This window comes from Streptomyces sp. NPDC044061, from assembly GCF_056434305.1.
Window position 1 is genome coordinate 151,596 of the sequence record NZ_JBWKFL010000013.1, and the last position, 53,009, is coordinate 204,604.

58 protein-coding genes and 4 pseudogenes (2 of these 62 cut by a window edge) are annotated in these 53,009 nt (G+C 73.4%); 29 read left to right on the plus strand and 33 right to left on the minus strand.

The features are described 5' to 3' along the window. Positions 1-93, minus strand: partial view of a cytochrome P450 gene (locus tag AC07CM_RS22390; RefSeq protein ID WP_478878187.1) — the start only. Its footprint begins 1,434 nt before the window's first position; 93 of the gene's 1,527 nt are visible here — the first part of the coding sequence; it begins with the start codon at positions 91-93; its stop codon lies beyond the left edge, outside the window. A gap of 121 nt (positions 94-214) precedes the next feature. Between AC07CM_RS22390 and AC07CM_RS22395 the strand changes: the two genes are divergently transcribed. Next, positions 215-820 carry a TetR/AcrR family transcriptional regulator gene (locus AC07CM_RS22395; protein ID WP_478878188.1) on the plus strand — a complete coding sequence of 202 codons (606 nt, stop codon included), beginning with the start codon at positions 215-217 and terminating at the stop codon, positions 818-820. An 82-nt stretch (positions 821-902) separates the two neighbouring features. Then, entirely contained in the window at positions 903-1,628 is a 726-nt protein-coding gene (locus AC07CM_RS22400; RefSeq protein WP_478878189.1) for a DUF2470 domain-containing protein, read from the plus strand. Here the strand turns inward: AC07CM_RS22400 and AC07CM_RS22405 are convergent. From AC07CM_RS22405 to AC07CM_RS22415, 3 genes are all read right to left on the minus strand, one after another. Continuing rightward, positions 1,596-2,837, minus strand: coding sequence for a lactonase family protein (locus AC07CM_RS22405; protein ID WP_478878190.1), 1,242 nt, complete (start codon positions 2,835-2,837; stop codon positions 1,596-1,598). The genes AC07CM_RS22400 and AC07CM_RS22405 overlap by 33 nt on opposite strands. A 111-nt stretch (positions 2,838-2,948) precedes the next feature. After that, positions 2,949-4,034: a hypothetical protein gene (locus AC07CM_RS22410; RefSeq protein WP_478878191.1), complete on the minus strand. Its 1,086-nt coding sequence runs from the start codon at positions 4,032-4,034 to the stop codon at positions 2,949-2,951. A gap of 41 nt (positions 4,035-4,075) precedes the next feature. Then, positions 4,076-5,329 (minus strand): FUSC family protein, encoded by a 1,254-nt coding sequence (locus tag AC07CM_RS22415; RefSeq protein WP_478878192.1) that lies wholly within the window; start codon positions 5,327-5,329, stop codon positions 4,076-4,078. Positions 5,330-5,446: 117 nt separating this feature from the next. On the opposite strand from AC07CM_RS22415, the gene AC07CM_RS22420 reads away from it, so the two are divergent. After that, positions 5,447-6,049 carry a TIGR03086 family metal-binding protein gene (locus tag AC07CM_RS22420; RefSeq protein WP_478878193.1) on the plus strand — a complete coding sequence of 201 codons (603 nt, stop codon included), beginning with the start codon at positions 5,447-5,449 and terminating at the stop codon, positions 6,047-6,049. Between the two features lie 156 nt (positions 6,050-6,205). Here the strand turns inward: AC07CM_RS22420 and AC07CM_RS22425 are convergent, their stop codons facing one another. Then, entirely contained in the window at positions 6,206-6,700 is a 495-nt protein-coding gene (locus AC07CM_RS22425) for an FBP domain-containing protein (RefSeq protein ID WP_478878194.1), read from the minus strand. 86 nt (positions 6,701-6,786) lie between these two features. On the opposite strand from AC07CM_RS22425, the pseudogene AC07CM_RS22430 reads away from it, so the two are divergent. Then, positions 6,787-7,677: pseudogene (locus AC07CM_RS22430) on the plus strand (DUF3626 domain-containing protein); the annotation flags it as partial. Between the two features lie 160 nt (positions 7,678-7,837). Here AC07CM_RS22430 and AC07CM_RS22435 read toward each other — a convergent pair. After that, positions 7,838-8,086 (minus strand): annotated as a pseudogene (locus tag AC07CM_RS22435) (LuxR C-terminal-related transcriptional regulator); the annotation flags it as partial. Positions 8,087-8,096: 10 nt separating this feature from the next. On the opposite strand from AC07CM_RS22435, the pseudogene AC07CM_RS22440 reads away from it, so the two are divergent. The 3 genes and pseudogenes from AC07CM_RS22440 to AC07CM_RS22450 form a co-directional block, all read left to right on the plus strand. Beyond that, positions 8,097-9,044 (plus strand): annotated as a pseudogene (locus AC07CM_RS22440) (ferredoxin reductase domain-containing protein); the annotation flags it as partial. Between the two features lie 22 nt (positions 9,045-9,066). Further along, positions 9,067-10,038, plus strand: coding sequence for a phosphotransferase family protein (locus AC07CM_RS22445; RefSeq protein WP_478878195.1), 972 nt, complete (start codon positions 9,067-9,069; stop codon positions 10,036-10,038). A 92-nt stretch (positions 10,039-10,130) separates the two neighbouring features. Then, positions 10,131-11,420 carry an ROK family protein gene (locus AC07CM_RS22450; protein ID WP_478878196.1) on the plus strand — a complete coding sequence of 430 codons (1,290 nt, stop codon included), beginning with the start codon at positions 10,131-10,133 and terminating at the stop codon, positions 11,418-11,420. Between the two features lie 16 nt (positions 11,421-11,436). On the opposite strand, the gene AC07CM_RS22455 is transcribed toward AC07CM_RS22450, so the two are convergent. The 4 genes from AC07CM_RS22455 to AC07CM_RS22470 all read right to left on the minus strand — a co-directional run bounded on the left by AC07CM_RS22455 (position 11,437) and on the right by AC07CM_RS22470 (position 14,790). Continuing rightward, complete coding sequence (locus tag AC07CM_RS22455; RefSeq protein WP_478878197.1) at positions 11,437-11,682, minus strand: hypothetical protein; 246 nt, start codon at positions 11,680-11,682, stop codon at positions 11,437-11,439. A 29-nt stretch (positions 11,683-11,711) separates the two neighbouring features. Continuing rightward, on the minus strand, positions 11,712-12,743 hold the full coding sequence (locus tag AC07CM_RS22460; protein WP_478878198.1) for an SDR family oxidoreductase: 1,032 nt from the start codon (positions 12,741-12,743) through the stop codon (positions 11,712-11,714). A gap of 309 nt (positions 12,744-13,052) precedes the next feature. Further along, positions 13,053-13,709 carry an HAD family hydrolase gene (locus AC07CM_RS22465; protein WP_478878199.1) on the minus strand — a complete coding sequence of 219 codons (657 nt, stop codon included), beginning with the start codon at positions 13,707-13,709 and terminating at the stop codon, positions 13,053-13,055. Positions 13,710-13,749: 40 nt separating this feature from the next. Beyond that, the gene (locus tag AC07CM_RS22470; RefSeq protein WP_478878200.1) at positions 13,750-14,790 is read right to left on the minus strand and encodes a PHP domain-containing protein; all 1,041 of its coding nucleotides are present in this window, start codon (positions 14,788-14,790) and stop codon (positions 13,750-13,752) included. A 159-nt stretch (positions 14,791-14,949) separates the two neighbouring features. Between AC07CM_RS22470 and AC07CM_RS22475 the strand changes: the two genes are divergently transcribed. After that, positions 14,950-15,072, plus strand: a complete 123-nt coding sequence (locus tag AC07CM_RS22475) for a hypothetical protein (RefSeq protein WP_478878201.1) — start codon at positions 14,950-14,952, stop codon at positions 15,070-15,072. 387 nt (positions 15,073-15,459) lie between these two features. Then, positions 15,460-15,705 (plus strand): hypothetical protein, encoded by a 246-nt coding sequence (locus AC07CM_RS22480; RefSeq protein WP_478878202.1) that lies wholly within the window; start codon positions 15,460-15,462, stop codon positions 15,703-15,705. Positions 15,706-15,714: 9 nt separating this feature from the next. Here the strand turns inward: AC07CM_RS22480 and AC07CM_RS22485 are convergent, their stop codons facing one another. Beyond that, entirely contained in the window at positions 15,715-16,950 is a 1,236-nt protein-coding gene (locus AC07CM_RS22485; RefSeq protein WP_478878203.1) for a ricin-type beta-trefoil lectin domain protein, read from the minus strand. A 94-nt stretch (positions 16,951-17,044) separates the two neighbouring features. Then, entirely contained in the window at positions 17,045-17,602 is a 558-nt protein-coding gene (locus tag AC07CM_RS22490; RefSeq protein ID WP_478878204.1) for a VanZ family protein, read from the minus strand. A gap of 241 nt (positions 17,603-17,843) precedes the next feature. Here AC07CM_RS22490 and AC07CM_RS22495 point away from each other — a divergent pair, with 241 nt between their 5' ends. From AC07CM_RS22495 to AC07CM_RS22520, 6 genes are read left to right on the plus strand one after another with little or no spacing between them, the layout of a single operon-like run. Next, positions 17,844-18,038: a hypothetical protein gene (locus AC07CM_RS22495; protein WP_478878205.1), complete on the plus strand. Its 195-nt coding sequence runs from the start codon at positions 17,844-17,846 to the stop codon at positions 18,036-18,038. Then, positions 18,035-18,487: an MrpF/PhaF family protein gene (locus AC07CM_RS22500; protein WP_478878206.1), complete on the plus strand. Its 453-nt coding sequence runs from the start codon at positions 18,035-18,037 to the stop codon at positions 18,485-18,487. Before AC07CM_RS22495 ends, AC07CM_RS22500 begins: the two co-directional genes overlap by 4 nt. 33 nt (positions 18,488-18,520) lie before the next feature. Continuing rightward, positions 18,521-18,781, plus strand: coding sequence for a Na(+)/H(+) antiporter subunit B (locus AC07CM_RS22505; RefSeq protein WP_478878207.1), 261 nt, complete (start codon positions 18,521-18,523; stop codon positions 18,779-18,781). After that, entirely contained in the window at positions 18,778-19,518 is a 741-nt protein-coding gene (gene mbhE / locus AC07CM_RS22510) for a hydrogen gas-evolving membrane-bound hydrogenase subunit E (RefSeq protein WP_478878208.1), read from the plus strand. Before AC07CM_RS22505 ends, mbhE begins: the two co-directional genes overlap by 4 nt. Positions 19,519-19,528: 10 nt before the next feature. After that, positions 19,529-19,876 carry a sodium:proton antiporter gene (locus AC07CM_RS22515; RefSeq protein ID WP_478878312.1) on the plus strand — a complete coding sequence of 116 codons (348 nt, stop codon included), beginning with the start codon at positions 19,529-19,531 and terminating at the stop codon, positions 19,874-19,876. Beyond that, entirely contained in the window at positions 19,876-21,642 is a 1,767-nt protein-coding gene (locus tag AC07CM_RS22520; RefSeq protein ID WP_478878209.1) for a complex I subunit 5 family protein, read from the plus strand. The genes AC07CM_RS22515 and AC07CM_RS22520 overlap by 1 nt, the downstream gene beginning before the upstream one ends. A gap of 14 nt (positions 21,643-21,656) precedes the next feature. Here the strand turns inward: AC07CM_RS22520 and AC07CM_RS22525 are convergent, their stop codons facing one another. Then, on the minus strand, positions 21,657-22,319 hold the full coding sequence (locus AC07CM_RS22525) for a DUF4230 domain-containing protein (protein WP_478878210.1): 663 nt from the start codon (positions 22,317-22,319) through the stop codon (positions 21,657-21,659). A gap of 122 nt (positions 22,320-22,441) precedes the next feature. On the opposite strand from AC07CM_RS22525, the gene AC07CM_RS22530 reads away from it, so the two are divergent. Beyond that, positions 22,442-23,395, plus strand: coding sequence for a ribose-phosphate diphosphokinase (locus tag AC07CM_RS22530; RefSeq protein ID WP_478878211.1), 954 nt, complete (start codon positions 22,442-22,444; stop codon positions 23,393-23,395). Positions 23,396-23,409: 14 nt separating this feature from the next. Here the strand turns inward: AC07CM_RS22530 and AC07CM_RS22535 are convergent, their stop codons facing one another. Next, positions 23,410-23,790 carry an anti-sigma factor antagonist gene (locus AC07CM_RS22535; RefSeq protein WP_478878212.1) on the minus strand — a complete coding sequence of 127 codons (381 nt, stop codon included), beginning with the start codon at positions 23,788-23,790 and terminating at the stop codon, positions 23,410-23,412. Positions 23,791-23,938: 148 nt separating this feature from the next. Further along, positions 23,939-24,887 (minus strand): annotated as a pseudogene (locus AC07CM_RS22540) (NADP-dependent oxidoreductase). Positions 24,888-24,995: 108 nt separating this feature from the next. Between AC07CM_RS22540 and AC07CM_RS22545 the strand changes: the two are divergent. Further along, positions 24,996-25,841, plus strand: coding sequence for a hypothetical protein (locus AC07CM_RS22545; RefSeq protein WP_478878213.1), 846 nt, complete (start codon positions 24,996-24,998; stop codon positions 25,839-25,841). Positions 25,842-25,845: 4 nt separating this feature from the next. On the opposite strand, the gene AC07CM_RS22550 is transcribed toward AC07CM_RS22545, so the two are convergent. The 5 genes from AC07CM_RS22550 to AC07CM_RS22570 all read right to left on the minus strand — a co-directional run bounded on the left by AC07CM_RS22550 (position 25,846) and on the right by AC07CM_RS22570 (position 31,309). Further along, on the minus strand, positions 25,846-26,409 hold the full coding sequence (locus AC07CM_RS22550; protein ID WP_478878214.1) for a TetR/AcrR family transcriptional regulator: 564 nt from the start codon (positions 26,407-26,409) through the stop codon (positions 25,846-25,848). Beyond that, positions 26,406-26,768 carry a DUF1304 domain-containing protein gene (locus tag AC07CM_RS22555; protein WP_478878215.1) on the minus strand — a complete coding sequence of 121 codons (363 nt, stop codon included), beginning with the start codon at positions 26,766-26,768 and terminating at the stop codon, positions 26,406-26,408. The genes AC07CM_RS22550 and AC07CM_RS22555 overlap by 4 nt, the downstream gene beginning before the upstream one ends. 61 nt (positions 26,769-26,829) lie before the next feature. After that, a complete protein-coding gene (locus tag AC07CM_RS22560; protein WP_478878216.1) occupies positions 26,830-28,062 on the minus strand; it encodes a PucR-like N-terminal domain-containing protein in 1,233 nt (410 codons plus the stop codon). Between the two features lie 94 nt (positions 28,063-28,156). After that, positions 28,157-29,788, minus strand: coding sequence for an amidohydrolase (locus AC07CM_RS22565; protein ID WP_478878217.1), 1,632 nt, complete (start codon positions 29,786-29,788; stop codon positions 28,157-28,159). Positions 29,789-29,806: 18 nt separating this feature from the next. Continuing rightward, on the minus strand, positions 29,807-31,309 hold the full coding sequence (locus AC07CM_RS22570; RefSeq protein ID WP_478878218.1) for an APC family permease: 1,503 nt from the start codon (positions 31,307-31,309) through the stop codon (positions 29,807-29,809). Positions 31,310-31,434: 125 nt separating this feature from the next. Between AC07CM_RS22570 and AC07CM_RS22575 the strand changes: the two genes are divergently transcribed. The 3 genes from AC07CM_RS22575 to AC07CM_RS22585 all read left to right on the plus strand — a co-directional run bounded on the left by AC07CM_RS22575 (position 31,435) and on the right by AC07CM_RS22585 (position 33,131). After that, positions 31,435-32,154: a TetR/AcrR family transcriptional regulator gene (locus AC07CM_RS22575; RefSeq protein WP_478878219.1), complete on the plus strand. Its 720-nt coding sequence runs from the start codon at positions 31,435-31,437 to the stop codon at positions 32,152-32,154. Positions 32,155-32,220: 66 nt separating this feature from the next. Beyond that, positions 32,221-32,685, plus strand: coding sequence for a pyridoxamine 5'-phosphate oxidase family protein (locus tag AC07CM_RS22580; protein ID WP_478878220.1), 465 nt, complete (start codon positions 32,221-32,223; stop codon positions 32,683-32,685). Positions 32,686-32,738: 53 nt separating this feature from the next. Further along, positions 32,739-33,131: a VOC family protein gene (locus tag AC07CM_RS22585; protein ID WP_478878221.1), complete on the plus strand. Its 393-nt coding sequence runs from the start codon at positions 32,739-32,741 to the stop codon at positions 33,129-33,131. A 116-nt stretch (positions 33,132-33,247) separates the two neighbouring features. Here AC07CM_RS22585 and AC07CM_RS22590 read toward each other — a convergent pair whose 3' ends face one another. Both AC07CM_RS22590 and AC07CM_RS22595 read right to left on the minus strand, forming a co-directional pair. After that, a complete protein-coding gene (locus AC07CM_RS22590) occupies positions 33,248-33,553 on the minus strand; it encodes a DUF4235 domain-containing protein (RefSeq protein WP_478878222.1) in 306 nt (101 codons plus the stop codon). A gap of 28 nt (positions 33,554-33,581) precedes the next feature. Further along, on the minus strand, positions 33,582-34,598 hold the full coding sequence (locus AC07CM_RS22595) for a glutathione S-transferase family protein (protein ID WP_478878223.1): 1,017 nt from the start codon (positions 34,596-34,598) through the stop codon (positions 33,582-33,584). Positions 34,599-34,897: 299 nt separating this feature from the next. On the opposite strand from AC07CM_RS22595, the gene AC07CM_RS22600 reads away from it, so the two are divergent. Continuing rightward, on the plus strand, positions 34,898-36,121 hold the full coding sequence (locus tag AC07CM_RS22600; protein WP_478878224.1) for a cation diffusion facilitator family transporter: 1,224 nt from the start codon (positions 34,898-34,900) through the stop codon (positions 36,119-36,121). Positions 36,122-36,200: 79 nt separating this feature from the next. Here the strand turns inward: AC07CM_RS22600 and AC07CM_RS22605 are convergent, their stop codons facing one another. Further along, complete coding sequence (locus AC07CM_RS22605) at positions 36,201-36,650, minus strand: nitroreductase family deazaflavin-dependent oxidoreductase (protein ID WP_478878225.1); 450 nt, start codon at positions 36,648-36,650, stop codon at positions 36,201-36,203. Between the two features lie 210 nt (positions 36,651-36,860). On the opposite strand from AC07CM_RS22605, the gene AC07CM_RS22610 reads away from it, so the two are divergent. Beyond that, positions 36,861-37,319, plus strand: a complete 459-nt coding sequence (locus AC07CM_RS22610; RefSeq protein ID WP_478878313.1) for a nuclear transport factor 2 family protein — start codon at positions 36,861-36,863, stop codon at positions 37,317-37,319. A 13-nt stretch (positions 37,320-37,332) separates the two neighbouring features. On the opposite strand, the gene AC07CM_RS22615 is transcribed toward AC07CM_RS22610, so the two are convergent. Both AC07CM_RS22615 and AC07CM_RS22620 read right to left on the minus strand, forming a co-directional pair. Then, entirely contained in the window at positions 37,333-37,965 is a 633-nt protein-coding gene (locus tag AC07CM_RS22615) for a LysE family transporter (RefSeq protein WP_478878226.1), read from the minus strand. Continuing rightward, the gene (locus AC07CM_RS22620) at positions 37,962-38,228 is read right to left on the minus strand and encodes a hypothetical protein (RefSeq protein WP_478878227.1); all 267 of its coding nucleotides are present in this window, start codon (positions 38,226-38,228) and stop codon (positions 37,962-37,964) included. The genes AC07CM_RS22615 and AC07CM_RS22620 overlap by 4 nt, the downstream gene beginning before the upstream one ends. A gap of 30 nt (positions 38,229-38,258) precedes the next feature. Between AC07CM_RS22620 and AC07CM_RS22625 the strand changes: the two genes are divergently transcribed. Together AC07CM_RS22625 and AC07CM_RS22630 are read left to right on the plus strand one after the other, a co-directional pair. Next, a complete protein-coding gene (locus AC07CM_RS22625) occupies positions 38,259-39,488 on the plus strand; it encodes a cytochrome P450 (RefSeq protein WP_478878228.1) in 1,230 nt (409 codons plus the stop codon). Positions 39,489-39,500: 12 nt separating this feature from the next. Continuing rightward, positions 39,501-39,701 (plus strand): ferredoxin, encoded by a 201-nt coding sequence (locus tag AC07CM_RS22630; RefSeq protein WP_478878229.1) that lies wholly within the window; start codon positions 39,501-39,503, stop codon positions 39,699-39,701. A gap of 574 nt (positions 39,702-40,275) precedes the next feature. Here the strand turns inward: AC07CM_RS22630 and AC07CM_RS22635 are convergent. Further along, the gene (locus AC07CM_RS22635) at positions 40,276-40,836 is read right to left on the minus strand and encodes a TetR/AcrR family transcriptional regulator (protein ID WP_478878230.1); all 561 of its coding nucleotides are present in this window, start codon (positions 40,834-40,836) and stop codon (positions 40,276-40,278) included. A gap of 101 nt (positions 40,837-40,937) precedes the next feature. Between AC07CM_RS22635 and AC07CM_RS22640 the strand changes: the two genes are divergently transcribed. After that, positions 40,938-41,396, plus strand: a complete 459-nt coding sequence (locus tag AC07CM_RS22640; RefSeq protein WP_478878231.1) for a nuclear transport factor 2 family protein — start codon at positions 40,938-40,940, stop codon at positions 41,394-41,396. Positions 41,397-41,405: 9 nt separating this feature from the next. Next, complete coding sequence (locus tag AC07CM_RS22645; RefSeq protein ID WP_478878232.1) at positions 41,406-41,939, plus strand: flavoprotein; 534 nt, start codon at positions 41,406-41,408, stop codon at positions 41,937-41,939. A 62-nt stretch (positions 41,940-42,001) separates the two neighbouring features. On the opposite strand, the gene AC07CM_RS22650 is transcribed toward AC07CM_RS22645, so the two are convergent. Next, positions 42,002-42,853 (minus strand): endo alpha-1,4 polygalactosaminidase, encoded by an 852-nt coding sequence (locus AC07CM_RS22650; protein WP_478878233.1) that lies wholly within the window; start codon positions 42,851-42,853, stop codon positions 42,002-42,004. Between the two features lie 150 nt (positions 42,854-43,003). Between AC07CM_RS22650 and AC07CM_RS22655 the strand changes: the two genes are divergently transcribed. After that, the gene (locus AC07CM_RS22655; protein ID WP_478878234.1) at positions 43,004-43,972 is read left to right on the plus strand and encodes an aldo/keto reductase; all 969 of its coding nucleotides are present in this window, start codon (positions 43,004-43,006) and stop codon (positions 43,970-43,972) included. Between the two features lie 4 nt (positions 43,973-43,976). Here the strand turns inward: AC07CM_RS22655 and AC07CM_RS22660 are convergent, their stop codons facing one another. After that, the gene (locus tag AC07CM_RS22660; protein ID WP_478878235.1) at positions 43,977-44,786 is read right to left on the minus strand and encodes a phytanoyl-CoA dioxygenase family protein; all 810 of its coding nucleotides are present in this window, start codon (positions 44,784-44,786) and stop codon (positions 43,977-43,979) included. Positions 44,787-44,851: 65 nt separating this feature from the next. On the opposite strand from AC07CM_RS22660, the gene AC07CM_RS22665 reads away from it, so the two are divergent. Together AC07CM_RS22665 and AC07CM_RS22670 are read left to right on the plus strand one after the other, a co-directional pair. Further along, positions 44,852-45,739 carry a helix-turn-helix domain-containing protein gene (locus AC07CM_RS22665; RefSeq protein ID WP_478878236.1) on the plus strand — a complete coding sequence of 296 codons (888 nt, stop codon included), beginning with the start codon at positions 44,852-44,854 and terminating at the stop codon, positions 45,737-45,739. Between the two features lie 279 nt (positions 45,740-46,018). Further along, on the plus strand, positions 46,019-47,875 hold the full coding sequence (locus tag AC07CM_RS22670; protein WP_478878237.1) for a ricin-type beta-trefoil lectin domain protein: 1,857 nt from the start codon (positions 46,019-46,021) through the stop codon (positions 47,873-47,875). A gap of 31 nt (positions 47,876-47,906) precedes the next feature. Here the strand turns inward: AC07CM_RS22670 and AC07CM_RS22675 are convergent, their stop codons facing one another. The 5 genes from AC07CM_RS22675 to AC07CM_RS22695 form a co-directional block, all read right to left on the minus strand. Then, entirely contained in the window at positions 47,907-48,398 is a 492-nt protein-coding gene (locus AC07CM_RS22675) for a universal stress protein (protein WP_478878238.1), read from the minus strand. A gap of 31 nt (positions 48,399-48,429) precedes the next feature. Next, positions 48,430-49,683, minus strand: a complete 1,254-nt coding sequence (locus AC07CM_RS22680) for an SLC13 family permease (RefSeq protein ID WP_478878314.1) — start codon at positions 49,681-49,683, stop codon at positions 48,430-48,432. Positions 49,684-49,744: 61 nt separating this feature from the next. Beyond that, positions 49,745-50,986, minus strand: a complete 1,242-nt coding sequence (locus tag AC07CM_RS22685) for a polysaccharide deacetylase family protein (protein WP_478878239.1) — start codon at positions 50,984-50,986, stop codon at positions 49,745-49,747. A 191-nt stretch (positions 50,987-51,177) separates the two neighbouring features. Continuing rightward, entirely contained in the window at positions 51,178-51,870 is a 693-nt protein-coding gene (locus tag AC07CM_RS22690) for a DUF4232 domain-containing protein (protein ID WP_478878240.1), read from the minus strand. A 158-nt stretch (positions 51,871-52,028) separates the two neighbouring features. Continuing rightward, positions 52,029-53,009: the 3' portion of a serine/threonine-protein kinase gene (locus AC07CM_RS22695; RefSeq protein WP_478878241.1), read on the minus strand. It continues 408 nt past the right edge of the window; the window shows 981 of its 1,389 coding nt (coding positions 409-1,389); its start codon lies off the right edge, out of view — the gene reads right to left on this strand; its stop codon occupies positions 52,029-52,031.

The following is a 53,009-nucleotide window of genomic DNA, read 5'->3' on the forward strand; positions in this document are numbered from 1 at the left end:
GCGCGGCGGATGCGGGATGCGGTGCAGCTCGGGCCAGCCCTGCTCGGCGCCCCGGAACCCCTTGGGCAGCCCGGTGCCCGTCGTCTCCGCCATGACGCGATCTCCCTTGATCCCGCGGACCGTTGAACCTGTGACGCGCGCGTGTTGTACGTGGGTTCAATAACGTGTTTCAGTGTGGTCCGCTTGTTGAACCGGCGTCAAGTAAAGTGACGCCATGTCCGCGAACCAGGGGGAGCGCGCCCGGCGCAGACTCAGCACCGCGGAGCGCCGTGAGCAGCTGCTGTCGGTCGGGGCGAGGCTGTTCTCGGAGAGTCCCTACGACGACGTGTGGATCGAGCAGGTCGCCGAGATCGCCGGAGTCTCCCGGGGGCTGCTGTACCACTACTTCCCGACGAAGCGGGACTTCTTCGCCGCGGTGGTGGAGCATGAGAGCGAGCGGATGCTGCGCATGACGGCGGCCGTGCCCGGCGTTCCGGCGCGGGAACAGCTCACCGCCGGTCTCGACACCTACCTCGCCTACGTCGAGGCGCACGCCCATGGTTTCCGCGCCTTCCATCGCGCCGACGCGGCCGGCGACCAGGCCGTGCGCCGTGTCTACCGGCGGGCCCTCGCCGCCCAGGAGCAGCAGATCCTCGCGGCCCTCGCGGCCGACCCCGAGTTCGGGCCCGTCTTCGAGAGCGCCCCGCACGTGCGGATCGCCGTGCGCGGCTGGCTCGCCTTCACCACCGCCGTCTGCCTGGAGTGGCTGCGCGACGGCGAGTTGACCCGCGAGCAGGTCCGCGACCTGTGCGCTCGCGCCCTCCTGGGCGTCATCGCGTGACACCCCCGGTCGGGTGGGGCGTGGTTGGCGTGCGCCCGGATCTTCGATAGGTTAGGCAAGGCTTACCTAAGGAGGTCTCGGGATGGGTGACACGCAGGACTGGGCTGCCGGACCCGGAGCGGCGGAGCGGGCGCGGTCGGTGCTCGCCGCCGCGTGGTCGTGCGGGGTGACCGCGGACGGTGCCCGCGAGGAGTACGTCGGCGCGCACTCCGTGACCGAGGGCGGCGGGGTGCTGCTCGACGTGCCCGAGGACAGCGCCCTGCTCGCGGCCGCGGTGTGCGCCCCGCGCGGAGAGCCGTCCGCCGTGCTGGAGTTCGCCGACGCCGCCCCCGTCCCGGTGCGCGCGCGGATCCGCGCCAGGGTGTGGCTGGCCGGCTGGTTCGCCCGGGCCGGCGGACCGCTGCTGTTCCGGCCCACACGCGTGGTGCTGCGGCAGCCGTCCGGTGCCGTGCTCGTCGACCTCGACGAGTTCGCGGTCGCCCGGCCCGACCCGCTGGCCACCGCCGAGGCCCGGCTGCTGACCCACCTCGCCGACGCCCACCCGGACGCCGTCGAGCGGCTCACCCGGCTGGTGCGGCCCGAGAGCCTGCACGCCGCGACCCGGGTGGCGCCCCTCGCCGTCGACCGGCACGGCCTCACCCTGCGCATCGAAGGCAACCGCGCCCACGGCGACGTACGCCTGCCGTTCCACACGCCCGCCGACGACGTCGCCCAGCTCACCGAGCGCATGCACGCGCTGCTGGCGCAGGCGAGCGCCGCCGCCTGCCCCCGGACGCTACAGCGGCAGCGCGCAGACGGCGACGGGTGAGGCGAACGGCTCGGCCGCCGGGCGCAGTTCGCCGCTGCCGGTGTCCACATGGAAGACGCTGACCGTCCCGGAGCGCTGGTTCGCCGCGAACAGCAGCCGGCCGTCGGGCGAGAAGGCGATCTGCCGCGGGAAGTCGCCGCCGACCGGCACCGTGCCCAGCAGCCGCAGCCGGGCCCCGCCGTCCTCCACGGCGTACCGCGCGATGCTGTTGTGGCCGCGGTTGGCGAGGAACGCGTACGAGCCGTTCGCGGTCACCAGGATCTGTGCCGGGTAGTTGGTGGTGTCCCCGTCCGAGCCCGTGGACTGCGGGTCGCCGATCGTCAGGCGGCCGGTGGACGGGTCGTAGGCGCAGACGGCGACCGTGTCGTCGACCTCGTTGGCCAGGTAGGCGTGGTGGCCGTCCGGATGGAAGGTCAGATGACGCGGGCCCGCGCCCGGCCGGGTGCGCGCCCGGGCCGCCTCGGTGAGCGTGCCCTTCACCGGGTCGAGGCGGTAGGTGTAGACGGTGTCGGTGCCCAGGTCGACGGCGAGGACCTGACCACCGTCCGGGCTGGTGATGAACTGGTGTGCGTGCGGGCCCTGTTGGCCCGGGCCGGGCGGCGGGCTGGTGTGGGTGACCAGGTCGGTGCGCTCACCGAGGGCACCCGTGGTGTCGATCGGGTGCACCGCGACGCTGCCCGACTGGTAGTTGGCGCTCAGCAGCCACCGGCCGCCGGGGTGGACCGACAGATGGCAGGGTGCGCCACCGCCCGTGCTCCGGCTGCCGAGGATCCGCCGGTCCGCGAGCCGCACCGCGGTGACCGCTCCGTCCTGGCGCTCGTCGACCGCGTACAGCGTGCGGCCGTCCGGATGCACCGCGAGGTACGACGGGTCGGCGATTCCGATCGGTGTCCCCGCGCCGCTGATCCGGCCCGTCGCCGGATCGTACGAGGCCAGTGCGATGCCGGTGCCGCCGCCGTCGACGGAGGTGTAGGTGCCGATGTGGAGCGGCCGGGGCGGGTCGGCCTTCCCGGGCGGCCGGGGCGCCGTCCGCTCCTGGGCCGCGGGAGTGTTCCGCGGGAGCGGGGCCGCCGGCGCGGGCATGACCACGACGGCGGCCGCGCCCGCCACGGCTCCGACGAACCGGCGCCTGCTCCAGCCGCCGGCGGGCTCCCCGCCTCGCTCGGGCAGCGGAGAGCCCCGCCGCGCCGCCCGCGCGTCCCTGTCCATGCCGCACCTCAGGTCATCGGTTGCCCCGCTCGTGGCAGCCACCTTGGCGCGGATCCACCGCCAAAGGCAAGAAGGGCAACGTGCATTGCATGCACTGCAACGCCCGAGGCGTCACCACTCCCCGTCCTCGACCGGCTTGCCCGGCGCGTCCTTCAGCGGGAGCACCTGGCCCGCGGACGGCTGCTGCCACGGGTCCAGGTCGTCCCCGAGCCAGTCACCGACCGGCTTGACGGCCTCCAGGGTGTCCGCGGGGGCGAGGTCCTCGGCGTCCTCGTCGTAGTAGTCGTACCAGGGCAGTCCCGCGTTCGTGTACGCCGCCCGGTCCACCGGCGACGGCGGGGGCGCCTCGCCCGTGATGCGGCGCCACTCGGGCGGCGTGACCAGGTGCACGAACACCCGCCCGGCGGGCGTCCCGGACCAGTCCGAGAGCGGCCGGTCGTCCCGGTAGACCTCCTGGCGCATCGAGCCGCCGACCCCGAGGCCCATGGCCGCCGCGCGCCGCGGGGGCGCCGCGGCCGCCGGGGCCGAGGGAGGCGGCATGGGCCCACCGGGGGCGGCGGCCGCCATGGGCACGGGTCCGCCGAAGCCGCCCGGCGCCGGTGGTCCGCCGTAGCCGCCGGTCGCCGTCATCGACCGTGTCCGCTCGCGCCGCTCCGCCTCACGGCGCCGCCACTCGGCCAGGAGCTCCTCCTTCAGCGGGAACGACTGCAGCTGCACGCCGCCCCACACCTCCTCGCCGGTGACCTGTCCCTCCACGGTCGCGCCGAGACCCAGTGGTACGGCGACGAACTGGCGGACCGTCCCCTTGCCCGAGTTGATGCCGTCCAGCCAGGGCTGGCGGGGCAGCACCACGTAGTTCTGCGGATCGCGGGCGAGACGGCCGCGCCACGGCTCGCCGGAGACGGCACACACCTTGCCCACACCGACCTGGAGGGCGGCCGGCTCCGCCGTACCGGCGAAACTCAGCCACATGGCCTCCCGCAGGTACACCGGCAGCATCACGCCACCGCGCGCCCGCCACTCCTCGGGAACCCGGCCGGCGTAGTCGGACACCCGCCGGACCGGGAACTCGCCGAGCCCCGGCGGCAGCGGATGCGTGCCCTTCTCGGGCAGCCGCAGCGTGCGCACGAACCGCACCGCGACACCGCCCGGCAGCCGCAGCGTGTTCCCGTCGATCCGTACCCCGGTGTCGGCCATGCGGTCCGCCCCCTTGCCTCAGGCCCTGACGTCGAACTCCCTCACCGAGAACGCTCGCCGACCCCGGTTCGGTTCCGCCACAGGTCCTCCTGGACGCCGAGGCGCTCGCGCAGCCGGTTCACCCGCGGCAGCTTCTCCCGCTGCTCCCGGGACACCCGGTCCAGCTCCTCCAGCAGGCGCCGGGTGCGGTGCTCGGTGTTGAGCTCGTCGATCATCCGGTTCGCCTCGGTCAGCACGGCGCCGAACAGCTGCCAGTTCGCCCAGTCCTCGCGGACCTCCTCCTGGAGCAGCTCGGCGAGCCGGTCGCGGCTACCGGCCGCGGTGTGCAGCTCGGCCGTCAGCCGCGCCTCGGCCGACTCGGCGTTCTCGCTCAGGTGGGTGGTCACCAGCACCGCGAAGCTGACCACCGCGTCGGCGATCTCGGAGAGCAGCTGCTCGACGGTGGCCCCGACCCGGGGCGGGAACAGCTCCTCGGAGCCGCGGGCCTTCGCCAGGTCCGTGAAGGAACGGGCCAGCACCCGCAGCACGACCGCGCAGATCTCCAGCGTGTCCAGGCCCGTGCGCAGCACCACCCGGTGCAGCAGGCCCTCCTTGACGCGCGGATTGAGCCGCAGGCTGTCCTCCGCCTGCCGCAGCGCCGCGTCCACCTGGACGATGTCGTGGTCGAGCCGGCGCGCCTCGTGCAGCCGCTCGGCCGCCCGCTGCCAGGGAATGCGGCCCGCGGCCTCCTCGCCCATCCGCAGCATCAGCTGCCGCACCCGGCGGGCCAGGTCCTCGATCGACTGCCCGGCCTTGTCCACCCAGACCGGGGGCGGCAGCAGCAGGTTGCAGGCCATGCCGACGACCGCGCCGATCAGCGTCTCCACGATCCGCGCCCAGGCGGTGAACCCGACGGTGGTGACCCCGAGCACCAGCATGGCGCTGATCGCCACCTCGGCCACGTACTCGTCGACCCGCACCAGGTGCCCGACGGCCAGCGAGGCCACGATGAGCAGCGCGAGGCTCCACCAGGTCAGACCCACCAGGAGACTGAAGGCGATGGCGACCAGGACCCCGGCCACCACCGAGTTCACCCGGCGGATGCCGTTGGTGAGCGTGGCGTAGAAGGTGACCTGGACGACCAGCAGGGCGGTGAGGGGGGCGGTCAGCGGGGCCGGCTCCGGACTCAGTCGCAGCGCGATGACATAGGCGATCGTCGCCGCGGCGGCCGACCGCAGTGTCTGGACGACCACCGGCTCCCGGCGGCGGCCCACCAGGCGCCGCAGTTCCTCGGTCCACTTCCGTACGTCGAGCATCCCTTGGCCTGTTCCCCATCCTCGGGCAGGCCGAACGTGCCGACTTGAGGACCGTATCTGTCCGCAAGCACCTCTAGATTGGTCTCGTCGGTCAGGACACGGGGTGAGGGGAACAGCATGGTGGCGAACCAGGCCGTCGAGGGCGTCGAGGTACTCACCCGGGCGCACGCCTATCTGCGCGAGGTGGTGGCGGCGGTACCTGAGGAGGCGTGGGGCGCGCCGACGCCGTGCAGCGAGTGGACCGTACGGCAGGTGCTCAATCACGCCCGGATCGACCAGCAGGTGTACGGCCTCGCGATCACCGGCGGGCGTCCCGACGCCGACGCTTTTCAGCCGTCCGATGCGCTCGACGGCGACCCGGTGGCCGAGCTGACGAAGATCCTCGACTTCGTGGCGGACACGTACGCCGGACTGCCCGCCGACGCCGAGTCGGTGCCGACCCCGCTCGGCCCGCTGCCCCTGCCGCTCGCCGCGGCGGCCGGCGCGATGGACGCGGCCGTGCACGCCTGGGACATCGCGGTGGCCACCGGTCAGGACCGTCCGCTCGCGCCGGACCTGGCCGCGGCCATCCGACCGGTCGCGGACCGGCTGGTGCCGTTTCTCCGTGAGACGTACCAGGTCTTCGCCCCCGAGACCGTGCCACCACGGAACGCCGACGCCGCCGCGTCCCTCCTCTCCTTCCTCGGCCGGGACCCGCACTGGACACGCCCGGCTTCCTGAAGGTCTCCCCGGGGCGGCGCCGCGGTGCGGCCGCCCGGGCCTGCCTCGGCCGGGGCATCGGGCGGCGTTGAGGTCGTGCGGCGGCTGCCGGGGCGCTCGCCCCGGCCCCGGCATCGAGCAGTCGCCGGGCGAACATCGCGGTCCTGGGCTGCCGGCTCAGACGTACAGCTTGTCGAGGAAGGCGAAGAGGTTGCCGGCCGTCCGGGCGATCTGTTCCTCGAGGGTCAGGCTCTCCTCGAACCGGCCCCCGGAGTCCGGCACCTTCTTCCCCCGCACGTACAGCGAGCACGCCAGGTCCGTGCACATGTACACCCCCACCGAGTTGCCCTCGCGGCCGGCCGCGCCCGCCTTCCGGGCGGTCATCAGCGACACCCCGCCACCGGGATGCGTCGTCAGGCACACCGAACACATGCTGCGGTGCAGGAACCCGCGCTGCGAGGCCGGGAAGCGCAGCGCCACGCCGGCCGTCCGTCCGTCCCGCTCGGCGACCAGATAGCTGCGGTCGGGCGCCCCGGGATCCCGCCAGCCGAGGAAGTCCAGGTCGTCCCACGGCCGTTCACCGAGGTCGCGCGGCACCGCAAGGCGCTTGGCCTCCCCCTTGGAGCAGTTGACAAAAGAGTTGCGGATGTCCTGCTCGGTGAGGGATCTCATTGGTGGGTCCTTCCGGATCCAGTAGCCATGAACCTAGAGGGTCTAGGTTCATGGCTAGCCTAGGTAGTCAAAGGGAGGGCGGGCGAATGGATTTCCCGGAGGGGATGCCGCCGCGCGCCCGGTGTGCGGTGGGCCATGTGGCCGCGCGGGCGTCCGGACCCCCGCTCGATCCCGGCCTGCGCATCACGCTCAACTTTCACCCGGACCGGCTGTCCGCCGGGCTGCCGATCCTCGAGGCGCTGGCCCGGGACGGCGCCTACCACTCGCAGTTTGTCACCGGCACCTCCAACGGTGGGCTCACCGCGCATCCCGGGGGTGACCGCCGGCGCTGGGAGAGCCGAATCTTCGGCGGTGCCTACGACGACGCGGCGCCGGGGGAGCGCCCGGTGTACGGCGCGCTGAACTTCCGCGGCCAGGTGGTCGGCGCGGCCCCGCGTTTCGGCTCCTCCCACTTCCGGCTGGCCGGTCCGGTCCTGGCTCGGGCCAGCTTCTGCTACCCGGACAGCGCGGCCGAGTCCACCGACTTCGGCGTGGCCTCGGCCCTCTCCCTCGTCGCGCTCGCCGAGGCGGACGAGCGGGACGCCCTCGACGACTACATCGAGAGCCAGGTGCACGCGGGAGTTCTGCTCGCCCGGGACGTCGAGGCGCTCGTGCTCGACGCGTGCTACCGGGGCACGTCGGTGCAGGCGGCGGCCCGGCGGCTGCCCTGCCCCCTCGAATGGCACCCCGGCTACCGGCTCACCGTGCCCGAGCTGCGCCGCCACACGGACTATCGCGGCCCGGAGTACGCCGAGCTCGGCGCCCGGATCGCCCAGGGTGGCCTCGTCACCCCGCGCGTCATCGGCGACGCGGCCCGCACCGGCCGGTACCACCTCCAGGACCTGAAGATGGTGTGGCACACCCTCGCCCGCTTCGGCGCCCCCGAGGGCGCGGGCACGGCCCGCCCCGCCCCGGCGTCCGGCGCGGACGTTTCGCCCTCGGCCTTGGTGTCCGACGTGGGGGCTTCGCCCTCCGGGTTGGTGTCCGGTGCGGGTGCTTCGTCCTCAGGCCCGGCCTCCGGTGCGGGTGCCTCTTCCATCGGTCCGGCGTCCGAGGCGGGCGCTTCTCCCACCGCCCGGCCCCCGAGACAGCCACCCCTCACCCCGCCCCGGTCACCCTCGCCTCCGGTGGCCACACGCCGGGCGTGAGCACGCCCAAGGCGTAGGCGCGGGCGACCAGTTCGGTGCGGTTGGCCGCGGTCCACCGGGCCGACAGGCGCCGTAGGTGGTAGGTGACGCCGTCCTTGCTGAGGCCCAGCTCGCGGGCGGCCCGGGCCGTGGTGCCGCCCTGGGCCAGCAGCGCCGGCACCCGGCCCTCCACCGGCGTGACCGCGGCGGGCTCCGGCTCGGCGCGGGTCGTGCGGGCCACCAGCCCGCGCCGTGAAGGTCTCGCCGTGGACCGCCCACTGACAGCACGTCATCTGTTGTCCCATCAGGTCGAGTTGGGGGAGCGGCCGACCGTGCGGCAGCTCGCCCTGCTCGCCGAGGCCAACCCGTGCCCGCCCGAGCGCGCCGCCCTCGCGGCCCTGACCGGCGACGATCCCCGCACTCTGGTGGAGATCCTCCAGGACCACCCCGCCCTGCGGGGCGCCCTGGACTGGCCGCGCCTCCTCGACCTGCTGTCCCCGATCCGCCCCCCGCCACTACTCCATCTCCTCCTCCCCGGCGGCCCACCCGCGCCACGTGGACCTCATGGTCTCCGTGCTGGACGCCCCCGCCCGCTCCGGAAGGGGTCGCTACCGGGGCACCGGCTCCGGGTACCTCGCGTCCCTGCGGCCGGGCGACACCGTGTACGCCCGCGTCCAGCCCTGCCGGGAGGCCTTCCGGATCGACGGCGGTGGCCCCGTGGTGATGGTCGCGGCGGGCACCGGGCTCGCCCCGTTCCGCGGCGCCGTCGCCGACCGCACAGCGGCCCGCGCCGCAGGGGCCGAACTGCCTCCGGCACTGCTCTACTTCGGTTGCGACGCCCCGGCGCGGACTTCCTGCACGCCGCCGAACTCCGCGCTGCCGAGGCCGCCGGAGCCGTGTCCCTGCGCCCGGCCTTCAGCGCCGCGCCCGACAACGGTGCCCTCTTCGTGCAGCACCGCATCGCCGCCGAGGCCGACGAGGTCTGGGAGCTGCTGACCGCCGGGGCCCGGGTGTACGTCTGCGGCGACGGCGCCCGGATGACACCCGGCGTTCGCGAGGCGTTCCGTACCCTGTACCGGGAACGCACCCCCGGCGCCGACGGGGCGGCCGCCGGACGGTGGCTGGACTCGCTCGTGGCGGACGGGCGGTACGTCGAGGACGTGTACGCGGCGGGGTGACCCGCACGGGAGGGAGCGCAGGGTGGGGGAGCCGGAGGAGCGGGCCCGGCGGGTCCTGGCCGCGGCGGGCATCCCGCCCGGCCGGCTGACCGGGGTGCGCCCGCTGGGCGGCGGCACCTGCAACACCGTCGAGGAACTGCGGCTCACCGACGGCACCCGCTGCGTCCTGAAGGCCGCGCCGAACGCGCCCGGCCCGCGCTACGAGGCCCGCCTGCCGCACTCCGAGGCGGAGTTCTCGCGCGCCGCCGCCGAGGCCGGCGTCCCCGCACCGCGCACGCTGCACGCCGACCCCACCCCACAGGTACGGCACCTGCTGCAGACCGCCTGCCCCGGCGCCCCCTGGGACGATTCCCCGACGAAGGCCGAACGGGCCCCGTTGCGCGCGGAGTTGGGCGGTCACGTCGCCCGGCTGCACCGGGTTGCCGGGCCTGGCTTCGGTTACCCGTCCGGCGCCCTGGGCCCGCTCGTCCCCGACTGGCGGACCGCGTTCACCGCGATGTTCGACGCGGTCCTGGACGACGCCCGCCGCTACGGGGTCCGGCTGCCCCGGCCCGTCGACGAGGTGGCCCGTACCGCCGGTGCCGCCCACCCCGCCCTGGGCGAGGTCACCGAGCCGCGCCCCGTCAACTTCGACCTGCGGCCGGGCAACGTCCTCGTCGAGCGCGCGCCCGACGGCACCCGCATCGGCGGCCTCATCGACGGCGAGCGCATGTTCTGGGGCGACCCCCTCGCGGACTCCGTCTACCTCGCCCTGCTGGGCGACATCGAGAAGGACGAGGCCTTCCTCGCGGACTGCCGGCAGGCCGGGGGCCACGCGGAGTTCGGGCCGGCGGAGCGCCTGCGGCTCGCCCTCTACCGTGCCCACCTCTACCTGATCATGCTGGTGGAGACGGTCCCGCGGGCGGTCGCGGAGGGGCACGCCCGCTGGGTCCAGGAGGCGGTCGCACCGGAACTCCTCGCGGCGCTGGACGGGATCAAGGTGGCCCGCGCTTAGCTCACCACATGAAATAAGGGTTGTCGGAAAGTCGCGTCCGGGCTGTTCCGAAGGGTATGTTGCAGGTCGGGACAAGGTTCGGAGGGAGCCACATGGCGGGGCGGAACGGGCGCACGGTACGCGACCTCAGACGGGGCAACCGCACGGCCGTGCTGCAGCGGCTGTACTTCGACGGCCCGCTCAGCCGCTTCGAGCTGGGCCCGGTCACGGGACTGAGCTCCGGCTCGGTCAGCAACGTGGTCGCGGACCTGGTCGCCGACGGACTGGTCGAGGAGGCCGGCAGCGTCGACTCCGACGGCGGCCGGCCCCGCACCCTGCTGCGCGTCGCCCCGCACAGCGGGCAGATGATCGGCGTCGACGTCGGCGAGACCCGGGTCCGCGTGGAGCTGTTCGACCTCGCCCTCACCGAACTCGCCCGCACCGAACGCCCGCTGACCCAGCAGGGCTACGACGTCGACCTCATCGTCGGTCACATCCGCGACGGCATCGCCGAGGTCCTCGCCGCCGAGGAGGCCTCGCCCGAGCGGCTGCTGGGCGTCGGGGTCGGCGTCCCCGGCATCGTCGAGCACACGGCGGACCGGGGCACCGTGGTGCACGGACAGACCATCGGCTGGGACGCCGTCCCGCTCGAGGAGCTGCTCCGCTCGACCTCCCGACTTCCGGAGAGCGTGCGGTACTTCATCGACAACGGGGCCAAGACCCTGGGCCAGGCCGAGATGTGGTTCGGCGCCGGGCGCGGCGCCCGCAACGCGGTGGTCGTGCTCTTCGGCTCCGGCGTCGGCGCCTGCCTGGTCACCCCGGAGGTGGAGCACGGGCGCGCCGTCGAGTGGGGCCATCTGACCGTACGGGTCCGGGGGCGCCGCTGCCGGTGCGGTGCGCCGGGCTGCCTGGAGGCCTACGCCGGTGCCGAGTCGCTGCTCGCCCGCTGGCGCGAGGAGGGCGGCCGGCCGCCCGAGGGCGCCGACGAGGAGACCGCGCTCACCGCGATGCTCGCCGCCGCCTACCCGGCCGGCGGCCGGGACCCGGACCCCGTCGCGCTCGCCGTCCTGGAGGAGACCGCCGAGTACCTCGGCGCCGGCCTGTCCGACCTGATCAACCTCTTCCAGCCCGAGCGGATCCTGATCGGCGGCTGGGCCGGCCTCCAGCTCGGCACCCGGTTCCTGCCCGCCGTACGCCGGCACGCGACGACGTACGCCCTGCGCCACCCGGCCGACCGGGTCACCATCGACCTGGGCCGGCTCGGCCCCGACGCGGTCACCGTCGGCGCGGCGATCCTGCCCCTCGCCGACTTCTTCGCCCGCGGCGGCCGCCGCGCCGAACCGGCCACCGAGGACCGGCACCCGGCCTGGCGGGCCGCACTGGAGGAGCGGGCGCCGCGCTGAACGGTGTACGGCGGGCTCAGTCCGAGGGCTCGTCCGGTACCGGGTGTTCGGGATGCACCGTGCCCGGGCGCGGTGCGCCACGGGGTCCGGTGCCGGCCTCGTCGGTGGCGGGCACGTCCTCGTCCCTGTCCGGCGCCTCGTCGGGACCACGCCCCTGGGCGGCGTCCCACGGGTCCTCACCGGGACGGGCCTGCTGGTCCGGCAGATCGCGTGGGACCGGCTGCTCGTGTTCACCGGTCTGCGGGTCCGGCTGTGCGGTCATGCGGTTCCTCCTTGGCTCGCCGACACGGCTCAGCCGACCTTCCGCCCGCGCATCGGCTCGGTTTCCATTCCGCCGCCCTTCTGCAGCCCCTCCAGGAACTCCCGCAGCACCTCGTCCGCCGTGCGCCGCGGGTGCCAGCCGAGGCCGGTGCGCGCCCGGGTGCAGTCCATCAGCGGCAGGCGCAGGACCGCGTCGAACAGGTGCGGGGAGGCGGGGAGCAGATGCAGCCCCCAGGCCGCGGCGATCGCCGACCGGGCGGCCGTGCGCGGCAGCCGGACCGAGCGGGTGCCGAGCATCTCGCCCAGGAACGCGGCGTCCACCGGCGGGTCTGCCGCGAGGTTGAAGGCGCCCCGGGCGGTCTCCGAGTGCACCGCGAGCCGGTAGGCCTCGGCGGCGTCGTCGGTGTGCAGCGCCTGCATCCGAAGGCCCCGGACGTCGGGCAGGAACGGCAGCAGCTCGGGCCGGGCCAGCGGGCCCGGCAGGAAGCGGCCGCCGAAGATCCGGCGCTGTTCGCTCGCCGACTCCCACTTGAACAGGAAGGCCGGGCGCATCCGGACCACCCGGACCTCGGGATGGTCACGCTCGAAGGTGTCCAGGGTGCGCTCCAGGTATGCCTTCTCCCGGCAGTAGGCGGCGTCCGGCCAGCCGTGCGTGGGCCACGACTCGTCGACCGGGTGGTCCTTCGGGCCGGGGGAGTAGGCGCCCACGGACGAGGCGTGCACCAGCACCGGCACCCTGGCCGCGGCAACCGCCTCGAAAACCCGGATGCCGCCGAGCACATTGGTCCGCCAGGTGACCGCGGGATCGTGCGTCGGCTGGAACGCCCAGGCCAGGTGGACCACCGCGTCGGCGCCCTCGAACCGCTCGGCCAGGTTGGCCGTCTCGGACGACAGATCGATCGAGGACCACTCCACCTTCGGCGGGGACCACTCGGGCGTCCGCCGCGCGAGACCCCGGACCGACTTGATCCCGGGATCGTCCGAGAGCAGGCGCACCACACTCGTACCGACATTGCCGGTGGCGCCCGTCACCACGACCCTGCTGCCCGTTGCGCTGCTCACCTTCGGCTCCTCTCGGCGGAGGCTTCGGGAGACTCGCCGGGTACCCGTGCGGCGCACGCGCACACGGCGGGGGCAGGGAAAGCCCCGGCCGTGACGGGGGAATCACGACCGGGGCGGCCAGGTGATGGGCACGGATGGCGGTCGCCTCTCGGCGAAAGGCTCCACAGGGCTTCAGCCGAACGATCGTCCCTGTGGGCAAAAGGTGAGGCCCGGGGACACTGTCCCATCCGCACCCACGGTTGGTTAAACGGGCAACCACCTGGGGTGCCGGCCGCCGCGATGACCTGCGTCACTCACTCCTGGTGATGCTCAGGCCAGCGGACTCGTGCCGAGCCGGTCCAGCAGGTCCGCGGGGTCGGCGTACACCGTCTCCGCTCCCGCCTCCTCCAGGTCGGCCCGCGGAATCCCGCCGCACAGCAGCCCCACGCAGCGCACCCCGGCCTTGCCGCCCGCCCGCATGTCCCACACGGTGTCCCCGACGAACACCGCCCGGGAGGCGGGCGCCCCGGCCAGTTCCAGGGCGTGCTCCACGGGCTCCGGGGCGGGCTTGCCCTCCGTCACGTCCTCGGCGCTCGCGGTGCCCGCGATGGCGTCGTCCGCGTCGATCGCCCGGCGCAGCGCGCCCAGTTCGGCGCCGCTCGCGGAGGTGGCCAGTACGACCGTCCAGCCGTCCCCGTGCAGCCGCCGCAGCAGTTCCCCGGCCCCCGGCAGGGCGGGCAGCCGGTCGAAGTACTGGCCGTACAGGGCCTTGTGGGCGGCGCTCAGCTCGGCGTCCCGGTCCTCGTCGCGGTCGTCGCCGAGCAGATGGGCGATCAGGTCCGTGGAGCCCAGGCCGACGGCCCGGTGGACGGCGTGCATGGGCACCCGGTGCCCCGCCTGCCGGAAGGCCTCCCACCAGGTCACGACGTGCAGGTGATTGGTGTCGACGAGGGTTCCGTCGACGTCGAAGACGGCGGCACGGTCCATCCCGGAGGTCCTTTCTCTGGCTCCGGGTCCGGGTACCACGTCAGGAACCCGCCACGCGCGCCGGCGTACGGCCCTCACGCGTCCAGGCCAGCAGCTCCTCGGCGGACCAGGTGGTCACCACCCGTTCGGCGGGCACCCGGCACTCCTCGGCGCGGGCACAGCCGAGGATCTGCCAGTCCAGCTGGCCGGGCGCGTGCGCGTCGGTGTCGACGGAGAACAGCACCCCGGCCGCCACAGCCGTGCGCAGCAGCCGCCGGGGCGGGTCCAGCCGCTCGGGACGGCTGTTGATCTCCACCGCCGTACCCGACTCCGCGCAGGCGGCGAAGACCTCCTCGGCGTCGAACTCCGACTCCGGCCGCCCGCGGCCCGTGACCAGGCGTCCGGTGCAGTGGCCGAGGACGTCCGCGTGCGGGTTGCGCACGGCGGCCACCATCCGGCGGGTCATCGAGCGGGCGTCCATCCGCAGCTTGGAGTGCACGGACACCACCACGACGTCCAGCCGCTCCAGCAGCTCGGGTTCCTGGTCCAGCGAGCCGTCCTCCAGGATGTCGCACTCGATGCCGGTGAGCAGCCGGAACGGCGCCCAGCGCGCGTTCAGGGCGGCCACCACCTCCAGCTGCTCGCGCAGTCGCTCCGGGGACAGTCCCCGGGCCACGGTCAGCCGGGGGGAGTGGTCGGTCAGGACCGTCCACTCGTGGCCGATCCGGGCCGCCGCGCGCCCCATCTCCTCGATCGGGCTGCCGCCGTCCGACCAGTCCGAGTGCGTGTGGCAGTCCCCGCGCAGCAGCGCCCGCAGCTCCGCGCCGGGACCGGAGGCGACCTGCGGGCCGGCCTCCTCCTCCAGCGTGCGCAGATAGCCGGGCACCTCCCCGGCCAGGGCCTCCCGTACCACCTGCGCGGTCTTCGGGCCGACCCCCTTCAGCGACTCCAGGGTGCCGGCCTCCGCCCGCTCGGCGACCTCCTCCGCGGACAGCCCGGCCAGCACCCGCCCGGCGGTACGAAAGGCCTTCACCCGGTACGTGGGCGCCAACGACCGCTCCAGCAGAAAGGCAATCCGGTCCAGGGCGTCGACGGGATCCATGCGAACAGGGTTGCATCCACGCTCCGAAGGGGCGCGGGGAGCCGCGCGACCTGCCGACCTGCGACGGCGCGCGACGGCCCCCGCCCCCACGGCGGTTCGCCCACACCACCCCCGGGTACTGCGAGAACTCGTCCGCGCGACCACCCGAGGAGCCTCGCCATGCCCACACCGGACACGCAGCGAACCGCCGTGATCAACGGCGCGGACAGCGGCATCGGCCGCGCCACGGCCGTGCGCCCGGCCGAGGCGGGCCTGCTACTGCCTGACGACCATGCGCGGTGAGCACGTGACCTGCGGCCGGGGCGCGATCACGTTCAGCCACCCCGTCAAGGGCGGCACCGAGACCGTCCGCACCCTCCGACGACCAGGCGCACACCGTCGCCCGCGCCGCCGGGGCCGTGCGGCGCCGGCAGACCGCGCGCGCCGTCCGGGAGGCCGGCCACTACCCGGGCAACACCCCGGCCGGGTGCCGGTCCTGCTGCATCGATCCGAATGCCTTCGAGCCGTACGAGCGGGACGTGACGATCGCCCCGTGCTCACCCGCCTGGGGGAGCACGGGGATTTCGGGCGCCCGGCCACGCGGGGAGCCGTGGAGGCGACGGTCCTCGATCTTCTGGACGGCTCCCGCGGATGAGTCGTCCTGGCGCGCCGCGTTCTAGGCTCTATTGCATGACCGAACAAGGAGTTCCCCACATCGCGCAACCGCGGGTCATGGTGCTCGGCGTGTGTCCCGGCAGGCCGGGCGAGCCGCCCTTCCGGATCATGGAGATCGACGGTCAGGTGGTCGGCGAGGCCAGGACCGTCACCGATGTCCTCGAGGCCGCCGCCTCCCACGGCATCCCCATCCACGACCTCGACGACCCGGACGCGGTCCGCTGGGTGGGCGGCGGCAAGTACACCTGGACGCTGCACTGAGCCGACGGCTCAGCCGACCGTCCACTTCTGGTTGGCACCGCCCGTGCACGTCCAGATCTGCAGCCGGGTGCCGTTGGCCGAGTTGTTCCCGGTCACGTCGAGGCACTTGTTCGCCTGCGGATTGACGATGTCGTGCGCCGCCGGGAGGGCCCACTTCTGGTTGGGGCCGCCCGTGCAGTCCCACAGCTGCACGGTCGAGCCGTCCGCCGTGCCGTTGCCGGTCACGTCCAGGCACTTGCCCAGCGCCCGGATCGTGCCGTCCGAGCCGACGGTCCACGCCTGTGCGGCGGTGCCGTTGCAGTCGTAGAGCTGGACCGGCGTGCCGTTGGCGGAGTTCGCGCCGGCCACGTCCACGCACTTGCCCGCGAGGCTCCGGATCGGGACACCGGCCGCGGTGCCGCTCGTCGTCACCGACACCGAGTCGACCACCAGTTGCTGGGGGAACTGGGTGGAGCCGTCCGGATCGCCCGGCCAGTAGCCGCCCACCGCCAGGTTCAGGATCAGGAAGAACGGCTTGTCGAACACCCAGGTCTTCCCGCCCAGGTCGGCGGGTGTGCGCCGCTGGTAGACGTTCCCGTCCACCGACCAGGTGATCGAGTCGGGTGCCCAGTCCACGGCGAAGGTGTGGAAGGAGTCCGCGAAGGCCTGCCCGCCGGGCAGGGTGTAGCCGGCGCCTATGCCGCCCGACCCGGAGTAGCCGGGGCCGTGGATGGTGCCGTGCACGGTCGACGGTTCGAAGCCGACGTTCTCCATCACGTCGATCTCGCCCGAGTCCGGCCAGTTCACCGGGGTGCCGAGCATCCAGAAGGCGGGCCACATGCCCTGCCCGCGCGGGATCCTCATCCGGGCCTCGACATGGCCGTACAGCGCGTTGAACTTCCCGGCCGTGTTCATCCGGGCCGAGGTGTACTGGCAGCTGCCGTACCAGCACTGGTAGCCCGCCGGGTTCTCCTTGCGGGCCGTGATCACCAGGTGGCCCTGGCCGTCCAGGGCCGCGTTCTTCGTGCCGGACGTGTAGTACTGCCGCTCGTGGTTGTTGACGTTGTCACCGGTCTCCAGCGTCCACTTCGAGGAGTCGACCGCCGAGCCCGCGGGCCCGTCGAAGTCGTCGGAGAAGGTGCTGACGGCAGCGGCGGCCGCCGGGGCGTCGGTCTGGGCCCGGGCCGGGCCGACGGCGGCCGAGCCGACCAGCGCGGCGGACAGGGCGGCGAGCAGACATCTGCGCAGCAGGCGTGGGGAGGCCATGGCTCTCCGTTCGGCGTGGGGGGTGTGATGCTTCTTGATTTAAGAAGTGAGATAAGGGGGCGTCAATACCTTGGTACGGACCACTTCTTGACGATCACTCAGTCGACGGCTTGCGCACGCGCGCGTGCACCGCACGCCCGAGCCGCCGACCGAGGAGCAGCCAACCGATCAGCGCCCCGGCCGTGTTGAGGATGACGTCATCGATGTCGAAGGCGCGCCCGGTGACCAGCGCCCCCTGGACCAGCTCCACCATCAGCATCACCAGGGCCGTGAGTGCCGCCACCTGGAGAAGGCCCCGGGCGCGTGGCGCGAGGACCGGCACCAGGATGCCGAACGGGACGCCGAGCAGCACGTTCCCGCCGATCTGCTTGACCGCGTCCCGCACCCCCGCGTGCTCCACATAGGCCCTCAGGGACTGGCCGGGGTGCAGATTGCTGTGCGTCAGCGACACCGACGCCGGGGACGGCTGCAGGGTGAGCCGGGCCAGGACGACCGCGAACGCCACCATGAAGGCGAACGCGACCAGCATGGCCAGCAGCCGGACGGGGAGGGCGAGCGCGTGCCGCGCGCGTCCCGGGCGGGCCTTCTCGGTCCGCCCCCGTTTGCCGGGGGAGCGCAGGGCCGCGGGCAGGCGCAGGGCGGAGCGGGTCATTCGGTCCTCCAGTCGTCAACTTCCCGGTGTCGTGGGGCGGTTACCCGCCGAACGGCCGGGGATGCCGCCGCCCCCGCGGCTCCGGACGCTTCCCGCCGGTTTCCGTTCACGCTCCCGGGGCACTCCGGGCACGGGCCCGCGTGCCGCCGCCCTTCAGGTGCCCGGCGGTGCTTGGATGCCCCAAGCGGTGTACCGGACACATGCCCGCATATCTGGCCGAAGCGGATCGAGGAGGTGGCGGATGACCCGGCGTACGGCCCCGCGCAGGGCCCTCCTCGTGGTGGGTGAACTCCTGGCCTGGTGGGCCGGACTCGCCCTGCTGTGGCTCGTGTTCATCACCTCGGTCGACACGCTGGAGCGGATCGTCGGCGCGAGTGCCGCCGCGGTGGCCGCGCTGCCGGCCCGGGCCGGGCGGCGGGCGGTGACCTGGCGGTGAACGGCTGGATCCTCGCGGCCACCGTCGAACTGGGCGTGGCCGGAGCGGCGGTCCTTTGGGGGGTGGCCACCGGCCCGCTGCCCCGCCGGGCCGTGGCCCAGAACCTGACCACCTCCGCGATCTGCCCGGCCCTGCTGCTGCTCGCGCAGGGCTACGACCGCCCCGCCTACGTCGACCTCGCCCTGCTGCTGGCCCTGCTCGGCCCGGTCGGCACCCTCGTCTTCGCCCGCCTGCTCGCCGACGAGCCGGCGGACGACCGGCCGAGCGCCTGGGGACTGACCTGGGCGGCCGCCGGCCTGAGCGCGGTGGTCGTGGTCGCCGTGTGCGTGGCCACCGGCCCCGGCCGGGCGATGGCGAAGCTGCTGGTGATCGGCGCCCTGCTGATCGGCGGGAACGTGATCGCCTCGCGGGCCCTCGCCGGCGGATTCCGGGGAGTGCGCGGTGGCTGACCTGATGCCGGGTGCGTGCGGGGGAGGTGCGGCATGGCCGACGCCGTGATCGTCGTGGCCCTGCTCCTGGTCGCCGCCTCCGCCACCGCCGCCGTGGCCGTGCGCGACCCGGCGCGGCAGGCCCTGGTGCTGTCCCTGCTCGGTGTCGTCCTGGCCGCCCTGTTCACCGTGCTCCAGGCACCCGACGTCGGCCTGTCACAGCTGGCGGTCGGCTCCGCGCTCACCCCGCTCCTGATCATGCTGTCGGTGCGCAAGGTCAGACGGCGCGGGCGGACGAAGGACGGCGCGCGATGAGCCGGCGGCTGCGGCTGTGGCTGCTGGCCGTCGGCGGCGCGGGGATGGCCGCGCTGCTGGTCGCCGCCTGCCTCGACCTGCCCTCCTTCGGAGGCACCCGGCACCCGTACGGCGAGCGGGCCGTGCGCGCCTCCCTGGACCGGCACGTCGCCAACACCATCGCCTCCGTCAACTTCGACCAGCGCGCCTACGACACCCTCGGCGAGATGAGCATCCTGTTCGCCGCCGTCCTCGGCGTCGTGGTGCTCCTGCGCCAGGCCCGCGACGAGCACCGCGCGCAGCCGGAGCCCGCCGACGTGGTCCGGCCCGTCCGCCGCTACGCCCTCGTCGTCCTGCCCGTCGCCCTCCTCACCGGCCTGTACGTCGTCGCCCACGGCCAGCTCAGCCCCGGCGGCGGCTTCCAGGGCGGGGTCGTCGCCGCGACCGCCCTGCACCTGCTCTACCTCGGCGCCGACTACCGCGCCCTGGAACGCGTCCGTCCGCTCGAGACGTACAGGGCCGCCGACGCGCTGGCCGTCTGCGCCTACCTCGTCCTGGGCTTCGCCGGCGTCCTCGCGGGCACCGCGTTCCTGGCCAACACGCTGCTGCCGTACGGCACCTTCAACACGCTGTCCTCCGGCGGCACCGTCCCGCTGCTGAACGCGGCCGTCGGCATGGAAGTGGCGAGCGCGGTCATCGTGCTGCTCGCGAGCTTCCTGGACCAGGCCGTCGAGATCGAGGAGGAACAGGGGAGTTGAGATGGCCGTGATGCACGCCCTGCCCTACCTGGTCGCCGCCTACGTCTTTCTGACGGGCTGCTACGGCCTCGCCACCAGTCGCAACCTGATCCACGCCGTCGGCTGCCTCGCCGTGTGCCAGGCATCCACGTACATCCTGCTGCTGGCCGTCGGATATCGCGACGGCGGCACCGCTCCGGTCTTCTCCGACATCAAGCCCGGCTCGCGCCCGCTCGTGGACCCGGTCGTGCAGGCCCTCACCCTCACCGACATCGTCGTCGGCGCCACCGTCACCGCGCTGCTGCTCGCCCTCGTCCTGCAGATCGCCAAACGGCACGGCACGGTCGACCCCGACGAACTGAGAGAGCTGCGCGGCTGATGCACCACCTGCTCCCGTTGCTCGTCGCCGTGCCGCTGCTCGGCGCCGCCCTGCTGGTGGCCGCCGGCCGTCTGCTGCCCCGGCCGGTCGCCGAGATCAGCGGCTGCGTGGTCTCCGGCGGCACGGCCGCCCTCGCCCTGGTGCTGCTCCTCAACTCCTCGCCCCCGCTGGTGGAATGGGTCGGCGACTGGCGGCCCGTCGACGGGGAGAGCGTCGGCATCGTGCTCGTCGGGGACGGCCCGGCACTGGGCATGGCCGCGCTCGTCTCGCTGCTCACCCTGTCCGCGCTCGCCTACTCCTGGCGCTACTTCGACGAGCCGCCGCGCGGCCACGCCGGCTCCTTCCCGGCGCTGATGCTGGTCTTCCAGGGCGCCATGTGCGGGTTCGCGATCGCGGGCGACCTGTTCAACGCGTTCGTGTTCTTCGAGCTGATGAGCGTCGTCGCCTACGCGCTGACCGGCTATCGGATCGACGACGCCAAGGCCGTGCAGGGCGCGCTGACCTTCGGCGTCGTCAACTCCCTCGGCGCCTACGCACTGCTGATGGGCATCGCCTTGCTGTACGCCCGTACCGGCGAACTGGCCATGGCGAAGATCGGCCGGGGCATCGACGGAGCGGCCGCCCAGAACGGTCCGGACGCCCTGGTCCTCGCCGCCTTCGTACTGGTCATGGTGGGACTGCTGGTGAAGGCGGCCGCCGTGCCGTTCCACTTCTGGCTCCCCGACGCGCACGCGGTCGCACCCACCCCGGTGTGCATGCTGCTGTCCGGCGTCATGGTCGAACTCGGCTCCTACGGCGTCTGGCGCGTGTACGGCACCGTCTTCGCCGGGCCCGGCGGCATCCCGGCCGCCGACCTGACCCGGGCGCTGGTGACCCTCGGCGTGCTCACCTCCGCCGTCGGCGCCGTCATGTGCTGGTACCAGCGGCACATCAAACGGCTGCTGGCGTACTCCACCGTCGCGCACACCGGTCTGTTCCTCGTCGGGCTCGGCGTGCTCACGCCGGAGGGGGACGATGGGATCGCGCTGTACATCGTCGGGCACGCCGGGGTGAAGGCCGCGTTGTTCGCCTGCACCGGCGCCCTGCTCGACCGGTACGGCAGCGTCGACGAGCACGCCCTGCACGGCAGGGCCCGGGCGCTGCGCGCGTTCGGGGTGATGTTCGCGATCGGCGGCCTCGCCCTCGCGGGACTGCCGCCGTTCGGTACGGCGCTCGGCAAGGCGATCGCGGAGGAGGCGGTCGGCGGCCCGCTCACCGTGCTCTACGTGGTGGCCTCCGCGATCACCGGGGGCGCCGTCCTGCGGGTCACGGCCCGGGTGTTCCTGGGCCTCGGCCCGCGCCCGGAGGACGCCGACTACGAGACCAGCGGTGCCGACGAACAGCCCGAGACCGGTGGCATCCTGAGCCGCATCCCCGACTCCATGACCGCGGTGCCCGCCGTGCTGCTCGCCGCGGCCTTCGCCGTGGGTGTGGCCCCCGGCTTCGCCGGACTGGTGGCCCGCTCGGTCAACGAGGCCGGGTCGGGCGGCGCCCACGCCTCCGTCCACTGGACGCTGGAGGGCATCCTGCTGGGCCTGTTCTCCAGCCTGCTCGCGGTGGGCGTCGCCGCCCTCGCCGTGACCCGGCCGCGCTGGGTGGCCGCCCCGGACTGGGCGCTGCCGCTGCGCCGCCTGCAGTCGGGCCACGTCGGCGACTACGTGGCCTGGCTGCTGTTCGGCGCCACCGCGCTGGGCCTGCTCGTCCTGCCGGGGGTGCTGGGCGGCTGACCGGCGGGCGCGGATCAGGACCCGTACGAGACACGCACCTCCTTGAAGCCGAGGGAGCGCAGCAGCCCCCGCAGCATGTCGGTGGTGTTGGTCTCGGCCCGCGCGGTCAGCCCGCTGTCCTTCGCGGCCGCCCCGATGTGCCTGACGGCGAGCTTCTGCACCGCCTGCTCGCTGTTGGGGTTGTCCGAGAACAGGTCGCCGATCCGGTCGAGCAGGCCGCGCTGCTTGGACACGGCGTAGGAGCGGTCGGGGTCCAGGGCCGGTCTGCCGAGCCGGGCGTGCGGCAGCCGGAGGGTGACCGAGGTGCGGTCGCCGTTGACCGACACGTCCTTCCTCCCGATCCGGCCGAGGTCGACGTAGGCGTCCACGGTGCCCGCGCCGACGTACAGGGTGCGGCTGCCGCGGATCGCGTCGGGCAGGTACTTGGCGTCCTTCTCCAGGTCCACGACCACCTGGAAGTTGCCTGAGGCGGCGTCGTAACGGCTCATGTCCTGGATGGACTTGAGCAGTGCGGGGCCGGAACGGTCGTGCGACTCGGTGCCGAACAGGTCCTTGATGCCCGGGAGTACGGCCAGCCTGATGCCCGCGAACAGCACCACGAGCACCAGGACGAACGCGGTCACCACCTTGGCCCAGCCAGGCATGCGCCGGGGCGGGCGACTTGCGGAAGTCGTCATCGCGACGGTCCTCCTTCCTGCTGACCGGATTCCCGCCGAACGCGCCGCCAGACCGCCGAGTCGGCGGTGTGCCGCCAGTAGCATGACGGCGCAGCCCGTGTTGATCATGCGAGGAGCGGATCGTGCGAGACATCGCCGTGTTCAGTGGCAGTGCCCATCCCGAACTGGCTCAGGAGGTCTGCACCCACCTCGGCGTGCCGCTCAGCCCCACCCGGGTCAGCCGCTTCGCCAACGACTGTCTGGAGGTGCAGCTTCAGGCCAACTGCCGGGAGCGGGACGTCTTCCTGATCCAGCCGCTGGTCAGACCGGTGCAGGAGCACCTGGTCGAGCTGCTGCTGATGTGCGACGCGGCCCGGGGCGCCTCCGCCGGCCGGATCACCGTCGTCATGCCGCACTACTCCTACGCCCGCTCCGACAAGAAGGACGCGCCCCGCATCTCCCTCGGCGGGCGGCTGGTCGCCGACCTGCTGGTGGCGGCGGGCGCGAGCCGGGTCCTCGCGATGACCCTGCACGCGCCCCAGGTGCACGGCTTCTTCTCGGTCCCGGTGGACCACCTGCACGCGCTGCGCGAACTGGCCGCGCACTTCCGTCAGTACGACCTGACGCGCACCACGGTCGTCTCCCCGGACCTCGGCAACGCCAAGGAGGCCGCCGCCTTCGCCCGGCTGATCGGCGCGCGGGTGGCGGCCGGCGCCAAACAGCGGTTCGCCGACGACCGGGTGAGCATCAGCTCCGTCATCGGCGATGTCACCGACCGGGACGTGATCGTGCTGGACGACGAGATCGCCAAGGGCAGCACCGTGCTCGAACTCCTGGAGAAACTGAGCGAGCTGGGGCCGCGTTCGATCCGGGTGGCGTGCACGCACGGGCTGTTCGCGGCCGGAGCGCTCAAGCGGCTGAGCGAGCACCCCGACGTGCTGGAGATCGTCTGCACCAACACCGTGCCGGTGCCCCAGGACGAGCACACCGACAAGCTGCGCGTCCTGTCCATCGCCCCCGCCCTCGCCGAGGCCGTACGCCGTATCCACAACGGCGAGTCCGTCAGCGCCCTGTTCGAGGAGCCGCGCGGCGCCTAGCCGGGCAACCGCTCTCACAGCGAGCCGGACGCGGTCTCGGACTGCTCCAGGGCCGCGTCCAGGGTCGGCTGCGGCGGCAGCAGCCGGGACAGACCGGTGACCCGGAAGACGCGCAGGGTCAACGGGTGGGCGCACACGAGGTGCAGCCGCCCGCCGCGCTCCAGCACCCGGCTGCGGGCGCGGTAGAGCAGACGCAGGCCCGAGCAGTCGAAGAACTCCACGGACCGCAGGTCGATCACGATCCTCGCGCCGGACCGGTCGGTGGCCCGGTCCAGGGCGGGAGCGATCTGTGTCGCCGCCGCGATGTCTATCTCGCCGCGGAACTCCAGCACCGTGTGCCCGCGATCCTCGCGGATGCGCAGATGCCGGCCCGGCGGCGAGGGCTCCTGCTGCACGACGGCACCACCTCCCACGCGCGCCTGGAAACCGTTTCCCGACCGTCAAGTTACCCTCGATAGAGGGAATTTGAGCATGTTCGATTGACATATGTCTTCGAGTTTCGTGTCGCGCGTCGTTCTGTGATCCGGGTGACAGGGCGGCGGTTCAGTCCACCAGCAGGACCAACTTGCCCGTCGTACGGCCGGTGTCGCCCATCTCGTGCGCCTTGGCGGCATCGGCCAGCGGGAAGGTGGCCCACGGTGGCGCGCAGCTTGCCCTGCTCCACCAGGTCCGCGATCGCCCGCATCCCCGACCGGTCGGCGTCCACCAGCATCCGCACCGCCCGTACGCCGAGCCGCCCGGCCTCCTCGTGGAAGTCCTGCTCGCCGACCGGCAGGACGGACACCACGATCCCGCCGGGACGCAGCACCCGCAGCGACCGCACGGACGTCTCGCCGCCCAGCGTGTCCAGGACGACGTCGACGTCCCGCACCGACTCGGTGACGTCGGTGGACCGGTAGTCGACCGCCTCGTCCACGCCGATCTCCCGCAGGAAGTCGTGCTTCCCGGCGCTCGCCGTGCCGATCACGTAAGCCCCGTGCGCCTTGGCGATCTGCACCGCCACGTGCCCCACCCCGCCGGCCGCGGCATGGATCAGCACCCGCTGCCCGGGCCGCAGACCGGCGTGCTCGGTCAGCGCCTGCCAGGCGGTCAGGGACACCAGCGGCAGGGCGGCCGCCCGGGTGTGGTCCAGGGAGGCCGGCTTGTGCACCAGGGCGCGGGCCGGGACCGTGACGTACTCGGCGTGCGAGCCGTGGCCGAAGGGGTAGGGCAGCATGCCGAAGACCTCGTCGCCGGGCCTGAAGGCGGCCACCCCGATGCCCGCCTCGGTCACCTCGCCGGAGACGTCCCAGCCGAGCACGAACGGCGGCTCGCCCAGGAACCCGCCGGTCGCCCGGTGCTTCCAGTCGGTCGGGTTGACCCCGGCGGCCCGCACCCGGACCAGCACCTCGTTCGGACGCGGCGCCGGCCGCTCCATCCGTACTTCCTTCAGGACCTCGGGACCGCCGAGGACGTCCTGGCTGATGGCACGCATCGTGTTCACATGACTCATGGTCACCCAGCCTGCGGGGGTCCGCCCACCCGGGCGACACGCGCCGAACGTTCCGGTGCCGTGCCGCGTCGGAGGATCGCAACGACAGTCCAGGAACAGGGGCGGGGCATGCGCAGAGGACTCGTGGCCGTGGCGGTGCTGGCGGCGGTGACGGCGGTGGGATGCGACGACGGCACCGGGGTGCGGGTGGTGGTCAGGGGCACCCCTCCCGCCACCCCGTACGGCGGACCCCTGTACGTCCCCACCCATGAGCTGGACGAGAGCGGCCCCCCTGCCCTGCGGCCGGCCTCCGGCGCCGCGGGCCGGGCACTGGAGTGCGACGGGGAGATCTTCGAGGGCGGCGGGCCCGACGGCTGGTCGAGGTCGGAGGGCGGTGACTCGCCCGAGGAGGGGCTGAAGCTCTACTTCGACATGTTCCAGCCCGTGCAGCCCGACCACGGCTACCGGGCCGAGCGCCGGGAGGCCGACCGGGTGCTGTACTCCTTCGACGTCAAGGGCCGCACCAAGGTGGCCGTCGTGGTGGCCAAGGACCAGAAGCACCGCCCCGGTTGGGGCCCGGAGACGAACGCCGCCTGCGATCCCGCCGAACTCCCGGCCGCGTACGCGGCCGCCCTGGGCTGGGAGGTGTGGACGGACCGCGACGGCGCACGGGTGCCGGTGAGCAGGCTGGAAAGCTCCACCGGCGCCGAGCACTGCGGCTGGCAGTCGGTCGGCTTCCTCACCCTGGACGGCCGGACGTACGTCCGTGATCCCGAGGGCGTGCTCGCCCGTGACGGTCTGCTCGGCGCGCCGTACCGCAAGCAGGTCCGTATGCCCGCGGGCGCTCACGACACCGGGTACCACCACCGTGACCGGCACCTGTGGCTGACGGAGGACCGGGACACCCTCTATGTGCGCACGTCCGCCGGAGTGGAGGCCTGGCCCCGGGCGAAGCGTGAGGTCGCCTGCAAGTGACCGGTCACCGGCTCCGGTGCAGTGCGACCAGCAACTGCCAGACCTGGTCCGCGACTTCGTCCGGAGCGGCCCGCAGCAGCCCGTGCAGCCAGTCCGCGAGGACACCCGCGAAGGTCGCCGCCACCGCCGAGGCGACCAGCGGGGCGTCCGCCGCGCCGGCCAGTTCGCGCTCGGCGAGGCTGCGGGCCCGCAGGTCCCGGTGCAGCACCCGGCCGAGCGGCCCGCCGCCGCCCGGCGCGAGCAGCGACCGGTACAGGGCCGCGTGCGGGGCCAGACCGGTGAAGAACTCCCGCAGCGCGGGCGGGGCGTGGACCGGATCGGGCCGCCCCCGCCAGGCGTGCAGTGCGTCCACCGCCTGCCGTACGACGTCCGCGCACGCGTCGACCGCCAGCGCCTCGATGCCGTCGTAGTGCACATAGAACGTGGCCCGGCCCACCCCGGCCCGGCGCACCAGCGCGGCCACCGCGATCTCCGCCGGCGGGCGCTCGGCGCACTCGGCGAGCAGGGCGGCGCGCAGCCTGGCGCGGGTGCGCGCCGCCCTCGGGTCCTCCTGCGGCGCCCGGCTCATCGTGCGGCGAGGACGGCGGCCAGGGCGAGCGCGCCGGGCAGCGCCTGGGCGAACAGGATGCGGCGGTTGGCCGTGGCGGCGCCGAACACGCCCGCCACCACCACACAGGACAGGAAGAACACCTGGACCCGGAACCCGGTCGGGTCGGCGGCGAGAAGTCCCCACACCAGGCCGGCCGCGAGGAATCCGTTGTAGAGGCCCTGGTTGGCGGCCAGCGGAGCGGTCGCCCGGGCCGTCTCGGGATCGAATCCGTGCAGTCCCCGCCCCGGCTTCCGCTGCCACAGGAACATCTCCAGCACCAGGATGTACACGTGCAGCACGGCCACCAGGCCGACCAGCACGTTCGCCACGATCTCCATGAGCAGCGGCCCTCCCCTTCTTGGACAGATGTCCATAATAACTGGACACCTGTCCAAGAAATTACCCGGGCCCTGCCACCCCCCGCCGCAGCTGCTGTGCCCGTAGGGCCAGCTGGATCTCGAAGCGGGCCGCCGGGTCGTGCAGCAGCTCGCCGAACAGCTCGTCCAGCTGCCGCATCCGGTAACGGACCGTCTGCGGATGCACCGCCAGGCGCACGGCCACCTCCCCGACGCCCCGGCCGGACTCCAGCCAGGCCAGCAGGGTCTCCGCCAGCCGCTCGCGCTGCGGCGGCCGCACCTGCTCCAGGGGCCGCAGCCACCGCTCGGCCATCGCGTCCAGCAGCGCGTCGTCGCGCAGGAGGAGCAGCGTGGACAGGTGGTCCTGGCAGCGCACCACACCGCCGGCCGCGTCGGTGCCGGGCAGGACGCCCCGCCGTACCAGGTCCAGCGCCTCGGTGGCCCAGCGCAGCGACCTCGCCCCCTCCTGCAGGGCAACCGTCGGGCCCATCGCGGCGCGCAGCCCCTGCAACGCCCCGGCCACCGCGCGGGACCGGCCCGGCCCTTCCGGATCCGGCACCACCAGCAGCGCCGGCTGGACGTCGAACCGGGTGAGGAACTCCGGCGGCACGATCGGCCCCGTCCCCGTCCCCGTCCCGGGATCCACGGCGACGACCGCCACCGCCCGCGGCACCGTCCAGCGTGCGGCACGAGCGAGCTCGGCGATCGCGCTCGCGGAGGCCGGGGGATCGGCGGTCAGCAGGTCCACCAACCGGGCCCGCCGCTGCTGGAGTTCACCGGCCGCGTGCAGCCGGGCCTCGGTGTAGCCCGCGGTCGTCGCGGCCGCCATCTCGTCCAGGTGTACGAACAGCGCCTCGCCGAGGGCACCCAGCACATGGCGGGGCAGCAGCCCCTCGTCCACCAGCGCGTTGACCCGGCGCCAGGTGACCCGGGCACCCAGCCGCAGCGCGGACTGGAACGAGTCGAGGCTGCGCCCCTCCTCGGCCTCCCCGCGGCCGATGCGCTCGTACGTCGCCTTCACCGGCTCCCAGTCGGTGTCCGGCTGCGCCATCCGCTCCAGCAGTCCGCGCAACGCGTGGTCCACGCCCCGGTGCACACCCTGCATGTACGTGTCGTCCATGGGGCGCGCGTACTCCGGGATCCCGGTTCCGATCGCGCGGACGACCTCCTCCGTGATCTCGGGCACGTACGGTCTGAGACGGTCGGGCAGACCCGGGGGCAACGCCTTGAACGGGCCGCCCGTGTCGACACCCACCGCTGCGGCTCTCTTCGGCACGCCGGTGACGATACCCGCGGGTAACCCGCGCGGGCTCATCATCCGGGGACAGTTGTGGGGGCGCGCCTTGTGCGCCCCTGACAACCGTGCCGCCTCACGTGCCGGTGGCCGCGTACACGCGCTCGCCTCCCACGTAGGTGAGCGCCACCGCGGTCTCCGCGATCGCCTCCGGCGGCCCGGCGAACGGGTCGCGGTCCAGCACCACCAGGTCCGCGAGTGCCCCGACGGCCACCCGGCCGCCCTCGTCCAGGTGGTTCACGTACGCCGATCCGGCCGTGTACGCCGTCATCGCGTCCGTCAGGCTCAGCCGCTCCCGGGGCAGGAACACCGGCCCGGCGCCGCCCGGTTCCACGCGGTTGACCGCCACATGGATGCCCTGGAGCGGGTCGGGGCTGCTCACCGGCCAGTCGCTGCCCGCCGCGAGCCGTGCGCCGGAGCGCAGCAGCGCGGCGAACGGGTACTGCCACGTGGCCCGTTCGGTCCCGAGGAAGGGGATCGTCAGCTCGTCCATCTGCGGCTCGTGCGCGGCCCACAGCGGCTGGATGTTGGCCGTGGCACCGAGCCGGGCGAAGCGCGGCACGTCGTCCGGGTGCACCACCTGCAGATGCGCCAGGTGCGGGCGGGTGTCGCTCGGCCCGTTGGCGGCCCGGGGCGCCTCGACGGCGTCCAGCGCGTCGCGTACGGCCCGGTCGCCCAGCGCGTGGAAGTGGCACTGGAAGCCGAGTGCGTCCAACTCGGTCACGTACGCCGGCAGTCGCTCCGGGTCGATGAAGCTCTTGCCGCGGTTGGCGGTGGCGCAGCCGCACCTGTCCAGATAGGGATCCAGCAGCGCGGCCGTGTGGTTCTCAGCGACTCCGTCCAGCATCAGTTTGACGGTGCCCGCGCGGAACCGGCCGTGGCTGAACGCCTGCCGCCTGTCGACGAGTTCGGGAATCTGCTCGGCCCCGCGCTCCCGGTCCCACCACAGCGCGCCGGTCACCCGCGCGGTGAGCGAGCCGTCCCGGACCGCCGTCAGATACGCCTCGGCCGGATCGTCCATGCCGAGGAAGTCCCCGACCAGCGCGTCCTGCCAGGCGGTGATGCCGAGCGCGTGCAGATGCCGCTGGGCGTGCAGCAGGGCGGCCAGCCGGTCCGCCGCGGTGGCGGGCGGTGCCAGCCGGCCCACCAACTGCATCGCGCCCTCCTGCAGCGTGCCGCTCGGCTCGCCCGAGGCGTCCCGCTCGATCCGTCCGTCGGCCGGGTCGGGGGTGGCGCGGTCGATGCCGGCCAGCTCCAGGGCGCGGCTGTTGACCCAGGCACCGTGGTGGTCCCGGTTGGGCAGGTACACCGGCCGGTCCGGGACGACCCGGTCCAGCAGTTCCTTCGTCGGCGTACCGCCCTCGAAGGCCTCCATCGACCAGCCGCCGCCGAGGATCCACTCCCGCTCGGGGTGGGCGTCGGCGTACGCGCGCACGGCGGCCAGGGTGTCCTCGGCGGTCGTCGTCCCGGTCAGGTCGCACTGGGTGAGTTCGAGCCCGGCCGGCACCGGGTGGACGTGCGCGTCCTGGAAGCCCGGCAGCAGCAGCCGCCCGGCCAGGTCGACCACCTCCGTGCGCGGCCCGGCCAGCTCCCGCAGTTCGTCGTGTCCGACGGCGGTGACACGGTCCCCGGTGACGGCCACCGCGGTCGCCGTACGGCCCCCGGGCGTGAGAACGGGGCCGCCGGTGAAGAGCAGATCAGCGTGCATGATGCCTTTCCTGGAGGGTCAGTGGGAGGTGGTGAGAAGCTGCTCGGAGTCGGCGTCCGTGCCCTCGCCGGTGCGGAAGTAGGGCGACCGGCGCACCCACTTCGCCCACGCGGCCACGACGAAACCGGACGCGATCATCACCAGTGGCATGAGCAGCAGGAACCAGCCGTTGTCCGCGCCGACCTCGAAGTGGTCGGCGGAGGAGTAGAAGGACCAGCCGAGATAGCCGCCGAGGCCCAGCAGGGCGAGGGCGCTCACCGTGGGCAGGAGCACCGCCCGCACTCCCTGGCGCCAGTCCTGCCGCAGCAGGGAGCGGAAGCGCACGGCGGCCGCGAGCGCCGTGAGCGCGTACGACAGCGAGACGACGATGCCGACCGCGTTCACCGTGGCCATGATCATGTCGGCGAGGCGCGGGATCACCAGGGCGAGCACCGCCACCGCCGTGGCCAGCGCTCCGACCAGCAGCGTCCCGGCCGCCGGGGTTCCGTAGCGGGAACTGACCCTGGACCACACCGGTCCGAGGGTACGGTCCCGGCTCATCGCGAACATGCCCCGGGCCGTCGGGATGACCCCGGCCTGCAGTGAGGCCACCGCCGAGAACATCAGCGCCACCAGGGGCAGCGCGGCCAGCGGCCGGTCGGCCAGCCGGTCGCCGAAGTACGCCAGCCCCTGTGCCCCGTGCCCGGCCAACTCGCCCTCGGACAGCACCCGCTGGAAGGCGATCGAGCCGAGCAGGAAGAGCCCGAGCATGGTGACCAGGGTGATCAGCCCGGCCCGGGACGCGTCCCGCGGGTCGCGCACCTCCTCGTTGACGGTGAACGCGGCCTCGAAGCCCCAGTAGCAGAACACCGACAGCAGCAGGCCCTGGGCCAGCGCCGTCGCCGAGGGAATCGCGAACGGGTCGAACCAGGACAGGCTGAAGGGGTGCGGGCCGGTGACGATGCCGTACCCGCAGAAGCCGAGCAGCACGGCGTACTCGAAGACCAGCAGCCAGGTCTGCAGCCGGGCCGCGGTACGCACGCCGGTCACGGCGGTGAGGGTGACCACGACCAGGACGACGATGCCCACCGCGGTGGTCTGCGCGGTCGAACCCGGGTCGAGGACGAGCGAGCCGATCCGGCGCAGGCCCGCCTCCCCGGCCAGTTGCAGCAGCGCGGAGCCGGTGACCGCCGTGGTGTACGCGAGGAAGGCCAGGCTCGCCACGAAGTTGACCCAGCCCACCATGAAGCCGAGCCAGGGACTGAGTGAACGGCCCACCCACACGTAGCCGTTGCCCGCGTTCGGCTCCACCCGGTTCAGCCGGGAGTAGGCCCCGGCGATACCGAGGACCGGCAGGAACGCCAGCAGCATGATGGCCGGCAGATGTAGGCCGACCACACCGGCCGTCACGCCGAGCCCGATGCCGATGCTGGTGGTCGCGGCCGTGCTGGACGCGGCGACGGCGACGCCGTCCAGGACGCTCAGGGACTTGCGCAGCTCGGGCCGCGCGGGTGGATCCACACCGAAGGGGGTGTCGCTCATGACCGGCTCTCCGCTCGCACCGGGGGGCCTGGTCGGCCCCGGTGACCGCAGATGAAACCGCCCGGCCGCTTCACAGGTCAACGGTGTTGTCATAAGGTGCGGGGCACACCCCAGGGAGGACTCCCATGACCGAACGCGTCGTCCCGGCCGCCGCCCGCCGGCGCAGGCGCCCCACCAAACAGGGCGTCGTCCTCTCCGAGCAGCTGATCGTCGAGACCGCGCTCCGGCTGATCGAGGAGCACGGCGCCGACGCCCTCTCCGTCCGGCGCCTCGGCCGTGCGCTCGGCGCCGACCCCAGCTCCCTGTACCGGTACTTCCGGCACACCGACGACCTGATGCTCGCCATCGCCGACGAGCTGATCGGCCGTACCCTGCGCGTCTGGCGGCCCACCGGCGACTGGGGCGCCGACCTGCGCGACCTCGGCCTGCGCATGCACGCGGGCGCCCTCGCCCACCCCCGGGCCGCGATGCTCAGCGCCCACCGCGTCACCGGCCGGGCACACGAGATCCAGGCCGTCGAGCGCATCCTCGGCGTGCTGCGCGGGGCCGGGTTCCCGGACGGGGAGGCGGTGCGGATCTACCACGCCTTCGTCGACCAGTCCCTCGCATTCGGCGCCCTGGACTCCGCCGGCACCGCGCTGCCCAGGGCCGCCCGCGACGCCGAGGCCGCGGTGTGGCCGGCCACCTATGCCCACCTGCCCGCCGACACCCACCCGCACATCGCGGCCACCTCACGCCACCTCGTGGCCTCCATGCGCCACAGTTCCTACCCGGCCGCCCTGGACCTGCTCCTGACGGCCGCCCAGACACGCCTTGATCACATCCGTGCGCAGAAGGAAGGCTGACGGTCACACTGGACGGCGTTCGCACGTCATACCGGCGACAGCCCATCACGAGGAGGCCGTACGACCATGACCCCGCCGCCCGCCCGCACCGCCGAACAGCGCAAGAAGGACACGCTCCACCGACTGGAGAACGACGTGGACGCCTGGGTCGCCACCGCCGGTGAGGACGGCGGCACGCCCTACCTCGTCCCCCTGTCGTTCGTCTGGGACGGTGCCGCCCTGCTGATCGCCACCCCGGCCGCGAGCCCCACCGGCCGCAACCTCGTGGCCACCGGCAGGGCCCGCCTGGGCATCGGACCGACCAGGGACGTCGTCATCGTCGAGGGCACCGTCCGGGCGGTGACCCCGGAGGACCTGCCCGAGGAGGACGCCGAGGTCTTCGCCGGCAAGACCGGCTTCGACCCGCGCCGACTGGCCACCCGCTACCTGTACTTCAACGTCCTCCCGCAGCGGATCCAGGCCTGGCGCGAGGAGAACGAGCTGCAGGGACGGGAGTTGATGCGCGACGGAGCGTGGCTGGTCGCCGACTGAAAGCGGCCGACGGGGATATCCGCAGGGAAAGGACGCAATCCCCGGGAGGAAACATGTCCCTCGTGACCGCGAGTGTCGTGGTGCTCGACTGTGCCGAACCCGAGAAACTCGCCGAGTTCTACAAGGAGTTGCTGGACGGCCGGGAGACGGACGCGTCCGCCAACCTGGTGGAGATCAGGGGCGCCGACGGCTTCCGGATCGCCTTCCGGCGCGACGCCAACGCGACCCCGCCGAGCTGGCCGCGACCCGAGAACTCCCTCCAGGCGCACCTCGACTTCCTGGTCCGGGACCTGGACGAGGCCGAGCGCAGGGTGGTCGGACTCGGCGGCCGTCCACTGGAGACACGGGACGCGCCGGGCCCCTACGAGGAGCGCGGGTACGCCGACCCGGCCGGCCATTCCTTCACCCTGCGCCTCATCCCCCCGACGGCACCCAAGCAGGGCTAGGGCCCTTCTTCCGGATCTGGCCGGTCCCGCGCCCCGCGGCCCCGGCAAGATCCGGAAGAAAGGCCCTACAGGGGGTGTCCTCCGGATCGGAGACCCCCGGCGCGCTACGGCCGCTCTCAGTCCCGGCCGCCCTTGTCGGCGGCCGGCCACGTGCCCGTCGACCGTGCGATGGCCTTGGCGCCCGTGCGGTCGACGGCGCTGCGCACCACCGCGAAGATGGCGCCCTGGACCGCCGCCGCGAGCAGGATCTCGCCCCAGCCGCGGTCGGGGTCCAGCGCGTCGGGCGCGTCCTCCTCGTGCCGGATCGCCATCCACGCCTTGCGGAACGCCATTCCCGCCAGCGCTCCGCCCGCCCAGCTGAGCACGAAGCCGACCGGCTGGTAGACGAGGGGAAGTTTCCTCTTCTTGTTCTTCTTCGCCATGCTGAACTCCTTCCTCGTCAAAGGACTCTCATGCCGGGCGTCCGCGCGCGGCGACTCGTTCGCCCGGGGGCACCGGACCGGGCGGCGTCCCGTCCCCGAACGGCCGGCCGCCCAGTTCCTCCCGCCGGTGCGGGGTCGGCCAGCCGGCGAGATCGGGGCCGATCGGCACGATGCCGGTGGGGTTGATGCCGGTGTGGACCTGGTAGTAGTGCCGCTTGATGTGGTCGAAGTCGACCGTGTCGCCGAAGCCGGGCGTCTGGAAGAGATCCCGGGCGTACGCCCACAGCACCGGGTTCTCGGCCAGTTTCCAGCGGTTGCACTTGAAGTGGCCGTGGTAGACGGCGTCGAACCGGACCAGCGTGGTGAACAGCCGGACGTCCGCCTCCGTTATCGTGTCGCCGACCAGGTAACGCTGCCCGGCCAGCCGCTCGGCGAGCACTTCCAGCCGCCGAAAGAGCGCGGTGCACGCCTCCTCGTACTCCGCCTGGTGCGTGGCGAAGCCGGCCCGGTACACGCCGTTGTTCACGTCCTGGTAGACCTCCGCCATCACCGCGTCGATCTCGTCGCGCCGGGCGGCCGGGTAGAGGTCCGGCGCACCCTCGCGGTGCAGGGCCGTCCACTCGGTGGCCAGGTCCAGGGTGATCCGCTGGTAGTCGTTCGTGACCAACCGCCCGCTGGGCACGTCCACGACGGCGGGCACGCTCACCCCGCCCGGGTAGTCCGTCTCCCGCTTGTCGTAGGCCTCGCCGAGGAACCGGATGCCGAGCACGGGGTCGCGGCCGTCGGGGTCCAGGGTGAAGCGCCAGCTGCGGTCGTCCTGGATCGGGTCGGCGACCGCCATCGACAGCGCGTCCTGCAGACCCAGCAGCCGGCGCGAGATCACCGCCCGGCTCGCCCACGGACAGGCACGGGAGACCACCAGGCGGTATCGCCCGGCCGCCACGGGCCAGCCGTCCCTGCCGTCGGCGGTGATCCGGTCCGCGAAGTGGCTTTTGGACCGGGTGAACGTCTTGTGCCCGTAGGCCCTGTTACCGTCGTCGCCCATCTCTTCCTCCTCGCCGCGCTCGGGCGCTCCCGGCAGACGCGTTCCCCGTTTTCGGCCGTCGGCACGGTGTGATCCCCCGGGGCCGGGGCAGTCGGCGATAGGTGAGTGGGACATCCTCGGAACGGAACACGGCCGCGCGCAGGGCCGAGGCCAGGACCGGTACGGCGAACGCGGGTGCGCGGGCACCGAAAGGAGCGGCCGGAAAGGACAGGCCGCCCGCCCCGGAGTCGCGGGGGCCGGACAGGGCCGCCGACGCGGCGCACCGGAGGCCGGACGTGGGCGCCGGCGGGGAGACCCGCATGCCGGAGGCGGGCGCCGAGGCCGGGCGCCGGGCGCCGGACGCGCCCCCCGGCCCGGAGCACCGGACGCCCGGCAGGGCCTCCGACGGGCATCCCCGCACCGGCACAGTCGCCGACGCGCAGGCCCACACCGACACGCACGCCCAGGAGGCAGCCACGACCACCGACGCGCAGCCCCCCGCGCCCGGCACAGGTGCCGGTGAGCCGGGGACCGGGCGGACGCCGTCCCGTGACGGTACCGACGCGGACCGTGGCGGGCGCCGGGCGGCGGGGGCCGGCGCCGACCGGCACACCCGGGTGACCGTGCTCGTGGCGCTCGCGGCCAATCTGGTGATCGCGGTCGCCAAGGCCGTCGGCGGTGTGCTCGCCGGCTCGCCCGCGCTGCTGTCGGAGGCCGCGCACTCGGTCGCCGACAGCCTCAACGAGGTCTTCCTGCTGGCCGCGCTGCACCGCAGCCGCCGCCCGGCGGACCGGCGGCACCCCTTCGGCTACGGCAAGGAGCGGTTCTTCTGGTCCCTCCTCGCGGCCGTCGGCATCTTCGTCATGGGCGGCTGCTTCTCCTTCTTCCAGGGCTTCGAGGCCCTCCGGAGCGGCACCGAGGAGAAGTTCAGCGGCTATGTGGCGGGCCTGATCGTGCTGGGTGTCGCACTGGTCGCCGAGGGCATCTCGCTGTTCAGGGCGCTGCACCAGGTGCACCGGGAGGGCGGCGGCCTCGGCAAGCTGCGCGACCCGGCGCTGCGCACGGTCGTCGCCGAGGACGGCACCGCGGTGGTCGGCGTGACCCTCGCCCTCGTCGGCATGGCCCTGCACATGGTGACCGGCCAGGTCGTGTGGGAGGCGTCCGCCTCGCTGGCCATCGGCATGCTGCTGGTGTACGTCGCCTACCGGCTCGGCCGCGACGCCCGCGACCAGCTCATCGGCGAGGCCGCCGACCCGGAGCTGAGCGGCAGGATCCGGTCCCTGCTGCAGGCCCAGCCCGAGATCGACAGCGTCGAGGCGCTGTTCACGATGAAGATGGGCCTCGACTCCACGCTGGTGGCGGCCCGCATCGACCTGGCGCCCGGCCTGGACAGCGAACGGGTCGAGGAGGTCGCCGTCCGCATCAAGCGGTCCATCGCCAGGACGGTTCCCGCGGCCGACCAGATCTTCCTCGACGTGACCGACCGGCCGGCCGGCGAGGCACGACAGAGCCCCGCCGCGACGGGGGAACGCGGCGGGGCCTGACGCACGGGTGCCCGCCGGGAAACCGGTTCATGCTTCGCGGACACAGATTTTTCTAGAAGGAGCCGCTCCCCGTCCGGATTCAGCTCTCGTCGACGGGCTCCAGGACGAACACCGGGATCTCCCGGGAGGTCTTCTTCTGGTAGTCCGCGTACGGGGGGAAGGCGGCCACGGCCCGCTCCCACCATCGCGCCTTCTCCTCCCCGGTGATCTCACGGGCCCTCATGTCCCGCCTGACCGGCCCGTCCTGCAGTTCCACACGCGGCTCGGACTTCACGTTGAAGTACCAGACGGGATGCTTGGGCGCACCGCCCAGCGAGGCGACCGCGGCGTACTGCCCCTCGTGCTCCACCCGCATCAGCGGCGTCTTGCGGATCTTCCCGCTCTGCGCGCCCCGGGTGGTCAGGACGATGACCGGCAGCCCGGTGTCCCTGAGTGTCGTCCCCTTCGTCCCGCCGGAGCTCTCGTACAACTCGACCTGCTCGCGCACCCACTGCGTCGGGCTCGGCTCGTACTCGCCCTCAAGTGGCATGGGATCCGTCTCCTTCGTCGGTCCAACGGCTGACTGCGGCCAGCTACAACACCCGCCGGCGCCCGAATCATCCGTACCGCGCGCCGGTTCGCCCGGGCGGGTGATCACCCCGCGGGTCATCGTGCGTCCCGGGGCCCCTCGGGCACAGTGGTCCCCGTGGTGATCACCGCACGCCCGCCGGATCCCGCCGAGAGAGGGGGCAGGACCGCCGTGTTCCCCAGTCGCACCACCCCGACCCGCTCCGTCGTGGAGGAACTTCTGCGCAGGATCGGCCAGGGCGACCCCGAACGGATCGGTGAGCTGTACGCGGAGCGGGGCGACTGGAGGCTGAGCTGGCCGGAGGACGAGCACGGCCGCGCCGACACCCCCTGGATCCGGCACCGCTCCACCCGCGCCGACGCCGTCGCCCACTACCGCGAGCTGGCCGCCCACCACGTCCCCGAGAAGGCGGACACCCGCGTCGAGCGCGTCCTGGTCGACGGCGACGACGCGGTCGTCCTCGGCGCCATCCGGCAGACGGCCGAACCGACCGGCCGCTCCTACACCGCGCGGTTCGCCCTGCACCTCACCGTCCGGGACGGCCTGGTCGTACGCCACCACGTCTACGAGGACAGCCTCGCCGTCGCCCGTGCCTTCGCACCGGGCACCGAGGGCCCCCGAGTGCCCTGACCCGCGGTGGCGGTCAGCCGGGTGTCACGGTCATGCGCACCGCCAGCACCAGGATCACGCCGCTGGAGAGCAGCGCCGTCGCCAGCCGCCCGCGCCGTCCGGTGAGCACGCGGCCGAGCAGGGCGCCACTGCCGGCCAGCAGCAGCTGCCAGCTCGCGGAGGCGGTGAAGGCCGCCAGCACGAACACGGCGCGCTCCAGTGGTCGTACCGCGTCCGCGGTGCTGGTGCCGAGCACCAGCGCGGCGAAGTAGATCACCGTGACGGGGTTCAGGAGTGTGATCCCGAGGAGGCCGAGATACGCGCGTGCCGCGCCGGGAACCGGCCGCTCGGGGCGGGTGGCGAGCCGGCGGGCGCGGTACTGGCGCAGCGCCACGACCGTGCCCCAGACCGCGAGGACGCCGAGGACCAGGGCCGAGGCCCAGCGCAGCGGGGTCAGCACCGGCCGCAGCGTCGCCGCGAGGGCGGATCCGCCGGCCGCGGCGAGCAGCGCGTAGAGGCCGTCGGCCGTGGCGACACCGAGTGCGGCGCAGGCGCCGGTGCGCAGCGAGGTGCGGGCGGTGAGGGAGACCAGGTAGGTCCCGACCGCGCCGACGGGCATCGCGATGCCGTAGCCGGCGAGCAGCCCGGCCAGCAGCGCGGCCGTCACGGGCGTACGGGATCGGGCCTCCGGGGACCGCCGGACTGCTGCTGCTCCCGCACCGGAAGGACGGCGGTGACGGTCGGCGGCAGAATGGTGTGGGTAAGCGACATGGCCAGATCCTGAAGCCGCCGCCACCGCGGCGGCAAGCGAATTTCGGCGCGTTCCCGCCCCCGCTGACCACGCTCTTCGGCCAGATCGCGCCGATCACCGATCTGGCCGAACTTGCCGTCGTCCCATAGGTGCCTCGGGCATCTAATGAAGATCGGCACGACGCACTTCTTCGTCTGCGAGGTCTTTCCATGACGGAACTGACGGACAGCACCGGCCCGGCGACCCCGGCCGATCCCGTCTCCTTCCCCCAGGACCGCACCTGCCCCTACCACCCCCCCACCGGATACGACCCGCTGCGCGACGGGCGAGGCCTGTCCCGCGTCACCCTCTTCGACGGCCGCGAGGTCTGGGCGGTCACCGGCCACGCCACCGCCCGCACCCTGCTCGCGGACGCCCGGCTGTCCACCGACCGGACCCGCCCCGGCTTCCCCGCGCCCACCGCCCGCTTCGCCGCCGTCCGCGACCGCCGGGTGGCGCTGCTCGGCGTCGACGACCCCGTGCACCAGACGCAGCGGCGGACGATGATCACGTCGTTCACCGTCAAACGCTCGGTCGAGTTGCGGCCCACGATCCAGGGGATCGTCGACGGACTCCTGGACGCGATGATCGAGAAGGGCCCGCCGGCCGAGCTGGTCTCGGCCTTCGCCCTGCCCGTGCCGTCCATGGTGATCTGCGGTCTGCTCGGCGTGCCGTACGCCGACCACGAGTTCTTCGAGGAGCAGTCCCGCAGGCTGCTGCGCGGCCCCACGGCCGCCGACACCCAGGAGGCGCGCGAACGGCTGGAGGACTACCTCGGCGACCTGATCGACCGCAAGGCGCGGCAGGCGCAGCCGGGCGACGGCGTCCTGGACGACCTCGTCCACCAGCAGTTCCGCGCGGGCGCGCTGGACCGGGCCGAAGTCGTCTCGCTGGCCGTCATCCTGCTGGTCGCCGGCCACGAGACGACCGCCAACATGATCTCCCTCGGCACCTACACCCTGCTGCAGCACCCCGACCGGCTCACCGAGCTGCGCACCGACCCGGGGCTGCTGCCCACCGCCGTCGAGGAGTTGATGCGGATGCTGTCCATCGCGGACGGTCTGTTGCGCGTCGCCCTGGCGGACATCGAGGTCGACGGCGCCACGATCCGGGCCGGCGAGGGCGTGCTCTTCGCGACCTCGGTCATCAACCGCGACCCGGCCCAGTACGACGATCCCGACACCCTTGACTTCCACCGCTCCGCCCGTCACCACGTGGCCTTCGGCTTCGGCATCCACCAGTGCCTGGGCCAGAACCTGGCCCGCGCGGAACTGGAGATCGCCCTGGGCACCCTGCTCCGCCGGCTGCCCGGCCTCCGGCTGGCCGCGCCCGCGGGTGAGATCCCCTTCAAACCCGGCGACACGATCCAGGGGATGCTGGAACTCCCCGTGACCTGGTAAGAGGCTCAGCCCATGCACATCGACATCGACAAGGACGTCTGTATCGGCGCGGGTCAGTGCGCGCTGGCCGCGCCGAGCGTGTTCACCCAGGACGACGACGGCTACAGCACGCTGATCCCCGGCCGTGAGGACGGCGCGGGCGACCCGATGGTCCGGGAGGCGGCACGCGCCTGCCCGGTCGGCGCGATCAAGCTGTCCGAGTCCTCCGCCTGAGGCGTGCCTCAGAGGACGTCAGGCCGAGCCCCGGCGCGCACTACTGCCGTCCGGCCGCCAGGCACCCCCGCTCGGCCTCGCTCGAGCGGGGGACTCTTGCCCAGGGCTCCTCGCCCGACCTTCACCTCGCCACGCAACCGGCTCGGCCGACCATGCATCCCGCCCTGCGCCGCCCCGATCCCGAAGCCGTCTCCCTGGCCGCCGGCCGTCACCAGGACCCGCGCTGCCTCGCGGGCCGCGGTCGTCGGCCAGGTGCTCGCGGTGACGCCGCCTGTGTGCCAGGCGCCGGGGTTCAGCGGGAGCGCGTGCCGGAACCTGTGTGGTCCGGCCGTCGAAGCACCTGCTGGCTGCCGGCCGTCACCAGGACCCGTGCCGCCTCGCGGGCCTCGGTCGTCGGCCAGGTGCTCGCGGTGACGCCGCCTGTGTGCCAGGCGCCGGGGTTCAGCGGGAGCGCGCGCCGGCAGCCGCCTGGTCCGGCCGGTCGGGCATCCCCTCATGGCGTCGCCGATCCCGAAGCCACCCGCCGGCCCCCCAGATCCCGAAGCCGTCCGCCGGCCGCCCCCCGATCTCGGAGTCACCCCTGGCCGCCGGCCGCCACCAGAACCCGCGCCGCCTCGCGGGCCTCGGCCGCCGGTCGGGGGGTCGCTGTGATGCCGGCTGTGACCATCGCGCCCTCGGCCAGCAGGAACAGGGGACCCGTGAGGGCCGTGGGCAGCTCCGCGTCGGTCACGAGTGAGGCGAGGTAGGTGCGGAACGCCTCCTTGTGCGCACGTACCTGCTCAGCCACCCGGGTCGACGTGGCGCCCAGCTCGCCGTAGGCGTTGATCCAGGCGCAGCCGCGGAAGCCGTCCTCGGCGAACCACTCCTCCAGCCAGTCGAAGACGGCCGGGATCCGCTCGCGCGGGTCCGGCTGCCGCGCCACGTGCTCGGCGAGCCGCTGCCGCCAGCGCTCGTCCCGCCGTTCCAGATAGGCCTCGACCAGTTGCTCCTTGGTGGGGAACAGCTGGTACAGACGCTTCAGCGACACGCCCGAGGCGCCGCGCAGCTCGTCCATGCCCACGGACTGGATGCCCCGGGCGTAGAACAGCCGCTCAGCGGCGTCGAGCGCTTGGTCCCGGGCGACCGCGCCGTCCATCGGAGACACCCCTCCTTGACGAGAGAACGAACGTTCTCCTACCGTAGCAGCCCGCTGGAGAACGCTCGTTCTCCACTGGTGTCCGAGCCGAGGAGCAGACGATGACCGACCGACCGCCCCTGCCGCCCTTCACCCGGGAGACCGCCGCACAGAAGGTCCAGGCCGCCGAGGACGCCTGGAACACCCGCGATCCGCACCGGGTGGCGCTCGCCTACACGGAGGACTCGGTCTGGCGCAATCGGGACACCTTCCTCACCGGCCGTGACGAGATCGTCGAGTTCCTCACCGCCAAGTGGCAGCGCGAGCTGGACTACGCGCTGCGCAAGGACCTGTGGGCCTTCGACGGAGACCGCATCGCCGTCCGCTTCCAGTACGAGTCCCACGACGCCGACGGGCAGTGGTGGCGCTCCTACGGCAACGAACTCTGGGAGTTCGACGAGCACGGTCTGATGCGCCGGCGCGAGGCGAGCATCAACGACGTACGCATCGAGCAGGAGCAGCGGCGCATCCACGGACCGCGGCCCGAGGCCGAGCGGGGGCTGTCCTTCCCGGTTCAGTAGGGTGCCCGGATGACCGCACCGGCCGAGAAGCCCTTCCTCTACGTCGTCGTCTGCGCGGCCGGGATCGCCGCCGGCGTCGGCACACTGATCACCGCCGCCCAGGAACGGGGCTGGGAGGTCGGGGTCATCGCCACACCGGTCGCCATGGGCGGGTTCTTCGACACCGCCGCGGTCGAGGCCCGGACGGGCCGTCCGATACGGTCCGCCTGGCGCTCCCCGGCCGACCCCCGGCCGTTCCCGCCGCCGGACGCCGTGGTGGTGGCGCCCGCCACCTTCAACACCGTCAACAAGTGGGCGGCCGGCCTGGCCGACACCCTCGCCGTCGGCACGCTGTGCGAGGCCGCCGGGCTCGGCGTGCCGATCGCCGTCCTGCCCTGTGTGGCCGACGCGCTGGCCACGCACCCCGCCTACCAGGACAGCCTGATACGCCTGCGCGGGATGGGCGTCCGCTTCGGCGCGCCGTACTCCGGCATGCCCGACGAGCGGGGCGGGCGGCCCGAGTTCCCCTGGGAGAGCGCGCTGGACCTGCTGGAAGGCCGCTGACAGCGGGCTCCGGCCCGGACCGCTCCCGGACGGGCCTCACCCCGCGCGGCCGGCCGGACCCCTCACCGCACCCTCCGGACGTATTCCGCGCTGCCCGGTGTGGAGACCTTCACGTCCCGGCGGACGATGCTCAGCCGGTCGCCCCAGTGCGCGAGGGCCTTGCGCAGGCCGCTGTCGGTGTACTCGATGTCCACCACCCGGTCGTCGAACGCCTTGGCGTACACCCCGCACTCGTCGTACTGGCCGCACTCCTCCGTGACCGCGAAGTCCAGCCCCGTCCGCTGCCGCTGTCCGGCCAGTTCGGCGGTGTTCTTCTGCCCGACGGCCAGGTGCCGGGCGTGCGCGTGCCGGGAGAGCAGGCGCATGAACGCGGTCGCGTCGGAGGCCGTGAGCAGGTGCCGGGAGCGGGTGTAGCTGTCGTAGTTGTCCGGCTCGACGGCGTCGAAGCCCTTCTTCGCGCAGCCGTCGATCCAGCTGTTCACGCGCTCGGCCACCCGCGCTCGCCCGGCCGGGGTGCGCAGGTCCAGCAGCGGCTCGTTCCAGTCCTCGTCGACGACCACCCTGCCACGGGCGTCGCGCAGCAGCAGGTCGGCGGGCCAGGAGGAGCGCTCCTGCGGCTGGGCCTGGAAGGCGTTGACGTAGCAGATGTTGTACAGGCCCGGCGCCGGGGAGCCGGACCGGTCGCGGCTGACGATCCGGACGCCGGCGGGCGGGGGATAGGCGCCGCCGATCTGGTAGTCGAAGCCCGCGTGGCGCGGCGGCAGTCGGACCGCGGCCGGCTTCGAGGACCAGCCCTTCCCGGTGCCCCCCGAACCGCAGCCGGCCAGTGTGGTCACCGTGAGGGCCAGGGCGAGCAGGGTCGTGCCGACGGTCGCCCTCCGACCTCCGACGCGGGGAACCCCCTTGGTGGGCAAGTCCGCTCCATCAGTCGCGGGTACGGCCCCGCCGGTCGGCGCGGCACGTGTCAGGATCCAATCCTCCACGCGCGCGTGCGGTCAAATCGGCGCCGGAGCGGGACGTACGCTCCTGAGTGACCACCGCACCCGAAGGCAGGAGCAGCAACGATGCAGTACGTGAAGCTCGGTTCGACGGGCCTGGACGTGTCGCGGATCTGTCTGGGCTGCATGACCTACGGCCTGCCCGACCGCGGCACGCACGAGTGGACGCTCGACGAGGAGGCCTCCCGTCCGCTCGTCCGGCAGGCGCTGGAGGCGGGCATCAACTTCTTCGACACCGCCAACGTCTACTCCGACGGCACCAGTGAGGAGATCGTCGGCAAGGCCCTGCGGGACTTCGCGAACCGCGACGAGATCGTGCTCGCCACCAAGGTGCACGGCCGGATGCGGCCGGGCCCCAACGGCGGCGGCCTCTCCCGCAAGGCCGTTCTGTCCGAGATCGACCACAGCCTGCGCCGCCTCGGCACCGACTACGTGGACCTGTACCAGATCCACCGCTACGACCACGACACTCCGATCGAGGAGACGATGGAGGCGCTGCACGACCTGGTCAAGGCCGGCAAGGTGCGCTACATCGGGGCCAGTTCGATGTACGCGTGGGAGTTCTCCAAGGCCCAGTACACGGCCGAACTGCGCGGCTGGACCAAGTTCGTGTCCATGCAGAACCACTACAACCTGCTCTACCGCGAGGAGGAGCGGGAGATGCTGCCGCTCTGCGCGGACCAGGGTGTGAGCGCCCTGCCGTGGAGCCCGCTGGCCCGCGGCCGGCTCACCCGGGACTGGGGCACCGTCACCGAGCGCAGCGCGGGCGACAACTTCGGCAACCGTCTCTACCTGGAGAGCGACCGCACCATCGTCGAGGCCGTCACCCGGATCGCCGAGGACCGGGGCGTCCCGCGTGCCCAGGTGGCCCTGGCCTGGCTGCTGCATCAGGACACCGTGGCCGCACCGATCGTCGGCGCGGCCCGGCCGCAGCACATCGCGGACGCGGTGGCGGCCGTCGAACTGGGGCTGAGCGACAAGGAGATCGAGGAACTGGAGCAGCCCTACACCCCGCGCGCGATCAGCGGCCACTGACGGCTCAGTGGGGTCCGTGCGGCGCGGCCTCCGTGCCGCACGGACCGGCGCCCTCGCTCTCCGGCAGCGGGACGCGCTCACCGGACATGGTCAGCGTCCGGTAGTAGCCGCCGATGCGCTCGGCCGAACGGCCGACGTAGTGTCCGATGAAGGAGCGCCGGAAGCGGCCGGCGTCGCGGTTGGGGCCCGAGCCGTGCACCAGGCTGCCGTTGAAGAACAGCACGTCGCCCGGCGCCAGGTCCACCGGCACCGGGGCCAGACCGGGCGGCGGTGCCACGTACTCGCGGGCGAACGACAGCCGTTCGTCCGCCACTTCGGGACAGAACAGGTCCATCCGGTGTGTGCCCGGGACGACTTCGAGGCCGCCGTTGTCCCGGTCGACGACGTCACAGGCGACCCACGCGGCCACACAGGTGCCCGGCTCGACCCGCAGATAGAAGTTGTCCTGGTGCAGCGCCTGGCCCCGGGCGCCCGGCGGCTTGAAGTAGAACATGCTCTGTGCGGCCAGCACCTCCTGGCCGAGCAGCACCTCGAGAACCTCCCGCAGCCGGGCGTCCAGCAGGAAGCTCCGGGCCGAAGCGCTGATCTCGTGCGGCTGCATCACCCGGGGGTACCGGCGCAGTGGGTCGGGGTCGGCGGGCCGCGGCTCGAAGTGGCCCGGGACCGGCCCGGCCGCGCGCAGCGCCGCGAAGGTGTCGCGCAGCCGCTCGATCTCGTCGTACCCGAACAGGCCGCGTACGACGGTGAATCCGTCCTCCTCGAACCGCTGCCGGAGTGCCTCGGGCAGGATGGCGCCGCTGTCCGTGGCTGTCATGTGTCCGCTCCTTCGGTGGCTCTTCCCTGCCACGCTAGGCCGACGCGCCCACCGGGAGGATGCCCATGCGTGCTGAGGGACTGCCCGGGACGGCTGCCGGCGACCCGTCCCCGCCACCCGGCCTGGTGGTGACCGGCCGCTACGACCAGGGGCCGGGGTACGGGGTCAACCGCCCCCGCGGTTCCGACAGTTGGCTGTTCACCTACACCATGGGCGGGTGGGGCCTGGTCCGGCAGGGCGGCGCCCGGGCCGACGCGGTCGCCGGGCGCCTGGTGGTGCTCGCCCCGGGAGTGGCCCATCGCTATGCCGTGGCGCCCGGTGCCCCGCACTGGCGGTTCTGGTGGGCGCACTGCCAGGCGCGCCCCTCCTGGGCGCCCTGGCTCCGCCCGTACGCCGTGGCCGACGGGCTGTACGTCCTCGCGCCCGTCCCCGGGAGCCTGCGCGGGCGCGTCGAGGCCGCGTTCGGCCGGATGCTCGCCGACGCCCGCCGGCCCGCACGGGGCACACCGCCCGAGGACCCGGTGGCGGTGGCCCACGACAGCCTGTCGCGGGAGTTGGCCCTGTGCGCGCTGGAGGAGGTGGTGCTGCTCGCCGTGTCCGGGGCCCAGGCGCCGGCACCCGAGCCGGGCGACGACGCCCGGGTGCGCCGCGCCGAGGAACTGATCGCCGCCGACCCGGGTGCCCCGCACACGGTCCGCTCGCTCGCCGGGAGCGTCGCCCTATCCCCGTCCCGGTTCGCCCATCTGTTCACCCTGCGCACCGGCCGGCCGCCCATGAGTGCGCTGCGCGAGGCCCGGCTGCGGCACGCGGCCCGGCTGCTGGAGGTCACCGACCTGACCGTGGAGCGGGTGGCGGCGGCGTCCGGATTCCCCAGCCCGTTCCACTTCAGCCGGGTCTTCCGCGAGCGCTACGGAGTGCCTCCGGGCGCCTACCGGGCAGGTGAACGCCCGTAATGCATCGCAAAGGCTTCCATTGACAGAATGTCAAGAAAGAAGCGCGGAAAAGGCAATGTTCAAGAGTGGGAGATCTCTTGTTCCTTGGTGCCGTGCTGTGCAAAAGTGTGCGCTGTCGGCGCGCAGACAATTACATTTTCCGCTGCACGCGCCAGGCCGCTCCCGTGCGCCCCCCCACGCTTCAAAAGAGCTGCCCAGGCGGACGTTCCGGGATGCCGAATACCATCCGTACTGGCTGGTATGGACCAATTCCAGTGTCGCGCCCGGAGGAATGCAGACGTGAATGACCCAGGCCCGTCGGATTCCGCCCCCACCACCCCCCGGTTCGACGTCTCGGACGAGCAACTGAGTGCCGAACTGAAGAAGTGGACGGGAACGACTCCCGCGCTCCATCCGGTCGGCGAACTCCTGGACCGCCACTGGGAAGCGGCCTTCGCCTATGCCCGGCTGTGCACCGACGGACCCCGTGCGGCCGGCATGCTCACCACGGCCGCCTTCACCCGGCTGTTCGGCGAGTCCATCAGGCAGGCGGGGCCGTCCGCCGCCTGGCGGCCCCACCTGCTGGTCACCGTGCGCCGGATCGCGGCCGAGTGGGACGGCGACGGCCGCCAGGAACTCCTGCACCCCGCCCTGCGGCCGGGCCCCGGCAGCGGGGAGCGCGCGGCGGCCCGGCTGCTCCCGCCGTCCGGGCGGCGACTGCTGTCCCGCGCCTTCCAGCGACTGCCCCAGGCCGCCCGCGCCGTGCTGTGGCACATCGAGGTCGAGGCCGACCCCGTCGCCGTCCCCGCCGCGCTGCTGGGCCTGGACGAGGAGGAGACCCGGATCGATCTGCGCCGCGCCCGCGAGCGGCTGCGCGAGGAATGCCTCCAGGCCCACCGCGAACTCGCCCCCGACGCCGAGTGCCAGCGGTACCTGCGCATGCTGGACGTGACCTACCGGCGCGGCGGCGTCGACATCGACCCGGACCTGCAGCAGCACCTGGCCGGCTGCAGACACTGCCGGCAGACCGCCGACCAGCTCGACCGGTTCAACGCGGGGCTCGGGCTCGCGCTCGCCGAGGCGGTCCTCGGCTGGGGCGCCCGCGCCTACCAGGAGTCCCGGGCGGCCCGCACCGAGGAGACCACGCCCCCGCGCCCGCAATTCCCGCCGGACACCGCGGCCTTCCCGGGCGGGGAGGCGTTCAGCACCCTGGCACCCGCACCGGTCGCGACCGCCACGGCGCCGGCGAGGACACCCGCCTCTCACGGGCCCGCCCCGTCCCGCCGTTCCGCGCTCCGGGCCGCCCGCCGCGCCCGCCGCCGCAACCTCGCCCTGGCCGTCGTCACGGTCAGCGGCCTGGTCGTCCTCCCGCTCTTCCTGTGGTCGGTGCTCGGCTCGGGCGACGATCCCGTGCCGGCCCCCGGCGCCACGCCCTCCAGGGCCCCGGGCAAGGACTCCGCGACGCCGGGCCCGTCCTGGGCCGGTACGAACGGTTCCGCCCAGGGCGCTCTGCGCGGCCGGCTGCACAACCTCGCCTCGGGCCTGTGCGTGGGCGTCGTCGGCAAGAAGGCGGTCAAGGGCGCGGAGACCGAACTCACCACCTGCTCCTCGACGCCGAGCCAGCAGTGGACGTACGAGACCGACGGACTGCTGCGCAACGCCTCCGCCCCGGACCTGTGCCTGGACTCCCACCTCGGCTACTCGGTGCGGCTCTCCCCCTGCACGGCCACCGGAAAGGCCGCGAAGGACATCCGCTACGACTTCACCCTGCAGGGCGCGCTCGTCCCGCGCTCGGACCAGGACCTTGCGCTGACCCCCGCGGCGACCGACGGTTCCGGCGCCCTCGTCCTGAAGACCCGCAGCGCGACTTCCGCCCAGCGCTGGACCGTCGACACGGCCAAGCCCGACCTGCAGATGGAGATCGTCAACTGGGGCACCGACACCACCCCGACCCCGACGGCCAAGCCCACGCCCCGAACCTCGAAAACACCCTCACCGACACCCACCCCGACGCCGACCGGGCCCAGCCCCACACCGTCGCCCACCGCCACGCCGGACTTCTGCTCGGCGTACCCGTCCTACTGCGACGGAGGCGGCGGCTACGACGGCGGCGGCTATGGAGGCGGTGGCTACGGCGGCGGGCGGCACCATCACTGAACGGCCTTGCGGTCCGACACTGCCCGTCGGCTCAGTGGTGGTGCGGGGGCGGGGGCGGGATCGTTGCCAGGCCGGGGGCCGGTTCGGGCCATACCAGCAGGACCGGACAGGGTGCGTGGTCGACGGCGAACCGGACGGCCGGGCCCAGGCTGCGCGGCCCGAGCCGGGAGCGGTCGCCGTCCCGGGCCAGCACCAGCAGATCGGCGCCGTCGGCCGCGGCCACCACCTCCCGCTCGACCCGCCCGGACCGCTCCTCGCGGAGACAGGGTCGCCCCAGCCGCTCGGCCGCGGCGTGCAGGAGTTCGGCCGCCGAGCTGCCACCGAGCGTTTCCAGTCGGCCGCCCGGGTCGCGTTCGGGGTGGCCGCGGCCGAGCAGCCCCGCGTACGCCCCGTGCGCCACCCCGGGTACGTCAGGACCGGTCACGTGCAGCAGCACCACCTCCGTGGCGTGCGGGGCGTGGGTGCGCACGGCGTCCACGCAGGCGGGCCAGGTGCCCTCGACGAGCCAGGCGATCACGCGCATCCGGTCGGCCTCCCTCGGCTCATGGAAACCCTCAGAGAATCTGCAGCGACCCCCACAGTGCCACCACGGACAGGGCCAGCGCCGAGGGCACGGCGAGCAGGCCGAGACGAGTGAACTCCCCGAGGTCCACGCCGTGCTCGTGCTGGTGCACGATCCGCCGCCAGAGCAGGGTGGCGAGCGACCCGGCGTAGGTGAGGTTGGGGCCGATGTTCACGCCGAGCAGCACCGCGAGCACCGCGCCGGAACCCCCGGGAGCGGCGAGCGGCAGCAGCACCAGCACAGCGGGCAGGTTGTTGATGAGGTTCGCGAGGACGGCGGCCAGTGCGGCGGTCCCGAGCAGCGCGGGCAGCCCCGTGCCACCGGGCAGGACGTGTCCGAGCGCGTCGGCGAGCCCGTTGTCCACCACCGCGCGCACCACGATGCCGAGCGCCAGCACGAACGCCAGGAAGGCCGGCGCCGCCGCCCGCACCACGCTCAGCGGGGTCGCCTTCCGGCGCACCAGCGCCCGCCCCGCCAGCACCAGCGCCCCGGCCGCCGCCACCCACGCCGGTTCCACCCCGAACGCCGACGCCACCACGAAACCGGCCAGCGTGCAGCCCACGGTGACCAGCGCGAACAGCGGCAGCCGCGGTGGCTCACCGGTGTCCTTGCCGGCCGGGGCCGCCGCGGTGAGGTCCCGGGCGAAGAACCACCGGAACACCGCGTACTCGGCGCCGATCGCCAGCAGCCACGGCAGCGCCATCAGCGCCGCGAAGCGGGTGAAGCTCAGCCCGCTCGCCGCGAAGGCGAGGAGGTTCGTCAGATTGGACACGGGCAGCAGCAGCGACGCCGTGTTCGACAGATGCGTGCAGGCGTACACATGCGGCTTCGGCCGTACGCCCGTCCGCGCGGCCGTCGCGAAGACGACCGGGGTCAGCAGCACGATCGTGGCGTCCAGGCTGAGCACCGCCGTGATCGCCGAGGCCAGCGCGAACACCGCGGTCAGCAGCCGCACCGGACGGCCCGCCGCCCAGCGCGCCATCCACGCCCCGCACGCCTGGAACAGGCCCTCCACGTCGCAGAAATGGGCGAGCACCAGCACCGCGGCCAGGAACCCCACCACGGGCCCGAGCCGTTCCGCCTCGGCCCGGGCGTGCTCCAGCGAGATCGCCCCGGTGGCGACGGCGACCCCGGCGGCCGGTACGGCCATCGCCGCCTCCGGCCATCCGAAGGGCCGTACGACGGCCCAGGCGAGCACGGCGACCAGGAGGACGGCGGACAGGGCCTCGGCAAGGGGGGTGTTCAGGGCGGGTCCTCCGGATCGATCACAAGCTGCCCGCCCATGAAAACAGACGACCGTGAGCGGGCTACGAGGAGCGGGTGCCCGCCGCGCCCAGGAATTCCTCCCAGCCGCCCACCGGGGCCTGACCCGGCGCCAGCGTGCGCAGTTTGCGCAGCACCGCCGGATCCTGCGCCTCCAGCCAGGCCACGAGCTGCTTGAACGACACGAACCGCACCTCGTCGTGCTCCGCCATCCGGCCGATCGCCTCCTCGACGGCGTCCATGTAGATGCCGCCGTTCCAGCGTTCGAAGTGGTTGCCGATGAAGAGGGGAGCGCGGTTGCTCTCGTACGCGCGCCGGAAGCCGGCCAGGTAGGTGTCCCGGGCCTGTGCGCGCCAGACGTCGAACCGGGTGCGGTCGCCCAGCGGGTCACCGCCGGACTGGTTGAACATCATGTTGTAGTCCATCGACAGCACTTGGAAGGAGTGGCCGGAGAACGGTATGGACTGCAGCGGGAAGTCCCAGATCCGGTTGCCCTGCACCTTGCCCGGCCAGATCTGCAGCCCGCCGGGCGAGCTGGCGTCGTACTTCCAGCCGAGCGCGGCCGCGGTGGGCAGCAGGTTGGTCTGGCCCTCCAGGCAGGGGGTGCGGCCGCCGATCAGCTCCTTGCGGTAGTCGAAGGGGAGCGGTTCGAGGTCCGTAAAGCCGGTGTTGGTCTTCCACTTCGTGACGAAGCCGATCGCCTGCTCGATCTCGCTGCGCCACTCGGCCGGTGTCCAGTTGCGCACGCCGGTCGCGCCGCAGAAGTGCCCGTTGAAGTGGGTGCCGATCTCGTGGCCCTCCAGCCAGGCGGTCCGCACCTGCTGGAGCGTCGCGTGGATGTGCCGGTCGGCGAGGTAGCCGATGTCGGACGCGCCGACCGCGTGCCGCGGCGGACGGTAGAGGTCCTTCCTGGCCTCCGGCAGGGTGTAGATGCCGCTGAGGAAGAAGGTCATCCTGGCGCCGTGGTCGGCCGCGACCTTGCGGAACCGGGAGAACAGCCGGTTGCTCAGCTCTCCGGCGCCGTCCCAGGAGAACACCACGAACTGCGGGGGCTTCTGGCCCGGCTTCAGCCGGGCCGGCTTCGGCTGGTGCGGCTGGGCGCCCGTGTCGGCGGTGGAGCCGTCCCCGATGAGCCTGACCGGCCGGGCCTGCGCGGTGCCCTTGCCGTACGCCGGGTCCTTCTCGCCGACGGAGAGCCCGAGGCCGGAGGAGCAGGCGGACAGGGCCCCGAGGGCGCCCGCAGCCGCCCCCGCCGTCAGCACTCGCCTGCGTGAGATGCCGCTCATGTTCTTCCCCGATTTCCTCGTCGCGGCTCCCTGCGGAGCCTTCTCGCTGTGTGGTCGACGGGTTCGATGAGGGGGAGTCGAGGAAAGATCGCGGCGAGGGGGACGTGTTGCCGTCCTGTGACACTTGTGGCGCGCTCATGACGAACCCCGCTGCCCGGGAGCGGACAGCGGGGTCGAGGAGGGACGTTCGGTCAGGCGCCGGTGCCGGAGCTGAACACGGTCAGGAAGACGGACGAGGAGTTGCCGGAGACGGGGACCGGACCGGCCGTCCAGGCCACCCTGAGCTGGTCACGCTCGTCCGGCGGGGTGACCAGCAGCGCGGCCGGCGTGGCCGTCTTCGCGCCGCTGATCTCCGGGTTGGAGAAGGTCAGACCCGCCCAGGCGCTCTGGCCCGGCCTGAGCGTGACCGTCACCGGCGAGCCGGACGAACGCTTGGGGTCCGGGCCGAGCTGGGTGCCGGAGGCGCTCACGAACGCCGCGCCCGGGAAGCCGTGCAGGGTGCAGATCCGGGCGGACTTGTTGGTGAGCACGATGGGGAAGTTCTCCTGGCCGGCACCCGGGTTGTTGCGCCCGACGGAGGCGCGCAGCTCGGAGGTGTGGCACCGGCTGCTGGTGCTGCCGGTCTTGGCGCCGGTGCCGGTGCCGGAGGAGGTGGCCGAGTCCGGGGCGGCGGACGACTTCGAACCACCCGGTGTGGAGGCGGCGGCGGACGCGGAGGACGACGCCGGGTTCTTCGAGGCCTCGGTCGCCGGACCGGCCGTGCCCGACACCTTCTGCGGGGTGGAGTGGATGTCCTGGCTGCCGCACGCGGTCAGCAGGCCCAGTACGGCGACCGCGCCCGTGAGCAGGGCCCCGCGCTGCAATGCCTGGGATGAGTACGCCATGTCGCTCAACACTCCTGGATCGTCATGGCACGCGGCGGACGCGCGCCTACGGCGCCGGGTGCGCCGTCACCTCACTTCGATGCACGGGCCACCGGAAAAGTTCGGACCTCTCCGGGTGATTTTCCCCGCCTCGACCGCCGGCCGACGCCTCCGATGTGTCAGGTGACCCGCAGTGAGCGGAGTATGCCGTCGGTCGCGTCCGCGTCACCCCGCTGGCGCACCTGTACGTACACCCGTGGCCGAGCGGACCCGTCCGCCGGGCCGAGCGCGGACTCGGTGACCGAGCCGCCGTCCGGGCACGCGTTCCAGGTCCGGATCCGGCCCCGCCACTCCGCATCGGCGAAGGCGCGGCTGCCGGCGTAGCGGCAGCCGGAGTGCGCGAGGGCGTTCACCCGCGCGGTGACGTCACCGCGCTCGCCGACCCCGACGAACACACCGTCGACCGCGGTCCTCAGGTCGGACCAGTGCGTCAGGTCGTCGGCGACCACCAGGCCCGGCTCGTGGCCCGCCGTCAGCCCGAGCGTGTGCGGGTCCCAGCCGGAGTCGCGCAGCTCGCGGGCCCAGCCCGCCGGCACCTGGACGGAGACCCGGCCGGTGGAGTCCTTCACGTCGACCCGGTCGGCGGTGCCGGGCCGGTGGAGGACCACCGTCACGGTGACGGCGGCGGCCGCGGCGGCGAGCGCCGCGGCCACCACCAGCGTCACCGTGTTCAACCGGCCCCGGACACCGTCGAGCCGCCTGCCCGGCCGGACACCGGAGGCCGCCGCCAGCCGGTCCAGTTCGTCCGCGAACGCGTGCGCCGTCGGCCAGCGCCGCTCCCGGTCCGGCTCCAGGGCGCGCAGCAGCGCCCGCTCGGCCTGCTCGCCCAGGTCCGGCCGCAGTCGCCCGGGCGGTACGACCTTCCCCGGCGGCCCCGGCACGGTCCCGGTCACCAGCTCGTAGCCGACCGCGCCCAGGCTGTAGACGTCGGCGCGCGCGTCGATGCCCTCGCCGGGCTCGGCCTGCTCCGGCGGCTGATAGCCCGCCGAGCCGGCCGCGAGCGTGAGCACCGAGGCCTGCGCGAGGCTCTTGGCGAGCCCCAGGTCGGCCAGCAGCAGCCGCCGCTCGCCGTCCGGGGCCGTGTGCAGCAGCACGTTGGT

Coding starts and splice junctions, on each gene's coding strand:
- AC07CM_RS22400 (WP_478878189.1), top strand. CDS start 903: ATGGGTGACACGCAGGACTGGGCTGCCGGACCCGGAGCGGCGGAGCGG.
- AC07CM_RS22660 (WP_478878235.1), bottom strand. CDS start 44,786: ATGACAGCCACGGACAGCGGCGCCATCCTGCCCGAGGCACTCCGGCAG.
- AC07CM_RS22425 (WP_478878194.1), bottom strand. CDS start 6,700: ATGAGATCCCTCACCGAGCAGGACATCCGCAACTCTTTTGTCAACTGC.
- AC07CM_RS22570 (WP_478878218.1), bottom strand. CDS start 31,309: ATGAGCGACACCCCCTTCGGTGTGGATCCACCCGCGCGGCCCGAGCTG.
- AC07CM_RS22640 (WP_478878231.1), top strand. CDS start 40,938: ATGACCGACCGACCGCCCCTGCCGCCCTTCACCCGGGAGACCGCCGCA.
- AC07CM_RS22550 (WP_478878214.1), bottom strand. CDS start 26,409: ATGAGCCGGGCGCCGCAGGAGGACCCGAGGGCGGCGCGCACCCGCGCC.
- AC07CM_RS22395 (WP_478878188.1), top strand. CDS start 215: ATGTCCGCGAACCAGGGGGAGCGCGCCCGGCGCAGACTCAGCACCGCG.
- AC07CM_RS22625 (WP_478878228.1), top strand. CDS start 38,259: ATGACGGAACTGACGGACAGCACCGGCCCGGCGACCCCGGCCGATCCC.
- AC07CM_RS22420 (WP_478878193.1), top strand. CDS start 5,447: ATGGTGGCGAACCAGGCCGTCGAGGGCGTCGAGGTACTCACCCGGGCG.
- AC07CM_RS22575 (WP_478878219.1), top strand. CDS start 31,435: ATGACCGAACGCGTCGTCCCGGCCGCCGCCCGCCGGCGCAGGCGCCCC.
- AC07CM_RS22605 (WP_478878225.1), bottom strand. CDS start 36,650: ATGCCACTTGAGGGCGAGTACGAGCCGAGCCCGACGCAGTGGGTGCGC.
- AC07CM_RS22555 (WP_478878215.1), bottom strand. CDS start 26,768: ATGGAGATCGTGGCGAACGTGCTGGTCGGCCTGGTGGCCGTGCTGCAC.
- AC07CM_RS22480 (WP_478878202.1), top strand. CDS start 15,460: ATGACCGAACAAGGAGTTCCCCACATCGCGCAACCGCGGGTCATGGTG.
- AC07CM_RS22450 (WP_478878196.1), top strand. CDS start 10,131: ATGGCGGGGCGGAACGGGCGCACGGTACGCGACCTCAGACGGGGCAAC.
- AC07CM_RS22630 (WP_478878229.1), top strand. CDS start 39,501: ATGCACATCGACATCGACAAGGACGTCTGTATCGGCGCGGGTCAGTGC.
- AC07CM_RS22600 (WP_478878224.1), top strand. CDS start 34,898: ATGCCGGAGGCGGGCGCCGAGGCCGGGCGCCGGGCGCCGGACGCGCCC.
- AC07CM_RS22470 (WP_478878200.1), bottom strand. CDS start 14,790: ATGGATCCCGTCGACGCCCTGGACCGGATTGCCTTTCTGCTGGAGCGG.
- AC07CM_RS22405 (WP_478878190.1), bottom strand. CDS start 2,837: ATGGACAGGGACGCGCGGGCGGCGCGGCGGGGCTCTCCGCTGCCCGAG.
- AC07CM_RS22505 (WP_478878207.1), top strand. CDS start 18,521: ATGGCCGACGCCGTGATCGTCGTGGCCCTGCTCCTGGTCGCCGCCTCC.
- AC07CM_RS22595 (WP_478878223.1), bottom strand. CDS start 34,598: ATGGGCGACGACGGTAACAGGGCCTACGGGCACAAGACGTTCACCCGG.
- AC07CM_RS22515 (WP_478878312.1), top strand. CDS start 19,529: ATGCACGCCCTGCCCTACCTGGTCGCCGCCTACGTCTTTCTGACGGGC.
- AC07CM_RS22415 (WP_478878192.1), bottom strand. CDS start 5,329: ATGCTCGACGTACGGAAGTGGACCGAGGAACTGCGGCGCCTGGTGGGC.
- AC07CM_RS22545 (WP_478878213.1), top strand. CDS start 24,996: ATGCGCAGAGGACTCGTGGCCGTGGCGGTGCTGGCGGCGGTGACGGCG.
- AC07CM_RS22490 (WP_478878204.1), bottom strand. CDS start 17,602: ATGACCCGCTCCGCCCTGCGCCTGCCCGCGGCCCTGCGCTCCCCCGGC.
- AC07CM_RS22585 (WP_478878221.1), top strand. CDS start 32,739: ATGTCCCTCGTGACCGCGAGTGTCGTGGTGCTCGACTGTGCCGAACCC.
- AC07CM_RS22635 (WP_478878230.1), bottom strand. CDS start 40,836: ATGGACGGCGCGGTCGCCCGGGACCAAGCGCTCGACGCCGCTGAGCGG.
- AC07CM_RS22655 (WP_478878234.1), top strand. CDS start 43,004: ATGCAGTACGTGAAGCTCGGTTCGACGGGCCTGGACGTGTCGCGGATC.
- AC07CM_RS22410 (WP_478878191.1), bottom strand. CDS start 4,034: ATGGCCGACACCGGGGTACGGATCGACGGGAACACGCTGCGGCTGCCG.
- AC07CM_RS22685 (WP_478878239.1), bottom strand. CDS start 50,986: ATGAGCGGCATCTCACGCAGGCGAGTGCTGACGGCGGGGGCGGCTGCG.
- AC07CM_RS22465 (WP_478878199.1), bottom strand. CDS start 13,709: ATGGACCGTGCCGCCGTCTTCGACGTCGACGGAACCCTCGTCGACACC.
- AC07CM_RS22645 (WP_478878232.1), top strand. CDS start 41,406: ATGACCGCACCGGCCGAGAAGCCCTTCCTCTACGTCGTCGTCTGCGCG.
- AC07CM_RS22580 (WP_478878220.1), top strand. CDS start 32,221: ATGACCCCGCCGCCCGCCCGCACCGCCGAACAGCGCAAGAAGGACACG.
- AC07CM_RS22520 (WP_478878209.1), top strand. CDS start 19,876: ATGCACCACCTGCTCCCGTTGCTCGTCGCCGTGCCGCTGCTCGGCGCC.
- AC07CM_RS22675 (WP_478878238.1), bottom strand. CDS start 48,398: ATGCGCGTGATCGCCTGGCTCGTCGAGGGCACCTGGCCCGCCTGCGTG.
- AC07CM_RS22565 (WP_478878217.1), bottom strand. CDS start 29,788: ATGCACGCTGATCTGCTCTTCACCGGCGGCCCCGTTCTCACGCCCGGG.
- AC07CM_RS22690 (WP_478878240.1), bottom strand. CDS start 51,870: ATGGCGTACTCATCCCAGGCATTGCAGCGCGGGGCCCTGCTCACGGGC.
- AC07CM_RS22455 (WP_478878197.1), bottom strand. CDS start 11,682: ATGACCGCACAGCCGGACCCGCAGACCGGTGAACACGAGCAGCCGGTC.
- AC07CM_RS22525 (WP_478878210.1), bottom strand. CDS start 22,319: ATGACGACTTCCGCAAGTCGCCCGCCCCGGCGCATGCCTGGCTGGGCC.
- mbhE (WP_478878208.1), top strand. CDS start 18,778: ATGAGCCGGCGGCTGCGGCTGTGGCTGCTGGCCGTCGGCGGCGCGGGG.
- AC07CM_RS22475 (WP_478878201.1), top strand. CDS start 14,950: ATGCCCACACCGGACACGCAGCGAACCGCCGTGATCAACGGCGCGGAC.
- AC07CM_RS22485 (WP_478878203.1), bottom strand. CDS start 16,950: ATGGCCTCCCCACGCCTGCTGCGCAGATGTCTGCTCGCCGCCCTGTCC.
- AC07CM_RS22665 (WP_478878236.1), top strand. CDS start 44,852: ATGCGTGCTGAGGGACTGCCCGGGACGGCTGCCGGCGACCCGTCCCCG.
- AC07CM_RS22590 (WP_478878222.1), bottom strand. CDS start 33,553: ATGGCGAAGAAGAACAAGAAGAGGAAACTTCCCCTCGTCTACCAGCCG.
- AC07CM_RS22495 (WP_478878205.1), top strand. CDS start 17,844: ATGACCCGGCGTACGGCCCCGCGCAGGGCCCTCCTCGTGGTGGGTGAA.